At 48.8% G+C, this 56364-nt stretch carries 59 protein-coding genes and 5 tRNA genes (1 of these 64 only partly in view); 37 read left to right on the top strand and 27 right to left on the bottom strand.

Going from position 1 to position 56364, the window contains the following annotated elements:
• The 8 genes from JFN88_RS08600 to trhA form a co-directional block, all read left to right on the top strand.
• Positions 1–693: the 3' portion of a DUF5683 domain-containing protein gene (locus JFN88_RS08600; RefSeq protein WP_199018909.1), read on the top strand. It extends 114 nt beyond the left edge of the window; only the last 693 of its 807 coding nucleotides appear in the window; the start codon falls outside the window, past its left edge; its stop codon occupies positions 691–693.
• Positions 665–1123 carry a hypothetical protein gene (locus JFN88_RS08595; RefSeq protein WP_379166376.1) on the top strand — a complete coding sequence of 153 codons (459 nt, stop codon included), beginning with the start codon at positions 665–667 and terminating at the stop codon, positions 1121–1123. Before JFN88_RS08600 ends, JFN88_RS08595 begins: the two co-directional genes overlap by 29 nt.
• A 103-nt stretch (positions 1124–1226) precedes the next feature.
• Positions 1227–1349 (top strand): hypothetical protein, encoded by a 123-nt coding sequence (locus JFN88_RS24825; protein WP_269846526.1) that lies wholly within the window; start codon positions 1227–1229, stop codon positions 1347–1349.
• Positions 1340–4381, top strand: coding sequence for an ATP-binding response regulator (locus tag JFN88_RS08590; protein ID WP_199018907.1), 3042 nt, complete (start codon positions 1340–1342; stop codon positions 4379–4381). Before JFN88_RS24825 ends, JFN88_RS08590 begins: the two co-directional genes overlap by 10 nt.
• Positions 4378–5319 carry a TRM11 family SAM-dependent methyltransferase gene (locus JFN88_RS08585; protein WP_199018906.1) on the top strand — a complete coding sequence of 314 codons (942 nt, stop codon included), beginning with the start codon at positions 4378–4380 and terminating at the stop codon, positions 5317–5319. The genes JFN88_RS08590 and JFN88_RS08585 overlap by 4 nt, the downstream gene beginning before the upstream one ends.
• A 107-nt stretch (positions 5320–5426) precedes the next feature.
• Positions 5427–6158, top strand: a complete 732-nt coding sequence (locus tag JFN88_RS08580; protein WP_199018905.1) for a hypothetical protein — start codon at positions 5427–5429, stop codon at positions 6156–6158.
• A gap of 127 nt (positions 6159–6285) precedes the next feature.
• Positions 6286–6516 (top strand): hypothetical protein, encoded by a 231-nt coding sequence (locus JFN88_RS08575; RefSeq protein ID WP_199018904.1) that lies wholly within the window; start codon positions 6286–6288, stop codon positions 6514–6516.
• Positions 6517–6606: 90 nt separating this feature from the next.
• A complete protein-coding gene (gene trhA, locus JFN88_RS08570; RefSeq protein ID WP_199018903.1) occupies positions 6607–7251 on the top strand; it encodes a PAQR family membrane homeostasis protein TrhA in 645 nt (214 codons plus the stop codon).
• A 31-nt stretch (positions 7252–7282) separates the two neighbouring features.
• Here trhA and JFN88_RS08565 read toward each other — a convergent pair whose 3' ends face one another.
• From JFN88_RS08565 to JFN88_RS08535, 7 genes are all read right to left on the bottom strand, one after another.
• Complete coding sequence (locus JFN88_RS08565) at positions 7283–8899, bottom strand: ArnT family glycosyltransferase (RefSeq protein WP_199018902.1); 1617 nt, start codon at positions 8897–8899, stop codon at positions 7283–7285.
• Entirely contained in the window at positions 8896–9312 is a 417-nt protein-coding gene (locus JFN88_RS08560) for a GtrA family protein (protein WP_199018901.1), read from the bottom strand. The genes JFN88_RS08565 and JFN88_RS08560 overlap by 4 nt, the downstream gene beginning before the upstream one ends.
• Positions 9281–10369 (bottom strand): glycosyltransferase family 2 protein, encoded by a 1089-nt coding sequence (locus JFN88_RS08555; RefSeq protein ID WP_233167598.1) that lies wholly within the window; start codon positions 10367–10369, stop codon positions 9281–9283. The genes JFN88_RS08560 and JFN88_RS08555 overlap by 32 nt, the downstream gene beginning before the upstream one ends.
• Complete coding sequence (locus JFN88_RS08550) at positions 10314–12686, bottom strand: cyclic di-GMP-binding domain-containing protein, MshE-related (protein WP_199018900.1); 2373 nt, start codon at positions 12684–12686, stop codon at positions 10314–10316. Before JFN88_RS08550 ends, JFN88_RS08555 begins: the two co-directional genes overlap by 56 nt.
• Positions 12683–12910: a hypothetical protein gene (locus JFN88_RS08545; RefSeq protein WP_199018899.1), complete on the bottom strand. Its 228-nt coding sequence runs from the start codon at positions 12908–12910 to the stop codon at positions 12683–12685. The genes JFN88_RS08550 and JFN88_RS08545 overlap by 4 nt, the downstream gene beginning before the upstream one ends.
• Positions 12911–12922: 12 nt before the next feature.
• A complete protein-coding gene (locus tag JFN88_RS08540) occupies positions 12923–14197 on the bottom strand; it encodes a sugar phosphate nucleotidyltransferase (protein ID WP_199018898.1) in 1275 nt (424 codons plus the stop codon).
• Positions 14198–14489: 292 nt separating this feature from the next.
• Entirely contained in the window at positions 14490–15278 is a 789-nt protein-coding gene (locus JFN88_RS08535; RefSeq protein ID WP_199018897.1) for a lipase family protein, read from the bottom strand.
• Positions 15279–15444: 166 nt separating this feature from the next.
• On the opposite strand from JFN88_RS08535, the gene JFN88_RS08530 reads away from it, so the two are divergent.
• Positions 15445–16422, top strand: a complete 978-nt coding sequence (locus JFN88_RS08530; protein ID WP_199018896.1) for a Gfo/Idh/MocA family protein — start codon at positions 15445–15447, stop codon at positions 16420–16422.
• A gap of 104 nt (positions 16423–16526) precedes the next feature.
• On the opposite strand, the gene JFN88_RS08525 is transcribed toward JFN88_RS08530, so the two are convergent.
• Complete coding sequence (locus JFN88_RS08525; RefSeq protein WP_199018895.1) at positions 16527–16688, bottom strand: DUF1328 domain-containing protein; 162 nt, start codon at positions 16686–16688, stop codon at positions 16527–16529.
• A 238-nt stretch (positions 16689–16926) separates the two neighbouring features.
• On the opposite strand from JFN88_RS08525, the gene JFN88_RS08520 reads away from it, so the two are divergent.
• Both JFN88_RS08520 and JFN88_RS08515 read left to right on the top strand, forming a co-directional pair.
• Positions 16927–17436 carry a DUF948 domain-containing protein gene (locus tag JFN88_RS08520; RefSeq protein WP_199018894.1) on the top strand — a complete coding sequence of 170 codons (510 nt, stop codon included), beginning with the start codon at positions 16927–16929 and terminating at the stop codon, positions 17434–17436.
• A gap of 38 nt (positions 17437–17474) precedes the next feature.
• Complete coding sequence (locus tag JFN88_RS08515; protein ID WP_199018893.1) at positions 17475–18647, top strand: PP2C family protein-serine/threonine phosphatase; 1173 nt, start codon at positions 17475–17477, stop codon at positions 18645–18647.
• A gap of 76 nt (positions 18648–18723) precedes the next feature.
• Here the strand turns inward: JFN88_RS08515 and JFN88_RS08510 are convergent, their stop codons facing one another.
• The 4 genes from JFN88_RS08510 to JFN88_RS08495 all read right to left on the bottom strand — a co-directional run bounded on the left by JFN88_RS08510 (position 18724) and on the right by JFN88_RS08495 (position 21624).
• Positions 18724–19842, bottom strand: a complete 1119-nt coding sequence (locus JFN88_RS08510) for a magnesium transporter CorA family protein (protein ID WP_199018892.1) — start codon at positions 19840–19842, stop codon at positions 18724–18726.
• Between the two features lie 176 nt (positions 19843–20018).
• The gene (locus JFN88_RS08505; protein WP_199018891.1) at positions 20019–20798 is read right to left on the bottom strand and encodes a sigma-70 family RNA polymerase sigma factor; all 780 of its coding nucleotides are present in this window, start codon (positions 20796–20798) and stop codon (positions 20019–20021) included.
• The gene (gene rsbW, locus JFN88_RS08500) at positions 20795–21259 is read right to left on the bottom strand and encodes an anti-sigma B factor RsbW (RefSeq protein WP_199018890.1); all 465 of its coding nucleotides are present in this window, start codon (positions 21257–21259) and stop codon (positions 20795–20797) included. Before rsbW ends, JFN88_RS08505 begins: the two co-directional genes overlap by 4 nt.
• Before the next feature lie 41 nt (positions 21260–21300).
• Positions 21301–21624 (bottom strand): STAS domain-containing protein, encoded by a 324-nt coding sequence (locus JFN88_RS08495; protein WP_199018889.1) that lies wholly within the window; start codon positions 21622–21624, stop codon positions 21301–21303.
• A gap of 209 nt (positions 21625–21833) precedes the next feature.
• Here JFN88_RS08495 and JFN88_RS08490 point away from each other — a divergent pair, with 209 nt between their 5' ends.
• Positions 21834–22349 carry a general stress protein gene (locus JFN88_RS08490; protein WP_199018888.1) on the top strand — a complete coding sequence of 172 codons (516 nt, stop codon included), beginning with the start codon at positions 21834–21836 and terminating at the stop codon, positions 22347–22349.
• Positions 22350–22453: 104 nt separating this feature from the next.
• Here JFN88_RS08490 and JFN88_RS08485 read toward each other — a convergent pair whose 3' ends face one another.
• Positions 22454–23683: an NAD(P)/FAD-dependent oxidoreductase gene (locus JFN88_RS08485; RefSeq protein ID WP_199018887.1), complete on the bottom strand. Its 1230-nt coding sequence runs from the start codon at positions 23681–23683 to the stop codon at positions 22454–22456.
• Positions 23684–23821: 138 nt separating this feature from the next.
• Positions 23822–24217: a YtxH domain-containing protein gene (locus JFN88_RS08480; RefSeq protein WP_199018886.1), complete on the bottom strand. Its 396-nt coding sequence runs from the start codon at positions 24215–24217 to the stop codon at positions 23822–23824.
• A gap of 186 nt (positions 24218–24403) precedes the next feature.
• Between JFN88_RS08480 and JFN88_RS08475 the strand changes: the two genes are divergently transcribed.
• Positions 24404–25486 (top strand): asparaginase, encoded by a 1083-nt coding sequence (locus tag JFN88_RS08475; RefSeq protein WP_199018885.1) that lies wholly within the window; start codon positions 24404–24406, stop codon positions 25484–25486.
• Between the two features lie 122 nt (positions 25487–25608).
• Here the strand turns inward: JFN88_RS08475 and JFN88_RS08470 are convergent, their stop codons facing one another.
• Complete coding sequence (locus tag JFN88_RS08470) at positions 25609–26469, bottom strand: AraC family transcriptional regulator (RefSeq protein ID WP_199018884.1); 861 nt, start codon at positions 26467–26469, stop codon at positions 25609–25611.
• A gap of 263 nt (positions 26470–26732) precedes the next feature.
• On the opposite strand from JFN88_RS08470, the gene JFN88_RS08465 reads away from it, so the two are divergent.
• From JFN88_RS08465 to JFN88_RS08450, 4 genes are all read left to right on the top strand, one after another.
• Positions 26733–27905, top strand: a complete 1173-nt coding sequence (locus JFN88_RS08465) for a galactokinase (protein ID WP_199018883.1) — start codon at positions 26733–26735, stop codon at positions 27903–27905.
• A gap of 54 nt (positions 27906–27959) precedes the next feature.
• On the top strand, positions 27960–28946 hold the full coding sequence (gene galE, locus JFN88_RS08460) for a UDP-glucose 4-epimerase GalE (RefSeq protein ID WP_199018882.1): 987 nt from the start codon (positions 27960–27962) through the stop codon (positions 28944–28946).
• Between the two features lie 91 nt (positions 28947–29037).
• Positions 29038–30633: a UDP-glucose--hexose-1-phosphate uridylyltransferase gene (locus tag JFN88_RS08455; RefSeq protein ID WP_199018881.1), complete on the top strand. Its 1596-nt coding sequence runs from the start codon at positions 29038–29040 to the stop codon at positions 30631–30633.
• Between the two features lie 310 nt (positions 30634–30943).
• Positions 30944–31396: a hypothetical protein gene (locus JFN88_RS08450; RefSeq protein WP_199018880.1), complete on the top strand. Its 453-nt coding sequence runs from the start codon at positions 30944–30946 to the stop codon at positions 31394–31396.
• A gap of 160 nt (positions 31397–31556) precedes the next feature.
• Here the strand turns inward: JFN88_RS08450 and JFN88_RS08445 are convergent, their stop codons facing one another.
• On the bottom strand, positions 31557–31787 hold the full coding sequence (locus JFN88_RS08445) for a DUF1128 domain-containing protein (protein ID WP_332908450.1): 231 nt from the start codon (positions 31785–31787) through the stop codon (positions 31557–31559).
• A gap of 175 nt (positions 31788–31962) precedes the next feature.
• Between JFN88_RS08445 and yyaC the strand changes: the two genes are divergently transcribed.
• From yyaC to JFN88_RS08410, 7 genes are all read left to right on the top strand, one after another.
• On the top strand, positions 31963–32547 hold the full coding sequence (gene yyaC / locus JFN88_RS08440; protein ID WP_332908451.1) for a spore protease YyaC: 585 nt from the start codon (positions 31963–31965) through the stop codon (positions 32545–32547).
• A gap of 22 nt (positions 32548–32569) precedes the next feature.
• The gene (locus JFN88_RS08435) at positions 32570–33400 is read left to right on the top strand and encodes an alpha/beta fold hydrolase (RefSeq protein ID WP_199018879.1); all 831 of its coding nucleotides are present in this window, start codon (positions 32570–32572) and stop codon (positions 33398–33400) included.
• 18 nt (positions 33401–33418) lie between these two features.
• Positions 33419–34081, top strand: coding sequence for a DUF6483 family protein (locus JFN88_RS08430; RefSeq protein ID WP_199018878.1), 663 nt, complete (start codon positions 33419–33421; stop codon positions 34079–34081).
• 10 nt (positions 34082–34091) lie between these two features.
• Positions 34092–35267, top strand: a complete 1176-nt coding sequence (locus JFN88_RS08425) for a class I SAM-dependent methyltransferase (protein WP_199018877.1) — start codon at positions 34092–34094, stop codon at positions 35265–35267.
• 193 nt (positions 35268–35460) lie between these two features.
• On the top strand, positions 35461–37131 hold the full coding sequence (locus JFN88_RS24970; RefSeq protein WP_332908449.1) for a histidine kinase N-terminal 7TM domain-containing diguanylate cyclase: 1671 nt from the start codon (positions 35461–35463) through the stop codon (positions 37129–37131).
• Positions 37132–37220: 89 nt separating this feature from the next.
• On the top strand, positions 37221–38303 hold the full coding sequence (locus tag JFN88_RS08415; protein ID WP_199018876.1) for an HD-GYP domain-containing protein: 1083 nt from the start codon (positions 37221–37223) through the stop codon (positions 38301–38303).
• Between the two features lie 283 nt (positions 38304–38586).
• Positions 38587–40680, top strand: coding sequence for an O-antigen ligase family protein (locus tag JFN88_RS08410; RefSeq protein ID WP_199018875.1), 2094 nt, complete (start codon positions 38587–38589; stop codon positions 40678–40680).
• Between the two features lie 143 nt (positions 40681–40823).
• On the opposite strand, the gene JFN88_RS08405 is transcribed toward JFN88_RS08410, so the two are convergent.
• Positions 40824–41135, bottom strand: a complete 312-nt coding sequence (locus tag JFN88_RS08405; RefSeq protein ID WP_199018912.1) for a dehydrogenase — start codon at positions 41133–41135, stop codon at positions 40824–40826.
• A gap of 93 nt (positions 41136–41228) precedes the next feature.
• The gene (locus JFN88_RS08400; RefSeq protein WP_199018874.1) at positions 41229–41675 is read right to left on the bottom strand and encodes a cupredoxin domain-containing protein; all 447 of its coding nucleotides are present in this window, start codon (positions 41673–41675) and stop codon (positions 41229–41231) included.
• A gap of 172 nt (positions 41676–41847) precedes the next feature.
• Here JFN88_RS08400 and uptA point away from each other — a divergent pair, with 172 nt between their 5' ends.
• The 6 genes from uptA (at position 41848) to JFN88_RS08370 (ending at position 47646) form a co-directional block, all read left to right on the top strand.
• On the top strand, positions 41848–42456 hold the full coding sequence (uptA, locus tag JFN88_RS08395) for an undecaprenyl phosphate transporter UptA (protein WP_199018873.1): 609 nt from the start codon (positions 41848–41850) through the stop codon (positions 42454–42456).
• A gap of 120 nt (positions 42457–42576) precedes the next feature.
• Positions 42577–43140 carry a thioredoxin family protein gene (locus tag JFN88_RS08390; RefSeq protein WP_199018872.1) on the top strand — a complete coding sequence of 188 codons (564 nt, stop codon included), beginning with the start codon at positions 42577–42579 and terminating at the stop codon, positions 43138–43140.
• A 2-nt stretch (positions 43141–43142) separates the two neighbouring features.
• On the top strand, positions 43143–43781 hold the full coding sequence (locus JFN88_RS08385) for an MBL fold metallo-hydrolase (protein ID WP_199018871.1): 639 nt from the start codon (positions 43143–43145) through the stop codon (positions 43779–43781).
• A 165-nt stretch (positions 43782–43946) separates the two neighbouring features.
• Positions 43947–46166 carry a Tex family protein gene (locus tag JFN88_RS08380; RefSeq protein ID WP_269846527.1) on the top strand — a complete coding sequence of 740 codons (2220 nt, stop codon included), beginning with the start codon at positions 43947–43949 and terminating at the stop codon, positions 46164–46166.
• A 140-nt stretch (positions 46167–46306) separates the two neighbouring features.
• Positions 46307–46747: an RrF2 family transcriptional regulator gene (locus JFN88_RS08375; protein ID WP_199018870.1), complete on the top strand. Its 441-nt coding sequence runs from the start codon at positions 46307–46309 to the stop codon at positions 46745–46747.
• 257 nt (positions 46748–47004) lie between these two features.
• Positions 47005–47646: a nitroreductase family protein gene (locus JFN88_RS08370; RefSeq protein WP_199018869.1), complete on the top strand. Its 642-nt coding sequence runs from the start codon at positions 47005–47007 to the stop codon at positions 47644–47646.
• 198 nt (positions 47647–47844) lie between these two features.
• Here the strand turns inward: JFN88_RS08370 and cmpA are convergent, their stop codons facing one another.
• Both cmpA and JFN88_RS08360 read right to left on the bottom strand, forming a co-directional pair.
• Complete coding sequence (gene cmpA, locus JFN88_RS08365) at positions 47845–47991, bottom strand: cortex morphogenetic protein CmpA (protein ID WP_199018868.1); 147 nt, start codon at positions 47989–47991, stop codon at positions 47845–47847.
• Positions 47992–48090: 99 nt separating this feature from the next.
• Positions 48091–48444, bottom strand: coding sequence for a hydrolase/acyltransferase (locus JFN88_RS08360; protein ID WP_199018867.1), 354 nt, complete (start codon positions 48442–48444; stop codon positions 48091–48093).
• A gap of 160 nt (positions 48445–48604) precedes the next feature.
• On the opposite strand from JFN88_RS08360, the gene JFN88_RS08355 reads away from it, so the two are divergent.
• The 6 genes from JFN88_RS08355 to JFN88_RS08330 all read left to right on the top strand — a co-directional run bounded on the left by JFN88_RS08355 (position 48605) and on the right by JFN88_RS08330 (position 49831).
• On the top strand, positions 48605–49081 hold the full coding sequence (locus JFN88_RS08355) for a SprT family protein (RefSeq protein ID WP_199018910.1): 477 nt from the start codon (positions 48605–48607) through the stop codon (positions 49079–49081).
• Between the two features lie 37 nt (positions 49082–49118).
• A tRNA-Asn gene (locus JFN88_RS08350) sits at positions 49119–49194 on the top strand.
• Positions 49195–49199: 5 nt separating this feature from the next.
• Positions 49200–49290 (top strand) — tRNA-Ser (locus tag JFN88_RS08345).
• 252 nt (positions 49291–49542) lie between these two features.
• Positions 49543–49617 (top strand) — tRNA-Glu (locus JFN88_RS08340).
• A 1-nt stretch (position 49618) separates the two neighbouring features.
• Positions 49619–49694 (top strand) — tRNA-Lys (locus tag JFN88_RS08335).
• 51 nt (positions 49695–49745) lie between these two features.
• Positions 49746–49831, top strand: a tRNA-Leu gene (locus JFN88_RS08330).
• Between the two features lie 102 nt (positions 49832–49933).
• On the opposite strand, the gene JFN88_RS08325 is transcribed toward JFN88_RS08330, so the two are convergent.
• From JFN88_RS08325 to JFN88_RS08305, 5 genes are all read right to left on the bottom strand, one after another.
• The gene (locus JFN88_RS08325; RefSeq protein ID WP_199018866.1) at positions 49934–51055 is read right to left on the bottom strand and encodes a site-specific integrase; all 1122 of its coding nucleotides are present in this window, start codon (positions 51053–51055) and stop codon (positions 49934–49936) included.
• Positions 51036–51275, bottom strand: a complete 240-nt coding sequence (locus JFN88_RS08320; protein ID WP_199018865.1) for a helix-turn-helix domain-containing protein — start codon at positions 51273–51275, stop codon at positions 51036–51038. The genes JFN88_RS08325 and JFN88_RS08320 overlap by 20 nt, the downstream gene beginning before the upstream one ends.
• A 52-nt stretch (positions 51276–51327) precedes the next feature.
• Positions 51328–52452 (bottom strand): replication initiation factor domain-containing protein, encoded by a 1125-nt coding sequence (locus JFN88_RS08315; RefSeq protein ID WP_199018864.1) that lies wholly within the window; start codon positions 52450–52452, stop codon positions 51328–51330.
• A gap of 65 nt (positions 52453–52517) precedes the next feature.
• A complete protein-coding gene (locus tag JFN88_RS08310) occupies positions 52518–52739 on the bottom strand; it encodes a hypothetical protein (protein WP_199018863.1) in 222 nt (73 codons plus the stop codon).
• A 75-nt stretch (positions 52740–52814) separates the two neighbouring features.
• Complete coding sequence (locus JFN88_RS08305; RefSeq protein WP_199018862.1) at positions 52815–53666, bottom strand: protein rep; 852 nt, start codon at positions 53664–53666, stop codon at positions 52815–52817.
• Positions 53667–53993: 327 nt separating this feature from the next.
• Here JFN88_RS08305 and JFN88_RS08300 point away from each other — a divergent pair, with 327 nt between their 5' ends.
• Positions 53994–54713, top strand: coding sequence for a LexA family transcriptional regulator (locus JFN88_RS08300; RefSeq protein WP_199018861.1), 720 nt, complete (start codon positions 53994–53996; stop codon positions 54711–54713).
• A gap of 491 nt (positions 54714–55204) precedes the next feature.
• On the opposite strand, the gene JFN88_RS08295 is transcribed toward JFN88_RS08300, so the two are convergent.
• Together JFN88_RS08295 and JFN88_RS08290 are read right to left on the bottom strand one after the other, a co-directional pair.
• The gene (locus tag JFN88_RS08295; RefSeq protein WP_199018860.1) at positions 55205–55429 is read right to left on the bottom strand and encodes a hypothetical protein; all 225 of its coding nucleotides are present in this window, start codon (positions 55427–55429) and stop codon (positions 55205–55207) included.
• 307 nt (positions 55430–55736) lie between these two features.
• On the bottom strand, positions 55737–56297 hold the full coding sequence (locus JFN88_RS08290; protein ID WP_233167593.1) for a site-specific integrase: 561 nt from the start codon (positions 56295–56297) through the stop codon (positions 55737–55739).
• Positions 56298–56364 lie beyond the last annotated feature (67 nt).

Raw genomic sequence — 56364 nt, 5'->3', positions numbered from 1 at the left:
CCCGGTTTTGGCCATATTCTCATCAATCAGTATTGGCGCGGTACGCTATTTACGCTCGTCGAGGTCATCCTGAACAGTCTGGCCAATATCAATGCTGCTATGGTGTACTCTTTCTCCGGCAGGGCGGATATGGCCAAACAACTGCTAAATCTCCATTGGGCATATGGCTATCTGATTTTCTATCTCTATACGATTTGGGACACTTATAAAAAGGCACGCGAGTTCAACGTCCATCATGAACTGGCTGACTTGGAAAACGCGCGGATCAAAAACTTTTTAATCACACCGGGAGATATACATATTCTGGAACGGCGCAACCCGGTTTTTGCTTCTTTCTGGTCCTTTATGCTGCCGGGGTTGGGCCAGCTTTACAATAATCGGGTTATGTTGGGCGTTTACGCAGTATTCTGGTGGTTTATATATTGCCGGCTGTCTCATATCCTCACCTCATGCTACGCCCTGTTTGAACAAGGAGTTGTACAATCCACCCAACTGCTCAGCGCTCAATGGCTGCTGTTTATGCCTTCTGTCCTGTGGGGTGCCGTCTATCACAGTTATTTGAATGCGCTTGAGAATAACAGTCTTTTTAAATATGAACAAAAACAGTTCCTGGCAGAGCGCTATACAGGCAGCAGTGTTTTTATTTTGGAAAAAACCAGAGGTGATGAGATTGCTGGTAGTGGGACTGTTTAATTATTCGACAGAGTTGGAGCAGGCATTAAGCATGCTGGAAAGCAAAGGCATTGACCGCAGCAGGATGATGGCGGTGCCGATGGAAACGGATGCAAGCAAGCAACTGGTTATCGGGGAGTCCCGCGAGCTTTCCTTTGATGTAGCGCTTGCGTGTGCGACAGCATGCGGAGTCATTGGCATCAGTATCGGCTTTGTACTAAGCTGGGGGCCGATCATATGGGGCTTAATTAGTACTTTGGCAGGATTTGTTGTCGGATACAGCATTACCCGATTGATTTCAGTGAGGCAAAGAAGTCAACATACAAGCAAGCGCGGCACCCTTCCTGATCTCGTTGTCCTTATCCGTTGCGAGGAAGAGAGGCTGGAGCAGGTTCGGATGATTCTCCAACGCTACGGCGCCTGGAAGCTAGGGATTATGAACAGCCCCTGAGTAGGCGGATCATGCGGAAGCGTGGCAAACCTGTCGGCTCTTGTCGGACCCTGGCAACTGTACTATGATGGGAAGACAAGAGAAACAGGGAGGGGGCGTGGCTTTGGAGCCAATGATTCCTGTAATCGACGTGCCCCGTCATTGCGGAAGCAAGCGGCGCGTCATAGCCTTGACCGAAAAATTTGGATCATTGCAGATCAGCCGTGCAGGGACCGCATGGACATAAGCGCGCAACTGAAACGCAAGCGCTTGCTGCTGCTGACCGTTATTATTTTGTTTATTAGTATCGTATCGGGACTTAATACATCAAGATTCTGGATTCAGCCCTATTTCAAGAATGACCATATGCATGCGTCAGCAGGTGTGCTCGAATTGCATTCACCCCTTAATAATACCGACATTGTCCCGCTTGCCGGCCAGTGGCGATTTTATCCCGATGAGGTGAAGCAGCCTGCAGATATAGATTGGAGTGAGCCTGCCAGGAAACTGCTGACCATTCCTGACGGCGGCTGGGACAAGCAAATGTCTTCGGCCTTTGGCAAAGGTACATATGCGATAGAAATCAGGCTTGCCGACTCGCAGCCGATGCTCGGATTGAAGACATTCTCGATTCGTATGGCTCATCGTCTGTATGTGAACGGCGAGTTGGCAGGCCGTGGGGGCATAATGTCGGACGAAGGTCAGTACCAATCCGAGAACTATCCTTACCGGTCTTATGTGTCGCTAGGAGATTCACGGGTCGTGCAAATTGTCATTCAGGTTGAAAACAATTTATATGGACGCAGCGGGGGCATAGTAGCTCCGATCGTGATTGGCACACCGCATGCAATTGATTACACCTCCAATATAACTGCAGGGTTTGACATGTTGCGGGCGCTCAGTTATTTGCTTGGGGGCATCATGTTTATCTGCTTCTATATCATGTGGCCCAGTCGGAACTATCCGCTGTATGCAGGTCTGCATTTGCTGGGGCTGGCCCTGTACGTACTCACCCATAGTGAGAAATTGCTTAACCAATGGATTCCTTCCATGCCGTTTGATATGTTCATCGTTGTGCAGATGGTTTCAGTTCTTCTAAGCGCCTATACAATTACGATGTACGTACATCGGCTGTTCCCTTCCAGATTTGGCGTTTATCTGGTGAAGGCCATGCGGATTGCCTGTGTCGGATTTATACTGCTGAATATGATGCTTCCGTACGCTGTCCTCAGCCAGTATGAGCTGGCAATCGGGGCTCCGCTGCTTATTGGCTACCTGTTTGCGGTATGGCGCTTCGGTGCGGCTATGACTCTAAAGCAAGATAACGCGGTGATTTGTCTGTTGTCCGCATTGCATCTAGTAATTTTGTATATCAACAGCTTTTTGAATGTGAACGGCTGGCTGCCTAACTCGGCCTTTGCTCCGTGGGATGCGATTACGTTTATGATTTTACAGCTTCTGCTGATCGGCAAGCGGTTTGCAAATTTATCGGAAAGAACCGAGGAGTTGTCCAGGAAAATCATCGAGGTGAATGAAGCAAAGCAGCTGTTTATCCGTCAAAATGCTTTTCAGCTTCAAGCCCCGCTCCATAAAGCAGACAAGCTGATTGAGATCGCCATACAGCAGAGCAGCCTTCCAATGATGTCAGAGCAAAGCCGTCAGTTGGAGACAGCGAGAATGCTAATTAACCAGCAGCTAGACCATGTGCATGATCTGGTTGATTTGACCGAATTAAGGGAAGGCAAGTCAGCCATGCTGTCTCCGGTGCTTGTCAAGGAAAGCTTACAAAGCGTATTCCGCCATTTGAAGGCAATGCCTGAATGTGAAGGCGTGCATTTTGATCCTGATATCCCGTTGGCTTTTCCGGTCGCGCTCGGGGATGAGAGCCGCTTTCGTCATGTTATCCGCAAATTAATTATTGCTTCCGTGCAGCCGGGCGCGCTTGTACGCGCAGACGGCCTTGTACTGCCGGATAAGGAAGTTTGTTTGGAACTACACATTTCCGGCGCAGCTTTGAGCAAGGAACAGGCGGCGGAAATGATGGCTCTTGAGGTCGATCAGAAGGAATCCTTTACTTCACGTACCATGCATTTGATTATGGCTTTTCAATGGATGAAGCAGCTTGGGGGCGAACTAGCCGTCAAGCAGGAAACTGCAGAGGATGAGTTGGTATTCGAGCTGACACTTGGCAGTATTCGCCCTGCTCTTCGGAGTTGGAAGAGAGGGGACGGCAGGCCCAAAAATGTTGCCAGCGGCACGATTAGGGACGGGGAGCATGATCACGGCTCCATTATGCTCATTTCTACCGACTTGGTAAACCTGGATATTGTCTCCGCCATTTTATCCGGTCAAGGTTATGATATGGTTCATTGTACGTCAGGCCATGCGGCATTGGAGTACGTTAAGGAGCAGCCGCTATTGGATTTGATTATTTGTGATCAATTAGTTTCAGGCATGAGTGGAATTGAACTTTGCGCAGAAATTCGCAAGTCATATTCGTCTGCCGTACTCCCATTCCTGCTGATCGTATCGCCGTTGGAGCCGCAGGAGAGATTGGCTGCTTTCCGGGCAGATGTCAACGATATTGTCGTCTATCCGTATGAAGCATCCGAGTTGATTGGACGTGTCGGCAACATGGTATCCATGAAGCATTCCATGGAGACTTCTCTTCAGATGGAACAGGCCTTTTTGCAAGCCCAAATCAAACCGCACTTTTTATATAATGCGATGAATTCCATTTTATCCCTGTCGTACAGTGATGTGGAGAAGGCGCGTCAGGTGATCTTTGACTTGAGTGATTACTTAAGGTTTAGTTTTGACTTTACAAATACACGGCATTCCGTCCCCTTATCACAGGAGTTGGAGCTGGTTCAGGCCTACTTGAATATTGAGAGCGTACGCTATGGAAATCGGCTTCGTTACGAACTGGATTGCGATGAACGGATTGGGGTGCAAATTCCGCCGCTTACGTTGCAGCCGATTGTGGAGAATGCGGTCAGACATGGAATTGCCCCTGTGCCGGAAGGCGGCAACATACGTGTTGTTATTCGAAAATCGGAAGACAAGGTTATCGCGATAATTAGCGATAATGGAATCGGCATGGATAAGCAGCGGTTGGCGATTATTCAGGAAGATGAAATGATGGCGGGTCATGTCGGACTGCTTAATATACGCAAAAGGCTGAACCGGTTATCAGCGACAATGACCATTGAGAGCGAGCCGGGCGCAGGAACAACCACAACCTTGATATTTCCGGCAAGGAGAGAGATAGAGGTATGATCGCCAATCATAAATATTTGTACACCTATGCCTGCCACGAAACAGAGCGGGAGTTATGCGGCATGGAGCTGCGTGCCTTGCTTCAATTGAAAGGCGGCATGCCTGAGCAATCTGTAGAAAGTTCAGTAGGCATAGCGCCCGGCCGCAGCCCGTTCATTAAACAACGTCTGGATATCGAGATGGAGGCAGACAGCTTGGAAGAACTGATCGACAAGGTTGCCTTGCTTGATCCCCTGAAGGAGACATTCAAGGTGGTATGTCTGAAGACAGCACAAGGGCCGGATTACAAGGAACAGCGTCGCATGGAGCGACAGATCGGCGCTGAGATTCGCGGCACCCCCAGTATGAAGCAGCCCGATTTGAGGTTTGGGACGGCATGGAGCTGTGGGCGCTGGGTATTTGGACGCTTGCATGAAGCGGAAGCCGCCTGGCTCAAGCATCAGAACAAGCCGCGAGCATATTCAACGGCGCTTAGTACTCGTGTGGCGAGAGCCGCTGTCAATATTGCGGTACCCGTCACTGAAGGCGCCCGAGCTGTAGATCCGTGCTGCGGCATCGGAACGGTACTGCTGGAAGCCATCTCCATGGGCATCGAAATTGAGGGTTTTGACAAAAATCCGCTGGCGGTTGCAGGCGCCCGTGAAAACTTGCTGCATTTCGGTTATGCTGATATTGCAGCTATTGCGGATATGCGCAGCCTGACGAAACATTATGATGTGGCGATTATTGATTTCCCTTATAATCTGTGTTCGGTGCTGCCTGCAAAGGAGCTGCTGGAGATGCTTGTGGCAGCAAGACGCATAGCGGACCGAGCGCTCGTTATTTTTGCTTCAAATCAGCCTGTTGAGGAGCAACTTGCAGCAGCGGGCTGGGAGGCGGCAGATAGCTGCGCTATCAGTAAAGGCACTTTTACACGAAGAATGGTCCGATGTGAATAGAGAGCCGTATTATAAATATAAATAGCAATGGGATTCAGGGAATGTATGCTTGGTCCTTGTAATGTCGCATACTAATCCTCATGAATGCGTTTGAGGGTGGGATAAGGATGCAAACAAACAGCAGGTTGCAGGAGCATGGAAATCGATTGCGAATATATTTGCTGGCAGGCATTGCAACAGCGCCGCATTTTTTTGGCCGCTGCTGCGATATGATAGCCCAAATCGCCGCCAGGTCGGGCTGGGAGCCGATCGTAGAGACTATTTTCCCTTACGGTGACGACAGCCGCAGCCTCTTTTCCCAGGTCAGGGAGGTGAGCGGGGATTTGCCGCGTCGTATGAGCATTGCGCGCAAAGGCGGCCGAATTGCCGCCAGCCAAATTCGCAACTCCTATTCCGGAGAACCGCTCGTGCTGATTGGGCATAGCGGCGGGGGAGCGGCTGCCTATCAGGCGGCACGTATTTTGAGCAAAGAGCAGGAGTTAACGCAAGACAAATGCCGGATTGTACAGATCGGTTCGCCCAAAGTTCCGATTGTGCCCGAACTTGCCCGGCAAGTTTATTATATTCACGCAGTGGATGACAAAGGTCGGGCCAAAGACCCGATTACCCGGCTTGGCAGTTGGGGCGGCTGGTCATTGAACCGGTTCAATCTGCCGGGCTGGAACCCCAAAAAGTATGCGCCTGCGCACATTGAAGGCATTCATCTGTTGGGCGGCCATACGGATTATTTGCGTTATGACCAGCCGTTTATTGATGAGCAGCAAATGTCCAATATGGAAAAGACATTGGAGAGGGTGTGGGGCTGGATTCAAAACAGTCTCGCACTCCCTCAACAGTAAGGGAAGGAAGAACCTTTCACACGCAGGCCTTTTCTGAAAAGCGGCGGTATGGTCGTAAAATTAGTGGAAATAGAACGCAAAAAGAGATACACTAAAGCTATTCCTGCTTAATGAGGTGAACATTGATATGACAGACAAGCCGTTAAATACGGAAATCGAAGCGGCGGCAGCCGAAGAGAGCGCTCAGCCTCGCAAAGTTTCGCTGGCTGAGGCCATGAAGCAAAAGCTTGCGCAGAAGAAGCAGGCTCAAGCAGATGCCAACCAGCAAAAGAAGCATCAGAATGCCGGCAATCAGCCTAAAATGAAAAGCCAAAATACGAAAAAAATCAATAACCAACGCAAGCGCATGGGCGTATAATATCACGGGCTGCTTGGTAGGCATTTGTCACGGGCGGTCATGTCGCACCTGATAGGCGGCTTGCCAAGCGATAGAAGGGGGATTGGGATTTTGGCGAATACCCACACTTACACCCGGAGAGAAGAAGTCGCCAATGCGATTACGCACGGTATCGGAGCGTTGCTTAGTGTTGCGGCGCTTGTACTGCTTATCGTATTCGCGTCTTTGAAGGGCACGGCATGGCATGTAGTGAGCTTTACCATATACGGCAGTGCGATGCTGCTGCTCTATGTCTCATCGACCTTGGTCCACAGCTTTCCTGAGGGCAAAGTCAAGAACCTGTTTGAAATTATGGACCATTCTTGCATTTATATCTTCATTGCGGGGACCTACACACCCATACTGTTTAACGTTGTTAAAGGAACTACCGGCTGGGTGTTGTTTGGCATCGTCTGGGGAGCAGCGCTCGCCGGGGTGGTCTTCAAGTCTTTCTTCGCTTCAAGGTTCTTGTTTACTTCGACGCTGCTGTACATCGCCATGGGCTGGATTATTATATTTGCCTGGGGGCCGCTCGTCGAGAATATGGCGCCTGGCGGTTTAAAACTGCTGATCAGCGGCGGACTATTGTATACGTTCGGAACCGTGTTTTATATGTGGCGCAGCTTCCCGTTCCATCATGCGGTATGGCACTTGTTCGTGCTTGGCGGCTCTGTGCTTCATTTCTTTTCCATTTTGTTGTATGTATTGCCCCATTGAGGGCTTTTGTTGAAAAAAAACCGTGTTCCTGTTATCGGGACACGGTTTTTTCCGCTTCTATTTCTATCCGTTCATGGACTTTATAAAGGCGCCACTTATTGTCGAAATCATGATGGAGTGTCGCCCAACTCATGCCCTTGTCGTAAAGTTCAGGATATTTCATATTAATCGAGCTTTTTGGACCATTGCGGGAAGGATTGGGGACGAGAATATAATCGACATTGTTTCCGAACGGATCTTCCATAGCTTTTTTAAACGCATAGTCGCTCGTAATCAGAAATCTTTTCAGGTTATGGGTATTCAACAGGATCGTAAAGGCATTGGAAGAGTCGGTCATAATGGTATCCTTCGTTATATGCTCGTCCAGCCATTGGGCAACTATCCGTTCCTCACGCTGGGCAACGACATATTCATTCGTATCCAGTTGAAGGAAGTTATGCTCGTCCGGCGCAATCTCCGGGTCGTTCACCGCATAGGCCAGGAGCCCTCCGGTAATGACCATGCATACCGCCAGAAGTGAAAATGCAGCCCGTCGCTTCCATTTCTCCGTAATCAGACTTAGCTCATATGGCAGCCAGGCAACGACAACCGGGAACACATATAAGAAATATCGGAACCAGCCGAATGAGGAAGCATTCATCAGCAGCGCAAACTGCATTCCGGGAACTGCAGCAAACAACAACAGCAGAATGAGAAAATCCGGTTTGAGCAGCCGTTTGGTAAACAGGCGGATAAGCAGCAATCCCACAAACGGCATGGAATACCACATAGTTTTCTTGGCAATGAACCATAAAGCGAGAAGCGGGCTGTTGAACAGCTTGACGAAGTTCGCATCATTTTGAAGCTGCTCGGATTGGGCTACATTGGAATATTCCGAGTTTAGGAAGTAGAAGGCATTCCCCATAATCGTATAGTTGAAGAACATCCATAGAAATCCCGAGAAGATTGACGGGATAAGCACCAGAATCCAGGTCGCCTCGATCTTATTGTATTTCTCCAGCAGCTTCAGCTTGGGGTCGGCGGCGTCCCGGTGGTGGAGCATCAATATTACTATGACAATGCCAAGAGCCAGGGACACCCCGAACGGCACTGCCTCATAGCGGGTCCAGAATGCCAACGACAGCGCAAAGCCCGCCAGGATGAGACTGCTTGTTTTCCGTTCCCGAATCCAGATGGTGAACTCAATAATCGTGAACATGAGGAAATAAATATAAGGCGCATCACTTAGCCCGTTGGCGCCGAACAGTAAGATGAACGGATTGAGGCTGAACAGCAGGGCAAGCCCCGCGCTCATAGATTTGGACAGTTGATAGCGAATGCCTGTCTTATAGATTAGAACGGCTGTCAGCGCAGCGAAGGTGGCGCTCATTATTACGGCAGCCAATCCTCGCGACGCCAGTACAGGAAATAACGGATAAAACACAAGCAGGACCGTCTCCATCATGAGGCTCGGCAGCGGGTTCCAGACAAATCCGATCGCACCCAAATGGGGATCTCTGCTGTACAGCACATAAAAGGCGTTGGCAACACGGCTCAAAGCATCATTGTGCATATATCCTTTTACGTAGCTGAAATAGAAGCCAAGCGCGAACTCGACGGCGAGTATAAATAAGAAGATGATCCATGGAAGAATGGTGCGTTTTGTCATTCTTGAACTCCTTTTCGTTGACCATACGTCCGAAACGTCCAGCGGCGGTTGAGCACATAGTTGTGCACCGGCACAATAACTGTAATGATGCATTGTCCAATCAGGTAGGGCAGATGGGCAAGCTCAACCGCAGCGTACATGACCGCCGTATTGAGCAGCAGACCGGAGCAGGAGACGATTGTATATTTGATGAACTGCCGAATCGTTCTCTTCTCCGAAGCGTCTGTAAACGTCCATATCACATTAAGAAAGTACGAGAGGATCAGCACGGCTATGAAGCCTGTCGCCGAACCGGCAATCGGATGCAGTCCGCCCCATTCAACCAGCAGCACCAACAGGGCAAAATGGAAGACGGTTCCGATCAGTCCGACAATTCCGTACTTAATGAGGGGAGACTGCAGAAAAGACAGCATGCTGTTCGCTCTCCTCCAGAGTTTGAACTGAACCTGTGTGCTGGCTCCGACCGTTGATCAGATAGCGTGGACGGCCTTTTACCTCATGGTAGATAGCGCCTATGTATTCCCCGACGATGCCGATGGAAATCATGATGATCGAACCGATAATCAGTTGAAGCAAGATAACGGTTGTAAATCCGGTAACGGCGCTGCCCTGCAGCTTGTTAACCAACGTATGAATTCCAATTACGATTGAGCAGATAAAAAATATGAATCCGATATAGGTTACGATGCGAAGCGGCTTGGTCGAAAAGGCAACCACGGCATCAAGCGCCAGTCTCGCAAGCGACTGGATGCTCCATTGGCTGGCTCCGCCAGTACGGGTCTCAACATTGAAGGGCAACTGAGTGCGGCGAAAGCCAAGCCAGGCCGACATCCCTCTGAAGAACATCGTGCGCTCCGGCATTTTGCGCCAGGCCTCCACGACCTTTTCATCCAGCAGCTTGAAGTCTGAAGCATTCTTGAGATCGAAGCCGGAGAGGTGATTGAGCAATCCGTAGAACAAGGAAGCCCCCGCCTTCTTGTTCCAGCTTTCGTTGCCGCGGTTTGTCTTCACGCATTCTACAACCTCGAAGCCTTGCCCGCGCCACAACTCTACCATCTCGGGGATGAGCCGGGGCGGGTGCTGAAGATCGCCGTCCATGACAATAACCGCTTTGCCCCGTGCATGCTCAATGCCCGCGCATAAGGCGGACTCCTTGCCGAAGTTGCGGCTTAGCCGAAAGGCGGTCAGCCCCGGGATGCTGCGGCTTGCTTGCTCCAGCACCTCCCAGGTTTGATCCTTTGAACCGTCATCAATGACGATTAATTCGAAGTGCTGACAGGCGGAAGCAGCGGCGGCTGCAATCGTGACCAGTGATTCATACAGATGGTCCGATTCATTAAAGACCGGAATAACAATTGAAAGCTCAGGCTTGCTGCTCTTCATACGGGCTTCTCCTCTCTGCCGGCTGGACTTATCATGATTGATCAGATGTCTGGGACTGGTCGTCGAAGGCAGGATCATGCAGACCATGGACGGTCTTCTCCCAGTAAAACGGCTTGGTAATCAGCTGCCAGGCTGCCTTGACGGCAGCTATACTCATCATCACCCAATAGATCGGGGTGAGCAGCGCATATCTGACGAGTGAGTAGGAGAAGGCTTGGCTTCGCTTTTGCTCCAGATCATGAAGCACCCAGTATACGCCTGCCACGTTGCTGAAAATAAACAGGAAATTGCCTGCGTAGAGCTGGACGCTTGCCAAATAATAGATGGTTCCCGGGAAAAACTTCGGGATAAAATCAAAATGCCAGCCGAACCACAGCACCAGCATGATCCAAAAAATCGGGTTGAGCAACGGCAGCATCGGCGTAGCCAAAATCATAACCTGGAAGCCGAGAAAGCCCTTCGGGCCGATCTCGCGCCATAGCTTTACCGGGTTGCGCATATGCACGAGCCAGGTTTGCATATAGCCTTTAATCCACCGCGAGCGTTGCCGAATCCAGTTGCCGACGCGGCTGTTGGCTTCCTCCCAGGTACGGGAATCTACAATGGCTGTCTTGTAGCCATGCTTGTACAAGCGGATGCCAAGATCGGCATCCTCGGTGACGTTGTACGGGTCCCAGGCATTCAGTTCCTTCAGAACAGACAGCTTGAAGTGATTCGACGTTCCACCAAGCGGGATTGGCACATCCAGCTTCATAATGCCCGGCAGGAGCAGTTCGAACCACATGCTGTATTCCTGTGTGAACCAGCGGGTCAGCCAATTTTGATTGCTGTTGAAATAGTTCAGCTTGGCCTGGATACAGGCGAATTCCTCCGGACACTTGCGGAAGGTGGCAATCACTTTCTTCAGCTGATCCGGGTCGGGACGGTCCTCGGCATCATAGATGACGACAAATTCGCCGCGTGCGCGAATCAGCCCGTAATTGCATGCCTTAGGCTTGGTTTTTGGAAGACTGTCCGGAACAATCAGGATCGTATAGTAAAATGGCAAATCCATAGATTCCAGCAAATCCCGCGTCTCGGTATCATCCTCCTCAATTAACAGCCGGACATCCAATTTCGCCTTGGGATAATCGAGATTTTCCAGATTGGAGATGAGGTGAGGGATAACCTGCGCTTCCTTGTACATAGGAACAAGAATAGTGTAGATGGGCAAATCCCGCTCATCCATGTCGGCAATTTCTTCATCCGTGAAGCGAAATTGTGCTCCTTTGCGGGAGCCAAGCATAATGACCCAGAATTTGAAGACAGACATGATAAAGTAAAAGACCTGGATGGCAATGTTGACAGCCAGCAGGGTGACCCAGAAGTTCAGAATCAACCCGATAACGAGCAGCACGCCGATTAGAGCGATCAACCCGCTCTGCGGCTTCGTAAACGTTGTATGCGCCGAGTTGTGCGGCTGCTCGCTGGCTAGCCTGCTGGTGCTTTCATGAAGCATTTCGCTGGTATATATTTCCTTCCAGAAGCGTTCCATCTCGTCCTTTGTCGCCAGCACCTGCTCAATCGGCATTTCAAGCATGGCTTCGACTTTCTGTACCGCTTCGTCTGTCAGCGGCGTCGTCACAGCGACCAGATAACGGTTCACATACTGATGGATAACAACGATTTCAAATTTTCTGGCTACCGCTTCGGGCAGCTTAAGCGTCTTATCCAGTGTCAAATTCTGCCCGATTCTGCCGATATTGTTCTGTGTCGCAATCATCCGATACAGCTCGCTTGGTTCAATCATCTTGAGCGAAAGCAGCACATCGCCCAGCATGCCGCCGCTTTTCTGCTGGAAGGCCAACGCCTTATCAAGCTCAGCCGGAGTAAGTTTGCCGGATTCGACCAGAATATCGCCGAGTCTTCCTTTCCGACCGCCTAAATAATGTCCGAGGTCTTCAGGCTTGATGAAGTCCATGTCGACCAGGATGTCGCCGAGCCGGCCTCCAAACTGACGCTGGCGGCTGATTGCAGTTTGCAATTGTTCTTCCGTAATCTTGCTGTCTTCCACAAGCATGTCGCCCATCCGGCGCGACCTTGGAGAGCGACTTGTCGATTCGGAATCTGGCTCTGCCGCAGTATCGACGGCAGCGGGAAGATTGGTCTCAGCCGCAGTTGCAGCCGTTTCCCGAACAGCCGGAGCAGTGCGGCGTTCATACTGCTCAATTCGCTGGTGGGATTCTTGAATGCGAAGCTTGAGCTCATTCATTTCATTTTCCAGCCGCTGCATTCGCACTTTCTGCTCGGTCCGCTGCAGTTCAAGAGCTGCTTTGGCCTCCTCAAGCCCCAAGCTCGCCGCTTTAATTTTTCGTTTGGCGCTAGAGACTCGCACTCCTCCAAATTTCAACCGAAACCTCTTCATAGCGCGCCTGCATGCTCGGCAAGCATTCGCTCCTTGTTCAGCACAGACTTTAATTCCTGCTGAAGAGAAAGGCTTTGCTCCATTTTTTCGTGATATTCCTGCTCGAATTCTGCCTCTTCACTGACTTGAAGCGCGAGCAGCGACTCCTGTTCGGCCTGAAGCAGCTCCACATATCGGACCACCTCTTCGGAACGGTAGCCAATAAGGGCGCGTTTGGTTCTCATGTCTTCATCCTCCTAGGTTAGAATTTCAATTAGAACGCAGTTCTCTAAAGCGGAAAAGTAAAGATCACGTGAAGGGAAGTGGGTCTGACCGGCAGTGAACACAAGCTTGTCCCCGTCTGTCCCTGCTAATTCGCCTGTCCCATAGGCCAGCAGCCATTGTATATGGCCGGGTGAAGAAGGACATGCATACCGGGCGCCCTCTGGGAGGGTAATGCGATTGGTCTGCACACTGACGCCGCCGTTCCCATTGTACTGCGTATCCAGCTTCTTGATTGCAGTAAGGGAAGTATCGACCGGCTTGATCTTCTCGACAAGAGGCTTGATGTTGCTAGCCAGGCGTTTGTTGGTGACTAGAATGCCGCTTTCCCCGGCTATAATAACCGCATCTGGCACCCCGTTAACAATAACGGGGGTATCAAGCTCGTTGATAATATGGGTATTGTCGCAGCCATCACCCAAAATCCCGTCTCCATAGACAGATTGGCTGAGTAGAGAGGAAATCGACTCCCAGTTGCCCATATCTTCCCATAGCCCCTCGTATAAAAGGCCGCCTAACAGCGGTTCTTGTTCGACAACAGCGTAGTCGAAGCTTGTCTTCGGGAGCAGATGGTATTGAAGCTTCAAGGATGGAAAATCAGTCGGATAGCCGGCTTCGCGCAGCTTGCCGATTAGATAGCCGAGCTTAAATGCAAAAATGCCGCAATTCCATAACGACCCTTGCTCGATCAGACCTATGGCGGTCGCGGTATCCGGCTTTTCTACAAATTTCTTTATGGTATAAGGCTGGACCCGGGTATCCGTGGCCGGAACAATGTAGCCGTACTTGCTGGACGGATAGGTCGGTGCGACGCCAAGCAATGCAATTCGGTTGTCTCCGCTTTGGACAGCGGCTTTCAACTCGGACAGTCTTTTATAAAACGAGGAATCGGCTTTCCCGTCCACTGGCAGGACAATGATGGCTTCATCGTCTGGAATGTTCCACTCCGAGTGCAGGAAAGTTGTGGATAAGGCAATTGCCGGGTATGTATCTCTGCGCTCAGGTTCAATAATGTAAGGGATGGAGCTGCCAAGCTGTTCTTGCAGCAGCGGGAGTTGATTCTCCGAAGAGGCGATGACGGTATGCTCCAGCAAGCCCGCTTCACTCAGCTCGTGCAGCGTGTTTTGCAGCATAGAGATGGATTGGCCAGTCTGATTCTTCAATAATTTCAAATATTGTTTGGAACGCTCTTCGTTGGAGAGGGGCCATAGCCGCTTTCCCGCGCCCCCGGATAATAGAATAATTTTCATGCATGTATCCTCCTGGTTGGGCCAATAGGGATGTGCATTCCATCTATAATGAATGAATGATAGATAGACAGATGGAAGCAAGCTATCGCAAGGGATGTCGAAAGAACTGCAGCTTTAGTATAAAAACTAAATATTAAAAAAGTATAAGTTTACTTCGAATTTTACTATAGAATAGCCTCAGAAGTGTGTCAATACGTAGCAAAACTTACCAAATAGCACGATCGTCCTATAAATTTGATTCGAGTGTATCATGTTCGACTAAACATAATCTGAACAAAAAACAGCAGGCGTGTCACGCAGAAGACGGACACCAGCCTGCAGGGGCTGCACATATTTGCTGTTTTGCCAGGGGGGCCTGGCTAGCCAGCACATCAAAATAATGGGTAAGCGAATGATTGGCAGAGATGGAGCCGGCGTTCTGCTCCAGTTTGTATTCGCCTTTTACATGTAAATAGATGTATGTTTTTTCTGTCTTTGGAGAGCGGTACAGGAGCGGGGGAAGCTGTGTCACGATATCGTACTTGTTGGCAACGCGTACAGATACCGGAATGCGCCGGTTAAACATCCGGACGAAGGTCGGGTCCCCGACACGAGGCGAGGCATACGTATAAACCTTGATTTTCCGTTCATTGAAGCTGGCATCCAAATCCGGCGCCGCCAGCGTGGCAAGTGCTCCGCCCAGACTGTGTCCGGTTACGAACAGCGGCAGACCGGAGGGGACCTTGCTGACCAATTCAACAAGCTGGCCTCGGAGAGAACGATAAATGTCCGTAAAGCCCTGATGCGTCATACCGCCGTCCTTTACATAGCGATAGTCTGTCTGGCGGGCAATCAAATCCGATATCCATTCCGTCGCCGTGCCCGTGCCCCGGAAGGCGATGACAGCGGCTTTATCCGATGCGATGACAAAGCCGAACCGCTCTCTGGCGGACTTGTAGGAGGTGCCCGTCATGTCCCCCACCAGATGATAGCCCTCGGGCATGATGAAAGTGCCGTCGCGGTTATGGAACTGGGTGTACGTTTGATCACATACGGCTGCCAAAAACAGTGTAGTTTTCATATTGATAGTACGTTTGTTCATAACGTGTCTCCTTGCATTCAAGTTAGCAAAGATGCTAATGCTATCTATACCTATATATATGTACATTCGCCCTGAGAGGCGATGGGCGAATGCCCGCCTTGCTGACATCTTGTTGTGTATGCGCTACAATGAGGTAACCATAGTGAAAAAGGAGAGGACAGCATCAATGACATTAAAAGTTGGACTTATAGGCACAGGGTGGTTTTCGAAAATGCACGGCGAACTGCTGGCGGTAGAAGAAGGCGTGGAAGTCGTCTCTATCTGCGGCTCAAGCAAGGAGAAGGCTGATCAGCTTGCCCAGCAGTTTGACGATGCAAGAGGGTACGGTAAAATTACCGATATGCTGGACTCCCGAAAGCTGGATGCCGTGTACATATGTGTTCCTCCGTTTGCACACGGGGAAATCGAGCATGCCCTGCTGCAAAGAGGGATACCTTTTCTTGTAGAGAAGCCGCTTGGGGTCGATATGGAAGCGCCTACTTCGATTCTCAAAGAGGTTCAGAAGCAGCAGTTGATTACTTCGATAGGTTATCATTTCAGATATATGGACAGCACGTTGAAGGCGCGTCACCTGCTTGAGGGCAAGACGATCGGGATGGCGCTCGGCCAGTGGATGGGCGGTATGCCTGAGGTCAACTGGTGGAAAAAGCAGGAAGGCTCCGGCGGCCAGATTGTGGAGCAGACGACGCACTTGTTTGATCTGTTGCGGTATTTGCTGGGTGAAGTAACGGAAGTGTACGCAGCTTATGCGCATCGTGTCATACATAGTAAGCATGACGAGGCAACGGTTGCCGATGTCGGCACAGTGACGCTGAAGCTGGCAAGCGGCGCTGTTGCGAATCTGTCCAATGCTTGCATGCTGAGCGGGGGAGGCACTATTAGGCTGAACATTTATACGGACGGCAATAATCTGGAGCTGACACATGGCGGGCTGGTGGAGATTGCAGGTGAGAACAGTCACGAGTACAAAAATGTCTCCAATCCCTATGTCAACGAGACGCGCGCCTTTTTGCATGCTGTGCGGACAGGCGATACATCCGGTATTTTGTCCGATTATGAGGATGCCTGGAAATCACAACGGGTTACGGTTGCGGCCAATGAATCGGCACAGAGCGGCCAGCCGGTAAAACTTGCGGATCTGTAAAAGACACCATACGCCAAGCAGGGGCTTGTCCCGCGGTTGCAACCGACTGTGGGACAAGCCCCTGCTTTTATACAAAATAAATGGAAATAAATGAATAACTGTCTCTAGGATCGGATTCTTCCCGTTATGAGCGAGATCAGGAACAGCACCAGGAAGATGTAGAATAATACTTTTGCAATCCCTGCTGCTGCGCTGACAATGCCGCCAAACCCAAAAATAGCCGCTATGATGGCAATAACAAAAAATATGGCTGCCCATTTAAGCATACCTATCACCTGTCCCTTTCTTTGATTGTATTCTAGGACGCCAGGCCAGCTTGTCCTCATTCAGGCAAATCGACGCCTTCCAGACCTTTCATGTCTCCATAGTTGCCTGCTTGCTTTGAACATAACCTTGCTGGAGCCGATTTGAAACAGCGGGCAATTGATTCAGCGTCTGAGCGAGCGGGTAACGATATACACAGGCTTTTGGGGAGAACAGGCAGCACAGAAACGGGGGATGCACATGCTGATTGAGATTAGTGTTCTTATTATGGCAATAGCTGTAGTGGTATTGGTTGTTTTTTTAATTCAAACGTTGCGAGAGGCGCAGGCTTCCATACAGACGGCGAACGAAACGCTTCGGGAAACGAAGGAGCTTGTACACCAATCAAAAGAGGATGTTCAAGAGCTGATGAAAGGTGTTAGCGAGTTGATTCATCAGGTGAATCAACAGGTGGGCGCTGTTGAGCCGCTCATGTCCTCGGTACGCAATGTCGGGACGGCTGTAAATGAAGTAACAGCTGCGGCCAAAGAGGCGTCCGCTGCCTGGTCGGGCAGCTTGAAGCGCCAAGCTGCGTTGAATGCAGAGAAGGCGAGTGCGATATCGTCGTGGCTGAATTGGCTGGACACTGCAGCAAGAACCTATCAGACAGCAAAAGGGCTGCTGGAGCAGACGAAGCGCGCCTCAAATGCTGCTGCAAAGCAGCAGTTTGCTTCTGCGTCCGCCGCGGTAGATAATAAACAAAGAGGATAAAAGCTTGCAAGGAGCTAAGAGATTCAAGGAGCTGAACAATGAAAATACTGGTCGTTGATGATAATCCAATGAACGTAACAGTCGTAAAGGAAATGCTGAAGCGGGCGGGTTACAGAGATGTGCATTCAGCGGCATCCGGACATGAGATGTTCGAGCTTGTCGGACTGGATGAGCATGGGATAGAATATGCGCCTCACCTACTGGGCGAGTCGGAATACGATCTGATCCTTCTCGATATGATGATGCCGAGAATGGACGGGATTGCCGTATGCAGAGCCTTGCAGCAGTCTTCCCGTCTGAGGGATATCCCGATTATTATGGTTACGGCGATCGGGGATTCGAAGAAACTGGCGGAGGCGCTTGACGCAGGAGCAAGCGACTATGTGACCAAGCCGATCAACAAGGTGGAACTGCTGGCTCGGATTCGCGTCGCTCTCCGGTTGAAGGAAGAGAAGGATTGGCATAAAAAGCAGGACCGGAAGCTTAGGGAGGAGCTTCAATTGGCGAGAGAGGTTCAATCGGCGGTACTGCCGCAGCCTGTAACCGAGAAACATATAGAGATCGGCGCCATCTATCGCCCTTCGGAGGAATTGGCGGGAGATTTGTATGCCTGGCACCGCATTGACAACAGCCGTTACGGAGTAGCGGTTGTCGATGCAATGGGGCATGGCATCTCATCATCTTTGGTGTGCATGTTCATCGCTTCCGTGCTCAAGGATGCGATGATTAAACTGGTGGACCCTGTGCTTGTTATACAGGAACTGAATCGCAGGGCGCTTCAGCTGCAATTTGCGGATCAGCTTATTCAGTATTACTATACGGCGCTGTACATGGTAGTGGATACCGCGAATGGACAGATTGAATATGTGAATGCAGGGCATCCTCCCGGTCTGCTGCTGAGGGATGATGGAAGCGCGATGCAGCTTCAAGGAGGCTGTGTCGCCATTGGAATGTTCGAACAGGAACAGATCAAAGTAACCAAGCAGACGGCGAAGATCGGAGAGCGTGATCGGATTGTGCTTGTAACTGATGGGGTTATCGATGTTGTGGATGCTCCAGACCAGGAAAAGCTTGATAGCCTGTTTGAGCAGTTGGCCGTGCCAGCGCGCGAGGAAGCAATCGACAGGTGGGAGGAAGCTTTCTTCCAGGACGGTATCCAGAACGGCAGACCAGATGACCGTTGTCTGGTCTGGGTGCATATCAAGCAGTAATGGCTGCCGTCTTCTGGCAGGAGCTGTCGCATAGATGAGTAAACGGGCACAGCTCTTGCACAGGATGGAAGAAGATTCACCGTTTTCGCGGGCCGAACGAGGGGACGGCGGTATCCGTGCCGGACTTGCCGCCAGTACGTTTTTTTCTTGAACGGGTTAGCTGGATTGCGGTTTCGGTATTATCGACTTCCGCTGTCTCTTTATTTTTTGCCGCGACAGGTTCACGTTGCTTCCGTCCGCTCTGGCTGGCCGCTATAAGCTTGGAACGATAATGCTTGCCCTTGAGAAGATCGCCTGTCCAGCCTTTGAACCATAGCCATAAATAAATGCCGACGGTGAACGCCAGCGTGATGCTAATAATGACGGTAAAGCCCCATGAATCCTTAAGAAAAGGAATCCATTGAAAGTTCATTCCCCATAACGCGCCGATAATCCCTGCGGGCATAAACACCGCTGTAAAGATGGTCAGCGTCTTCATGATATCTGTTCCCCGAAAATTGGAAATCGCATCATCCATCGAAATGAGCGTATCAATTTGCAGGCTGTAGTGCTTGAGCAGTCCTTCGATTCGTTCCATCTTGTAACGCAGACGGGAGTAGCTGTCCGTCTCCTCAAAACCGCTGAGGAAGGCTTCTCTTGCTGCGATCTGAGTCTCCTGAACCGGGATAAACAGCTGGCTCCAGTGCAACAAATCGTATCTTCGTTCGAAGATGCTGTCCATCAGGTCGGTGCGATTGCGTTTGCGCATTGTATTTTCCAAATCATTGAGTTTGGCCTCGAATTCATCCATTCCGCTGTGGAAGCTCTCCAAAATAAGCCCCAGCACAACCATCAACGCCTCCGGAGCGGTGTTGCTGCACTCAAAACTCTCAGCCCAGAGCGGGCTTTGCAGGCGAATAGGAATTCTGAGGTCCTGATGAATTGTGACCAGTCTCTCTTGGCTTACCCAATAATGGAGCGGCTGTATATCGCTCTCATCATCTGAAATTTGTACCATAATGGTTCCATTAAGAACGGAGGAGCCGCCTGGCAGCAGACTTACACCCGCATGATTGCTGGAGCGCCCCTCGCATTCATCCAGCCAATTCGCACAATCCGGGAGCGTCCGTTTTAAATCTGCATATGAATGTTCGTCCGACTGCAGGAGATGTATCCATTCCCAGCCGGAATGATAGCGAAATATACGGTGTCCCATTCTAATGTGACCTCCCGGGTCGGTTGTTCAACTGCATTAATATAGGTTCATCATACCCTATTGGAGAATCGGTTGTAAAACAAGCGGCAGAAAAAAAAGCAATATCTTCCGAAGCGGCTCAGGAAGCTTGCGCGTGTCGCTGCAGCGCAGGGCATCAAACAGCCGAGGCCAACTGCCTAATACCCGCCTTCCTTGCCTTCATCCGTCAGATATTGCTTAAGTTTATCCATGGCCCGCTTCTGAATACGCGAGATGCTCATCTGTGAAACGCCAAGCTGATCCGCGATCGTGCGCTGCGGCAATCCTTCCTCAAATACGAGCAGCAGCACCTTCTGCTCCTCCGGCTTCAGACAGGACATCGCAGCGATCAGATCAAGCCTCTTTTCGACCGACTCAAAATCGTTTGCTTGTGCCCCAATCAACTCGCCCAGGGTGGTGTTGCTCTCTTCTTCGGAGATCGGGGTATCCAGTGAAACATAATGATAGAGGTCTCTTCCAGCTAATATTTCCAGTGTCTCCTCGTAGCCAAGCTCCAGAAATTCAGCAATTTCCTCCACCTTGGGGGAGCGTTCAAGCTTGACTGTCAACTCGTCAATGGCTTGCTGGAGCAAAATCCCCTTTTCTTTTACACGACGGGGAACCTGAATATACCATGATTTATCCCGCAAATAATTTTTCATATGACCGATAATGCTTTTCATGGCATAGGGCTCGAACTGCATTCCGACAGAGGCGTCGAATTGCTCGAACAGCCGCAGCAGCGCCATTTGGCCGACCTGATACAAATCTTCATACAGATCAGGTCGATTGCGCGATATTTTGCCGGCTGCCATTCGAACCATAGGTTCATAATGCTCAATCAGCATCGTTGCCGCTTCATTGGTCGGATTGCTCTGGTACTCCAGAATGAGCGTCACCGGACAAAGCGGTGTTGAATTCGCAGGCCTGCTGCTCATGCCAATTCTTCACTCCTGACAAGGCGCTTGGTCAAGGTAACCTGGGTGCCAGCATTGCTCAGCACTTCCACTTGATCCATCAAAGCCTGCATCAAATAAAGACCAAGTCCGCCTGAATGAATTTCGTCGATCTTTTTGCCGTGCAATGGGGAAGTTTGCGGGGCTTCCGATACGGCATCAACGCTTCGCCCGTTATCCTTCACAATGATGGATAGCGAATCGAATTTTTTCACAAATTTAATTTCCACGCTTTGTTCCTCCGGAGCCGCCGATGAGCCCTGCTCATAAGCGTACAGGACAGCATTATTGCAAGCCTCAGAGACGGCAACCTTCATATCTTCAATAGCCTCATAGGAAAATCCCATCTTTGCCGCAATTCCATATAACGTAACCCGGACTAAATCCACATATTCTGCGGTAGCCGGAACCTGAAGGGTTACTACTTCCTCGATTGCTTTCATCTCTTTGTCTTCGATCCTTTCTTGGATAATCAAGCTCGCATTTACGCTTGTCGAGTCAGAAACGGGGTGATGCCGGTCATATCAAAGAGCTTGCGAATGGATGGTGGAATCGCCTCTACGATAAATGCGGCATTGTTCGCATGCCGGGCCTTGAGCATCGACACCAGAATGCCGATTCCTGTGCTGTCGATATATTTCAAGTCCCTCAGATTAAGCGCAAGCTCACGGTCCGTCAGTTCGATTAACGGGGCCATAGCCGCGCGCATTTGTCCGGCAACCTCCAAATCAAATTCTCCACTAACATACACCGTGCATCGCCCTTTGGTTGTTTCTGTGCGTAAATGAAATTTATTCTGTTGATTCATGTATCCCTCTCCTGACTAAAAAAATACTGCGCTGAGTGTAAACGTTGCAGCAAAGCCTCAAAGCCTGAATTTCGAATCAGTCTATCAATTGCTTACCCTACTTTTTTCAAGATGAAACAGCCTGATCCCTCCAGAACATTTGGTTGAAGCCAATTGTTTTAGGGTATATCTAATATTAACATCCTTAAATTCCAGAGGAGGTTATCATGATGAGCAAAAAATTAGCTCTTTTTGAAAATCAGGAACAGGCGATCAAGACAATCGAAGCATTGCAAAAGGATGGCTTTGCCACTACTGAAATTACGGTGCTGGCCAAGAACAAGGAACATTCCCGCAGAATCGAGTCGGAGACCGACGTGCATGTGGACGAACTGATTGAGCTTGCACAGGTTGCTGATGACAATGAGGCGCATGTTAAGGGAGTGTTTGTTACGGGTGCGCTTGGCGTATCCCCGGTCGGCTCTGGATCGATGCCTGGCGCTTATCCATTAGTTGGTGCAAGCGGTCTTGTTGGCATGGATTTCTCTTCCGACTTTGATAAGGCGCTGGGTGGTTTCGAACTGGAGGACAGCCAGCGGGACGCTTGCAGCGAGGCTATTTGGGCCGGTTCAATCGCAGTCATCATTGAGACGGCGGAGAGCAAAAGCGATTCCGGAAGCGGTATTAGCCGCCTGGATAAGGCGGAAGCTGCCTTCCGAATCAACGGGGCGCAGCAAATTCTATAACATGGCTATTGCAAGTTATTTTCGTACCTGAAAAACCGGCTGCCCAGACGCAAATGATCTGGTTCAGCCGTTTTTTTTGGCATAAAAAAAGTGGAAAGGGGTGATTAGCTTTGGGGCTGCAGCAGGAAAGGACGATCCAGCTTTACAATATCGGCAACTGGATGATGCTCAGAGCGAATGACGAAGAGCAGCAGATTGGCGGCAATCATGCTGTATACGGTGCCATTGCCGCCATATCCAAGGCAGTAAAAGACGCCGGGCCATTCCGGGTCCGGACCGATGAAAGGCAAATTGTCCCGGGATACGCCGAAGGTAGCGCTCCAGGAATACTCCAAAGGAGCGTCCAGCATGGGGAACAATTGCTGAAGCTGGTGATGCAGCTTATGAATCCTTTTGTTGCGCAGCGGCTCGCTTTTCACCGGAATCCGGTTGCGCTCATCAAGTCCGCCGATTACGACCCGTCCGTCGGGAGTTGTTCTTAAATAAAAGTAAGGGTCGGCCGTATTCCATATGAGACAGTTGCCCGGCCATGCGGACAAGTTGCGCTGAGGCGCTGTAACGGCTGCAAAGGAACGATCAAGCTGTGCATGAATCAGTCTTCCGCGCAGCTCTTCCGGCTCATAGCCGATGGCATAGACGATATGATCGGCATCGATAATTGCGCCCTCCGCTGTTTCCAGACGGTGCAGCCCGCCCCGGCTTTTATGAGTGACGGCTTCGGTATGCTCATACACTTCAAGCCCCAGACGAGCAGCCTGCTCGATCAGTCCATGGACGAATAAGTAAGGATTAACCTCGGCATCGCCGCGGGTCAGGATTGCGCCCGCTTTACGGAACGGAAAGCGCGACCCGAGGTCGTCGGCTGACAGATAATCGGTGTCAAACCCGTATAGCCGAAGCGTACGAAATTCTTTTTGCAGCTTGGGCAGATGCTGCTCGGTATCGGCATATAACAGGCTGCTGCGCCGGTAAAAGGCGGTATTTCCAGGAAGCTCCGATGAAATTTGATACAACTGATTGACAGCGCTGCGGCAAGCCTTATAGAAGCGGACCGCCTGATGCTCGCCGATTTGACTGATCAGTTCATGCAGCATAATGTCGTTGGCGTACTGAAGCAACCCGGTATTGGCGCTTGTGCTGCCTCCGGCAATTCGACCCCGTTCAATCAGACAGGCGGATATCCCCTGTTTGGATAACATGTAGCCGATAATGGCGCCTGACATGCCGCCGCCAATGATCGCCACCTGTTTGCGCGTATTTTGCTTTAAAGGAGGGAAATGCTGAGATTTTGTTCCTGTTGTCGGCCAATACAAACTTCCTGCATGCAAATCCATTCGCTTCACTCCTGCTTCATTATGCTTTGAGTATGAACGGTTTATAGGTTATACATACAGTCCGAGGCAAAAATAAATACCGGAGCCTGCGGCTCCGGCATGTACCAAAATGAATTGCGTCATGTACTCTGAACGGGATCAAGAATTTGTCCGATCTTCCTCATTCGCAGCTATATCCGTTACTTCCCGCACCTTGTCGGCTGCCTTGGACACCGTGTCCGCAGCAGCTTCCGCGGCATCGGCAGCATGCTGACGCGCGTTGTTTGATAGATGTTGCACTTTTTCTTTTATGTTAGACGCCTGCTGGCTTACACTCTGTACAGCATTGCCAGCTGTTTCGGAAACTGCGCAAGCAGCGGTTTTTACCGCTTCTCCGGCTTCTCCGCATTTGTCCCTCAGATCCTGTCTCAGCTCGCGCCCCGATTTGGGAGCGAGCAGCAGTGCTGCAGCTGCGCCGATAATTCCGCCGATAATGGCGCCCTTTATGTAGCTGCTGCTCCCTATGTTTGCCTGTTGTATATCTTTGCTCATCATGCTCATCTCCTTCAATTTTGGTCGTCAACGCCTTGATTTTCTTTAACCATGGCAGTTGGCTTTGAATCAAGATGCTTTTTTTCGCAAGGGACGAATAGATATGAGGAAAGGGTCTGAAAGGAATGAAAAGACGTCAGAGCCGTTAACGGCTCAAGTTTCAACATCAACGGGCAAGAGGTGAAGCATATGGGAGCTGGATTGCACAGTGAAGGGACACCGTTGGTTCAGGCCAGTAGGGGGAATTGGACGGAAACGATTCATTTTGGCCATGTCGCCGTCGTGGACGCGAACGGGCGTCTGCTGGCATGGGCAGGCGACCCCGGACGAATTATATTTTCCCGGTCCGCGCTCAATCCGATTATTGCGGTGCAAGCTGTGTTGAGCGGCGTACTTGATGAAAGGGGGCCGGACGAGGAGCAGTTGGCGATTCTGACGGGCCGCAATGAAGGCACGGACAGGCAAGTAGAGGTGCTTGAGGCTCTATTGGGTAAATTTGGAATAGGAGAGGAGGTTTTGAGTTTGCCGCAGGCTTACCCGCTAGATAAGAAGGGACGGCTTGCGCTGCTTGGAAGCGGCCAGCCGCCGCGGCCATTGTACCATGCAGCGGCAGGGCGGCATGTTGCGGTAATGGCGCTTAGCCAATGCTCCGGCTGGCCGTATGCAGGGTATACCCGGCCGGAGCATCCTGCACAGCAGCTTATTTTGCAGCGGACAGCTGAGTTTGCCGGGATGGGCGAGGGAGCGATCGGGCAGGCGCAGGATAGCTGCGGTTTCCCAGCTCTGGCGCTGCCTTTGTGGCGGCTTGCACTCGCCTATGCGCGCCTGGCTGCTCCACCAGGCGACTGGGCGGACGCCGCTTTGCAGACGGCGGCGCGACGCACCGGTGCCGCCATGAATCGCCACCCGGCTCTCGTCGAGGGCCCGGGGCGGCTCGCGTCTGTGCTGCTTGGCGATGCCAATGCCATCGCGAGAAGCGGGGAGCAGGGCGTTTTCGTCTTCGCCCTGCGGCGGCAGCGTCTGGGAGTCGCCGTCAGCATCGCGGACGGCTCGGAGGCGGCGCTGCCTGTGGCCGTGGCGGCGATTCTCGAATCGCTCGCCGCCACGGGCCAATCCGGCACGCAGCACAGCGATGGTCCGCGGCGGCTGGCCGCGGCGGTGAGAGAAGCCTTCGCAGATGAAGTGCTTGACGACCACGGGAATAAGGTCGGCAGTATCGAGCCGCTAGTGCAGCTATGTTTTGGAGAGCGTTATCCCCGCTCCCGGTTCTAGAGATGAGTACTTGTTCCCCCACGCGACTTCAACCTCCTCTGGCAGGCGGTAAGATTGAAGCTCTGCGCCAGGCGCTTCTTTCTTCGATAGTCGCTGGGGATTTTTTTTATCGCCGTTTGCGCTTACTTCCTGGCCTGTCTAATCATTTCCCGGTAGGCACTGGGAGAATGTCCATAGAAGCGCCGGAATTGTTTGGAGAAATAGAGGGGATCGTGAAAGCCGACGGAGGAGGCGGTCTGCTCGATCGTCAGCTCCAGCCGCTCGCGCAGCAGAAAGCGGGCTTTGTCTACTCGCAGCTTGATCAAAAAGGTCATTGGCGACAATCCGGTACGCTGCTTGAACAAGCGAGATAGATACGCTCGATTATATCCGAGCGTCTCTGCCATAGCCTCGATGGATACAGCTTCCGTATATTGCGAGGATAAATAGCGGATAACCTGTTGGACTAGCTGCTCGCCATCATTGCCGGGACGGACGATATCGACTGTTCCCGCCCCGCTAGTCTCAGCGAGCGCACCCATGAGCAGCATAAGATAGCCTCCTGCCTGCAGATGGGCGTTTTGTCCTTGCTCCTGAAAAACACGCTGAATCTGCCGCAGCAGCACAGCTCTGCTGCGGCTTTGCCGCGGCCCGGCCAGCGGCTGCGCGCTTGTGAAACCAGCTGCTTTCACAAGCGCCGGAGCCCCCGGCCCGGTGAAGGCTACCCAACGGTAATGCCAGGGTTCGTACTCATCCGCCTCATAACTGACGAGTTGGTCCGGCTGAATCAAGAAGGACTGTCCGGGTTCAATGGAGTAGCTTTGCTGCAGAGATGTGAACGTCCCTTTGCCAGAAATGACATGATGCAGCAAATAAAAATCGTAGATTCTCGGCCCCAGTCGATGGAGCGGCTTGGTCTGGCTTTCCCCGGCAAACAGCACATGCAGGCTTCCGCCTTCAAATGCGGAAGGGTTGGAGACAACAGTATAGGTCGTGTTGCTCATTTCGGCACTTCTCCTTTCATTCACACTGTACCAAGCCATGAATCCTTTATCCTATTTATATCAGGAAACCTGTATAAAGTCACATTTGTCCATATACACGCCACATCACGCCATTTCAATTCCCCTCACAGATCGACTATACTAGGGGTAATCACATTTCCTGCAGTTCGGCGTTCACCGTTCGCTGGAGGGGCAGGCAATATCCTGGCAGGGAATCGCATAATAGAATCTCAAAAACTGACGGAAAGCGGTGTTGCTTACAGATGGCAAATCACAAAGAGCTTGTGCAACGATTTTTGGAGATATACGGGGGTTCCGAACAAGGTTTGCATAGTTTTCACGCCCCGGGCCGCGTTAACTTGATTGGAGAGCATACGGACTACAACGGCGGATATGTATTCCCAGCAGCACTTACTTTCGGTACGACCCTGCTTATCAGAGAACGTGAAGACAACCAGTTAGGTCTGGCTTCTACCAATTTCGAGCTGCGCGGTTCTTTCCCGCTGGACTCGATTGCCTTTGATAAAGCGGACGACTGGATGAACTATCCGAAGGGCATTGTCAACGAACTGCAATCCCGAGGCTACGCGATCCCGGTCGGTTTTGACCTGCTATATCATGGTGAAATTCCGAATGGCTCAGGCTTGTCCTCCTCCGCGTCTATCGAGGTTGTCACGGCGTATGCGCTGCTGGCTTTGAGCGGCCATCCGACCGATACGGTTGAAATTGCCCTGCTTTCACAAAAATCAGAGAATGAATTCAACGGGGTTAAATGCGGAATTATGGATCAGTTTGCAGTTGCGAACGGCAAGAAGGATCATGCCATCATGCTGATGTGCGATACGCTGGAATATAAGCTGGTTCCTTTCAATAGCGGGGCCTACAAGCTTGTAATCGGCAATACGAACAAACGCAGAGGTCTGGTGGATTCCAAATATAATGAGCGCCGCAGCCAATGTGAAGAAGCGGTGCAAAGTTTGCATCAGGCGTTTCCTCAACTGGAGCTGCTCGGTCAAATTTCGCTGGAGCAGTACAATGCCAACGAGCATCTGATTGGAGATTCCATTATTCGCAACCGCGCGCGTCACGTTGTGGAAGAGATTGACCGCGTAATTCGCTCTGTAGAAGCGCTCGAGCGGGATGACCTCGAGGAGTTCGGCCGTCTGATGAACGCCTCTCATGATTCCCTGCGCGACTTGTATGAGGTCACAGGGTCGGAATTGGATGCGATGGTTGAAGCGGCTCGTCAAGTGCCCGGGGTGCTTGGTTCCAGAATGACAGGCGCAGGTTTCGGAGGTTGTACGGTCTCGCTTGTGCATGAGGACAGTGTAGAGCGCTTCATTCAAGAAGTTGGCGAGAATTATAAAGCAGCGGTAGGTTTGCAAGCAGATTTCTATGTATGCAACATCGGCAACGGCGTCGAGCAGCTTAAATAGTTCGCATCGAATCTTAAACCTGAATCATCATTCATTATCAAGGGGGAATTTGTCATGGCGGTATTGGTAACTGGAGGAGCTGGCTACATCGGGTCTCATACGGTGGCGGCACTGCTGGAGCGCGGTGAATCCATTGTCGTGCTGGATAACCTGCAGCAAGGTCACAAGGAAGCGCTGCTGGGAGGCAAGCTGTACGTAGGCGATTTGCGTGACGCTGATGTATTGGATCAAGTATTTACGGAAAATCAAATTGATTCGGTCATTCACTTTGCAGCTAATTCTTTGGTTGGCGAGAGCATGAAGATACCTGGCAAATACTATCACAATAACGTATACGGGACGCTTTGTCTGCTGGAAAAAATGCAGGAGTACGGCGTAGGCAAGATCGTATTCTCTTCTACGGCTGCAACTTACGGCGAGCCTGAGAATGTGCCGATTGACGAGCATGACCGCACGCTGCCTACCAATGCTTACGGCGAGACGAAGCTGGCAATGGAGAAAATGATGAAATGGTTCGATACCGCCCACGGCATCAAATGGATCTCGCTGCGCTACTTCAATGCAGCCGGCGCCCATGAGAGCGGTAAAATCGGAGAGGCGCACAATCCGGAGACCCACCTGATTCCGATTGTACTGGAAGCTGCGCTCGGCAAGCGTCCACATATCTCCGTCTTCGGAGACGATTATGATACGGCAGACGGAACTTGTATTCGCGACTACATCCATGTCAGCGATCTGGCGGATGCGCACATACTTGCTGTCGATAAATTGCGCAGCGGCGCGGAAAGCGCCGTATACAACCTGGGGAACGGACAGGGTTTCTCGGTCAACGAAGTGATTGAGATTGCTCGTCAGGTGACTGGTCGCGAGATCAAGGAGGTCGTTGAACCGCGCCGTGCAGGGGACCCCGCAAAACTGGTTGCTTCCTCGCAGCGCGCCCGTACTGAGCTAGGCTGGAACCCGGGGCGCAACAAGCTCGAGGATATTATTGCCAGTGCATGGAGCTGGCATCTGAACAACCCGGACGGTTATAGCAAATAACATTTGAAGGCATACAAGCTCGCCTGCTTCAGGCAGAGCTTGTATGCCCATGCAAAAAAAAGCATGTGCGATCATAGAGGGGAGCAGCAACATGAACCATGACGTTACCGTTACAAAAACGGAGGAGGCCTTCGCAGCCCAGGCGCTGGAGCAGATCGAGCAGCTTGTACGCTTCGCACGGAAGCAGCATCTCATTGCGTCGTCAGATACAGCTTTTGTTCGCAATGCGCTTCTGGATTTGTTCCATTTCGCCGAGCCTTATGAGGGCTATGTGACAGATCAGGTCCCAGAGCATCCGCAGGATGCGCTGGAAGTGCTGCTGTCGTATGGAGCGCTGATTGGTCTGATTCCGGATAATACGACAACCTGGCGGGATTTGCTGGATGCGCGGATTATGGGTCTGCTTATGCCTCGTCCTTCCGAGACAGCGGAGCGGTTCCGGAAGATGAGTGAACAGGAAGGGGTTATCAGGGCGACGGACGATTTCTATAGCCTGAACGTTAATTCGAACTATATTCGCATGGATCGCATTGCGAAAAACCAGCAATGGGCCTATCATTCCGATTTCGGCGATCTGGAAATTACGATTAATCTATCCAAGCCGGAGAAGGACCCTAAGGAGATCGCCCTGCTCAAAACAATGCCGCAGGCTCATTACCCGAAATGTCTGTTGTGCCGGGAAAATGTAGGCTATGCGGGCAGAGCCAATCATCCAGCAAGGCAAAATTTGCGGGTGATCCCACTTTCGCTCCAGGGCGAGGCATGGTTTTTCCAGTACTCCCCGTATGTGTATTATAACGAGCATAGTATTGTATTAAGCGGAGAGCATACTCCGATGAAGATTTCTGGCAAAACGTTTGCCCGCCTGCTGGACTTTATCGACCAATTTCCGCATTATTTTATCGGCTCCAATGCCGACTTGCCGATTGTGGGCGGTTCCATTCTGAACCATGACCACTTCCAAGCCGGTCGTCATACGTTTGCGATGCAAAAGGCAGCAATCGAGCAGACATTCCGCCATCCACAGCTGCCGGGCGTGAAGTTCGGCACGGTCAAGTGGCCGATGTCGGTTGTGCGCCTGCAGGGCGCTGACAAGCAGGAAATGCTGAAGGCGGCTGAACTTATTATGACGGCCTGGAACGGATACAGCGACCAACAGGCGGAGGTTGCCGCTTGGACGGAGCATGAGAGCGGCGAGCGTACCCCGCACAACACAGTTACTCCGATTGCCCGTCTGGTTGCAGACGGCTACGAAATGGACCTGGTGCTGCGCAATAATCGTACCAGCGAGGAGCATCCGGATGGTATTTTTCACCCGCATCAGCATCTTCATCATATTAAGAAGGAAAATATCGGCTTGATTGAGGTTATGGGCCTGGCTGTTCTCCCTGGCCGACTGCAATCCGAGCTTGAGCAGATCGGCGCTTACTTGACAGGGGAAGTTTTGGTTGACGAAAGCCTCCAGGATGCCGCGCATCCGCTGCGTCAGCATGCCGCGTGGATCGGTACGTTGCTAGAGAAGTATGGAACCTCTTTGTCGGCTGGGGAGGCAAGGCAGGCGTTGCAGGCAGAGGTTGGCGGGAAGTTTATGGAGGTTCTCCAAGACGCTGGAATTTATAAGCGAACTGCTAAAGGACAGGAAGCATTCCAGCGTTTCATGCTTGCCAGTGGTCTGATCGAAGCTTAAAATTTTCTCATTTTCGCTTCCGATGCTGTTTATGTAGGGGAATAATTTCAAAAAAACTTGTTTTTACAGGGAAATCATTACTTTTAGTTCTCCGTTTGTACCTGGCTGACATTTGCAGCAAAGGTATGAACGGGGATTTTTTTATCGAAAAAGAAGGAATTAATGGGTAAATATCGAAATAATTAGTATATTATTTTTGGCTCAACAGATGAAAATAGTGCTTGGCGTATACTGACTCTTGTCAAGCGCTGACGTAGTGGATATCGAGCCTGTGATATATCCCAAAAAATAGATTCCAGGAGGAAAAGAAATGAGCCCGGCTATTATGCCCCTTAATGATTTCATGAATTTAGAAACGGAGGAGCAAGTTGAAAATCTGAAGCGTTGGAAGATGAATTACAAGCTCAAAGATATTCGTGACGCATGGGGCTTCAAGCATTCCGCCCAATACTACATGCTGCTTAAAAAGCTGCGTATTTATGAAAGGGTGGTCAATAAATCAGATAAGTTTTTCCCTGACCAATTGTCAGCAGGCAGAGAAGATGCCTATCGTTCATTTGGCTATGCTCAGGGGCAGCCCGTAACTCATGAGCCAAAGGGGGATTATTTTGACTATCAGCTTAATTTGACATTGAGTGGTCCAGATGTAGCGGACCGGCTGGAGAGAATTGCACATTTTCTCAAAGGGGAAAACAAGCGGGTTCATATCCGTCTTGCTTGTTCTGTAGTGAGTGATGAATCTTCTGGCCAGGAGCAGCAATAACTTTTGAGTAGCCTCTGGGGGTCGGTTTTTCTCCCGTCAGGAGGCCCAAAGTCATTTATGTTCATTCTAAAATACGGTTGGTGTCATTTTGGAAAAAATGGCGTCAACCGTATTTTGCCCTTCATAGGACGGAAAAAGCCGTTTAGCTTAATCCCGCTGTCTACAGTTGACTGCGCAATTTGCCAAGTTCAGAGACTAAAGCTTCTACTTCACTAATGCTAAAATTAGGTTTATCGGCTACAATATCATATAACTCCTTAATTTCTTCATACTGGCTGACACGGAAGTGAGAAGCTTGCATCGCTGCCGCAGTAGCCATTTTCAGCTTGGATTTGATCGCTTCTATCATAAATTCCACGTTTTCCTGTGTTGCTTCGTTAAGATTGGTCACGTCTCGTTCATCCTTTCGGTCGCTCATATTCTTGCCTGACGACATTTTAACATGATTGCTGTTTCTGCGCCATGCTGACCAGCCTGATTGCTGGATTTGGCGTTTTTCAGGTACAATAGAACTACAAGATTGAAGAATCGGCAAGGCAGGGAGAGGGGATGGTGGATTGAAATCCGTGCGAATCAGTACCGGCAATGACAAGGCGCGAAGCCATCAGCGCAGGCTTGCAGCTCTGCGGTCAGAGCCGCATATGGTGCGGAAAAGGATGAATGAGGAAGAACTCCTGGAATTTTTGACAGAAGTCGCCGGCCGCCATCCAAGGCGTGATGAGATGCTGTTCGTTTGCATCGGAACTGATTGCTCGACAGGCGATGCGTTCGGTCCGCTAATCGGCTCGCTGCTGAAAGAGCAGGGCTGGCTCCATGTCATTGGCACCATGAAGCAGCCATGTGACGCTAATCGGCTCGCCGCACTGGAAGAAGAGATCCTGCCGGGCAAAATTGTTTTTGCCATAGATGCTTGCCTTGGCAAACCGCTATCCGTCGGCAGTTATCTTGCTGCGGAAGGCCCAATCCGTCCGGCGCAGGCGGTAGGTGCAATATGGCCGCAAGTGGGTAACTATAGTATAGCAGGCGTAGTGAATATGATTGGACCGAAGCCTTATATGACACTGCAGACAACCTCGCTTCACACAGTCATGCAAATGGCAGCCACGGTCGCTGAACTGATCGGCAAAGCATGGAATGTCGGGGATAAATAATTGTAAAGCGGGTGAATCATTAATGAGGAAAACTACTTTAACCGATCAATATATTATACTGAAAAATGGTTTCAGACTTGCTTACTATGACAGCGGCCAGGAAGCGGACAATAAGGCGACTGTAATACTCCTTCACGGATACTGCGGCAGTTCCGCTTATTGGACAGATCTATTGCCGCAGCTGAAGGAACATGCGCGGGTCATCATACCGGATTTGCGCGGACATGGCGCATCTGAAGCGCAGAATGGTCAGGTATACGAAATGGACAATTTTGCCGGGGACATTCTGGAACTGCTGGATGCATTGGAGCTCAAGAAGACGGCGCTGGTGGGTCATTCACTAGGCGGTTATATTACGCTGGCCGCGGTGAACCGCTACCCGGAGCGCATCAACGGGTTTGCGCTGATTCATTCGACAGCGCTGCCAGACAGTGAAGAAGCGAAACAAAACCGGGATAAGGCTGTGCAAACCATTCGGCAGGGGGGTATACCTGCATTTGCTGACGGGCTTGTGCCGAAGCTGTTTGCTCCCAAGCATCTGGAATCCATGCCGGAGCAGGTCGATCTGGCCAGAAGAATCGGACATGGGACTTCCGCTCAAGGTGCGGCGGCTACAGCGCTCGGGATGAAGGCTCGTCCTGACCGTACCCCTCTGGTGCGTCATGCGACGGTCCCAGTACTGCTGGTTGCGGGAGCAGAGGATCAGGTAATACCTGCGGAGAGTACCTTTCAGGGTGCGGAGGGCAATGCGGGTGTACAAACCCATCTGCTGGAAGGCGCCGGTCATATGGGAATGCTTGAAGCGGCGAGCGGGCTTGCAGAGGTGCTGCAAAAGTTTATCGCGTTAATATAGGAAGGTGTGAGTCGCTTTATGTTTCAAAGGGATTATCTGATGCGGATGATTCACCAGATGAGTGTGGCAATGGGTCAAATTATGGGATTGCGGCAGCAGAAGGAAAATAAGGAAGCGCTCCTGCTTGTCGATGAACTGCTGGAGCGGAATTTTCGAATGAATTCCATGCTGCTGCAATCATTATCCGGAGAGGATATCGTCAGGCTGATGAGCCGGAATGGGCAGACGGATTATGCTGGTCTTCAGTCCATCGCTCTGTTGCTGCGGGAGAAGGCTGCGATCCATGAGGAGGAAGGGGAGACAGGGCTTGCCTTCGGGCTGCGTGTAAAAGCGCTTCATCTTTTGCTCCGCTCGGCGCTGGATCGTTCAGGCACAATTGTAGTCGATCCTGAGCAGGGAGCGCGCGAGTTGGAGCGGCATCTCACTGCGTATGAATTGCCCGTGTCGCTCAACCGTCTGCTCATGGACTGGTATGAGGCCAGCGGCAGGCTGGACGAGGCGGAGAATATGCTGCATGAACTGTTAGAGGACGGAGAGTTGGAGTTTGAGGAAGCCGAGCAATTTTATGTTCGGATGGAGAAGCTCGGCAATGAACGACTGCTGGCAGGCGGTTTATCTATAGAAGAAGTTACAGAAGCATCGGAGTTATTGCATGCGCAATGGAACAAACAAGGAGTGTAGGGAGAAGGAAATGGACAATTGGCAGCAGCAGGTACATCAATGGTTTGAGATACAAAGTCTTCATCAGGCTACGCTCAGTCAGCTTAGACGGAAGGATGCGGGCTTCCCGCTGCGGACGATTATTCGTCCCGTAAGCTTGAAGGCAGGGCTCCATTACCAATTTGAATATCATGAGCAAAACAGGGTTACCCATGATAACCTGCTGCCTGACCAAGCTGCTGCGCGAACGGTAGAGTTGCTCACACAATGCTATCGGCAGGGGTTGTTTAAAACTTCGGAGGCCGATGTTCAGATCCTGATCAGCAAAAAGGGCAAAGCATCCTTGCTCGGCAAGCCGGCTACAACCGGAGCAGCAAAGCAGCCTTTGCTTACACATAACCGCAAAAAGCGCTATGTCCTGGAAGAAGGCGTGCCTGTACAATTTTTAATTGAGCTGGGGATTATGACGAAGGAAGGCAAAATCCACGCCAAGAAGCAGGATAAGTTCAGGCAAATCAATCGTTTCCTGGAGATTGCTTCGGACATGCTGCCCCATTTGCCCAAGGACAGGGAACTGACAATTGTAGATTTTGGCTGCGGCAAATCCTATTTGACCTTTGCTCTGTATCATCTTCTCGTCCACGTACACAATTTGGATATTCGCATCGTGGGTCTGGACCTGAAGACGGATGTTATTGCCTTTTGCAGAGGGCTGGCCGAGCGGCTTGGCTATGACCGCCTTGAATTCATACAAGGGGATATTGCCGAGTATGAAGGCGTTGTCGCGGCCGATATGGTGGTCACTTTGCATGCCTGCGATACGGCTACAGACGCTGCATTGATCAAGGCCGTGCGTTGGGGAGCCTCCGTTATCTTGTCCGTGCCGTGCTGCCAACATGAATTGTTCGCGCAGATTCAAAGCGATACGCTCGCGCCGCTTCTCACCCACGGACTGTTCAGGGAGCGCTTTGCCGCGCTGGCTACCGATGCCTTAAGGGCGCAATTGCTCGAGACGTTAGGTTATAAGACTCAGGTTCTGGAATTTATAGACCCGGAGCATACACCAAAAAATATAATGATTCGCGCTTTCAAGGCTCCAAAAACAGATACTGCACAGAAGTGGAGTGAATATGTAATCTTTCGCGACAGTATCCAGGCTGTCCCACATATGGAGAAGCATCTGTCCGACCTTTTGCCCGAAGCCTAAAAAAAGAAGTCCCAAATTCATTTTTGTGAAAAAAATAGCGATTCCAAGTCATATTTCTTGTCCTCCAAAATTCTAATATGTTAGAATAAGCTACAAGTGTGAGTTCAAATAACGAAAACTTTGAACCGTCCTTGAATGGCGGGTAGTTTTAGTCCCAGAAGAAGTTAGACTATATGTTGAATGGGTGAATCGTGTGGGACTCGGAGTATGGTCGGAATTAATCTATTTTTTAATTCTTTTTATTATGTTTGCCATCATATTTTTGTTTAACACGATCACAGTTCTTCATAAGGTGTATCTTGTCTTTCATTTCCTTATGATGCTGTGGCCGATCAGCCAGTTTGCGGTATTGACGACGGACAATCCCATGTTGCAGCTTTTTTATTTAAAAGCTTCTTTTGTCGGCCTATCCCTACTTGGCTCGGGTTGGCTGATTTTTGCTATTTTCTTAACAGGCCAATCGTATTTGCTAACGAGAATCAGGCTCTTTTGGCTGGGGCTTCCCAGCCTTTTTGCGGCTGCCGGAGTCGTGTGCAATCCTTGGGACTGGTTTGTACTGCCTGTAGACGGGGATTTTAAGGAAAGAGAGTACGGGCCGCTTTTTTGGTTCACCTTAATTACACTCAGCCTGTATATTGTGTTTTCCATCTATCATTTGTACAGCTCCTACCGCACAGCCAAAACATCGCGGCACAGATTGCAAATTGTACTTGCGACCATAGGCATTCTCATATTGTCAACCTTTGCCTTGGCGGACCTCGTTGTTAATGTGGTGTTTGCCGAACAGACGACGATGGTGATCGGTCTGACTTCTTGGGGGATTTTGCTGTCGGGGTTGTATTTTCTCATTGCCATTCAGGTTTTCAAAGTCTTTCATGTCATACGGCTTGACCAGAAGGATGTATTGGACAGCATGAGCACCGGCATTATCGTGCTGGATGAGCACGGCATCGTGCTGGATGTAAATTCGGCGGTCCGGCCGCTTTTCAGTCTTCGGCCCGGTGATTTTCTGGATATCTCCAGGCTTCTTGCTCCACTGCATATCGAAGGGGATGTGAGAGTTTTCCTGAAAGCGTACGAACAACGAAAACCTGAAGGCGCACAGATTGAAATTTCGCTTGGCAGCGATTCGCATATGTCCATCTATACGGCGCCGATTTTTGACTCGGGAATGGCGCTTATCGGAAGGATTATTACGTTTCAGGATGTCAGTGAGCTTAGAAGGCTCGTGGATGAGTCATACAGACAAAATGAGGTGTTGCAGGAACGCAATCGCGCTCTTATGCTGATGCAGGATGAGCTTTACAAGGCGAATCAGTTGCTCGAACAGATGGCGGTGACAGACAGCTTGACCGGTTGCTACAATCGCAGATATTTGATGCAGCAGATGGAACACGAAGTCATGAAGAATATGAGATACCAGATTCCATTCTCGATCTTCCTGTTTGATATTGATTTATTCAAAAATGTGAATGACCGCTTCGGCCATATTATCGGGGATGAGGTTCTCTCAAGTACGGCTGCAGTCGTGAAGAGAATGCTGCGGCGCACGGATGTTCTCGCCCGGTACGGCGGGGAGGAATTTTCCGTCTATTTGCCCCATACCAATGAGGAGCAGGCGCTGCTGCTTGCGCAGAGGGTGAAAGAGGCGGTAGAGTTCAATATTATTCAACCCGGACCCGGCAACCATCCGATCGGGGTGACGATCAGTCTTGGTGTCCTGTCGGTTGACAAAGGAGGACGGATGTCGGTTGAGAACCCGAAGGGCTATTTGCGGGAACTGTTCTCGGAAGCTGACGCCGCGCTTTATGAAGCCAAGCATGGAGGGAGGAACCGAATTGTATCCATATACAGAAAGGCTTGATTCCCGCCTTCTGTTAACTTTTTATTTGCTATTTTTACGTTTACGCGATCCATGACTGTTTATTCCAGCATCGAAAAGGGCGATAATTAATGAGAAGAGTTCAAATCAGATTGGTGAAGGCTGGAGACCGGCTGGCCAAGCCAGTTTTAAGAGAGAATGGTCATGTTCTGCTAGGCCTGGGGGTTGAATTAAATGACCGTTTTATTGAGCGGCTGCGTGACTTGGGGGTAGATAGTGTCTACATTGAGGAGAAGAATACCGAGGACATTATTCCGGAGGAGGTCATTCGTGAGGAAACACGCAAGCAAGCGGTGGATTCTGTCTATAAAGCGATGAATTCAATTATTGAAAATCCGGCCACCAAGGGTAGGGCGGTTGCACCGGAACTGGGCCGTACCTTTCGCCACGTATTCGGACAAATCCTGCAAGATTTGATGGGCCGCCAGGAAATTCTCGTGAATCTGGAGTCGATTCACACCAGTGATGCGTACCTGTTCCAGCATTCGGTAAATGTGGCTGTTCTGGCAGGAATTATTGGGCTTGCCAAAGGCTATAACCGCAATCAGTTGGAGGATCTGGGGATTGGGGCTTTGCTTTTTGACGTTGGCATGACTCAGGTGCCGCAGGAATTGCTGAAAAAGAAGACGGCGCTGAGCAAGGAAGAAATGAAATTTGTGCAGAAGCATACAGTGGAAGGGTTCAATCTGTTGCGCCATCAATATGATTTGTCGTTGCTCTCGGCACACTGTGCTTTGCAGCATCATGAACGCTATGACGGTACGGGCTATCCGCGCGGGCTAAAGAAGGACGAGATACACGAATATGCGCAAATTGTGGCAATCGCGGATGTTTATGACGCATTGACCTCGCCAAGGCCGCATCGTCCCCGCTATACGCCGTCAGAGGCGATTGAGTACTTGTTCGCAGCAGGCAATTCCTATTTTGATGTTGATTTGATTCGCTTGTTCTGCAAGCATATTTCGATTTATCCGGTAGCGACGACTGTGCAGCTCAACTCAGGGCAGATTGGAGTTGTGGTCTCAAATAACTCGCTGGCCGTTCACCGACCCACCGTGAGAATCATTACAGAAGCTGACGGAACGTCTGTGAAAGAGCCTTACGAGATTGATTTAAAGGACAGTCTCCATCTGATGATAGCCAAGGTATTGTAATGAATATCCGTTACCGCAATCATTGGGACAGCCAGGCAGCCGCTGCAATAGAGGCTGTTTTTGTCTTTTTTGGTGGAGGTTTGCAGAGGGAATCGGACTTTAAAGGCGAGCATCGTGTGCATCTATCGAACGGTGACGCATGTTGTTTTGGCGGTGTAATACATTTGGCGAAATTTCCCGTAGAGAATTTCCCGGGAAATCGACATCGGCTGCAAAAGATGCGCGAATGTAAAGTTTAGATTTTGACGAATCGGCGGGGACGTTCCCCGGAAGGGAGGAGGACATGCTGTTCATTTATCGAATGCTTATCTTCACGGCACTTTCTACGTTGCTGATGTACTCGGCCTATCGGTATGGAATGTACTTTGATTCCGATCTATATGGATTGGGGACTGTCCTTTGTGGAACAGCAATCCTTGTATTGGTGTTGGCGCGGATGGGTAGAAGCAGCACCTCCTGGGTTAGCGATGTTATGGCTAAGGGTCGTGTATTTCTGTTGTGGCCATTTGTCATCTCTGCTGCCTACGCTCTCCACTTGCTGGCTGCTCCCTTATCCATTATGGGTACCTTGCAGCAAGCGATGCGCTGGACATTTTTTGGGGTATTCTTTCTTCTTGTATATGCCGCGGCTTCGTCCAAAGGCGGACGTTCGGCGGCAATGCTGGCTATGCAGCTTACAGGAGCATTCATCACTTTTAGCAGTCTCGCTTTCTGGATGGGGTGGGCTGCCTTCCCTGAGGCTTTATTCTATTCCGGCAACGAGCAAATTTCTGCTCTGGGAGCACGATTGGCGGGTTTTTTTCAATATCCGAATATGCTGGCTGCCGTACTGGCTTTTTATAGCTTATGGTATTTTATTTTGCTGTCGAAAGCAGTCCAACTATCCTGGCGATCCATTATTCCGGCGCTTCTCCTTGTGCCTACAATGTTGACGCTGCTATTGACAGAATCAAGAGGCGCCTGGTTCGCCGCGGGCGGGGCATGGCTTGCAGGGTTGTTGATTGTTCGAGGGACACAGCAGAAAGGGTGGCTGTTGTATTCTGCGATTTCCTTGCCGTTGTCGGCATTCATTTGCCGGTTGCTGGCGGGTTATTACAGCGGCGGACAGATTGCCGGCAGCCGGACAGCCGATTCTATAATTGTCTTGGTGTTACTCGCAATTTCAGGCGGTCTAATCATGTTGTTCTGCTTCGCGGTCAAGTCAAAGCGGCTGCTGCAAAGGCCGTTGCAATTATGGCTGTTGCTGGCAGCCGGATTAGCCGGAACAGTAGCGCTGCTGCCCTCATCTTTGGGCGGCAGGCTTGAAAGCGGACAATACGAGACTGCCGGAGCGCGCTGGCTTTTCTATAAGGATGCGCTACGTTTATTCCAGGAAGCGCCTTGGCTTGGACAGGGGGGAGATACCTGGAAAATGCTGTTTGAACGCATTCAGCAGCAGCCTTATGTGGGCAGCAAAGTTCACAGCGGTTATCTGGATATTTTGCTGGACCTGGGAGCTGTTGGGCTGCTGCTGTTGTTCATACTGCTTATTATTATGGTCGTTAAGGTTTGGAGGCAGGAAGCTGTTGATACACTGCCTGCTTTCATTTTGCTGGTGCATGCAGCGGTGGATTTCGATAATGCTTTTGGCTTTTACTGGCTGCTTTTGTTTGGTTACTTTGCTTTATATTTGAGAGAAAGCCCCGTGGAGGGTAATGTGCATTCCTTGGTTCCATTGCATAGATTGAAGCGAAGCAGGCAACTGAATTGGCCATATATGGGGCTGTCAGCAGCTCTTATTCTGTGGCTTGGGGCAGCGGGATGGTCAGGGTGGCGGCTGCATCTGGCTACGGCAGAGAGGGAATCGGCTCTGAGCGTTAAGGAGGGGCATCAGGTTCTGGGGCTTGTTCGCTCGTTGGAGCTCAATCCCTATTGGACACAGACAAGGCTGGAGCTGGCGGCGCTGCTAAGGGCAGAAAACCGTATTCCGTTGCTTCAGGAGGGGTTAAGGCATGAACGGGAGTCGGCAGAGTTGATGTGGCGGCTAGGGGACAGTTATGTAGAGCTTGGTGATTCAGGGCGTGCAATTGCATTTATGAAACAGGCGCTGGAGCGGGATCGGTTCAATAAGGAGCGCCAGACGAAGACGATTGTGGCATTGACGCAGCTTGCCCGCCGATTGGAAAATGAGGGACAGTCCAAAGAATCGCGCCTGACGGCTGAAGCCGCACTGCAAGCTTATGGCGCTTATGAGGCATTGGTTCGGGAGGTAGCCGCGATGCATAACCCTGCCAACGGCCGCCGGTTTGAGATGACAGCGGAGGCAGTGGAATATGCCCGTGCTTGTCGTGAATTGCTAGCCAAGTCAATAGGAGACCCCGGATATGCCTCTGGCTAAGAGGTGTAATTCCGGGGTTTTTTTCAAAATATAAGCATTTATAAACTTTCTTTTTATTAAATGGCTTATATTTCTCCGCGAAACGAAGTTTTTGCCCGTCAAAGGACGGCAAAGCCGTTTACGCTTGAAATGCAAAAGGCAGGCTAACCGCCGAAAGCTTCGCGGAAAGCCCGGCACAACTGATCACGATCGACTTCCCACAGCTCGGCAATTTCTGCACTGACATTTTCGTCCCACCAGTCGGAGAGCAGCTTGCGGTTGCTATGGTTTTCCGTAATCCAGATTAAATTCAAAATCACTTTTTTAAAGTATAGAGACTCCGCTTCTTCCAGCTTCTCCTTGGGAACCCATACCTTGAGTCTCTTGATCGTACGGTAGAGTTCATTGTTGCAGGCGCGGCGGATTTTTCTGGCAGTCGGGTACTGCTGACTGTGCTTTTCATTGGATGGTTTTATAACGGTTCCCTCCCCTCGTACTCATCATATGCGGGCAAACCGCCTGCTGTGCGGACAACAAAGGGGAGAGGGGGCGAATAGAGAACGGTTAAATTACTGTACGACGATATAGCCGACCATCGGACCGCCTCGCTTGAGCTGGGTGTGTGTCAGGCAGACAATCGGATAGGTTCCGGGCTGGTCGGCGGTAAAACGGACGGTCGTTACTTTGCCTTTCTGAACTTCTCCTTTGATGTTCAGCCCTTCGATTATGAAAGGATGGATTTTGCCGTTAATACCGGTAATGTTCAGTTGAACAGGCTCTCCCTTGCGAACGTAAATCGTTCCTGGATCAAAACGGTACACTTCAAGTTCGCTTCCGTCATCTGTTGTTGTTTTGAATTCTCCAGTGACTAGATGGTAGACCTGTTCGTTTTGCGGCGTGCCAGAGACAGACTCGGATCTGCTCCAGAACAGATAACCGCAAGCCAGTATAGCAGCGAGCGCAAGCACGCCTGCGACCCGAAACTGCTTTTTGCTGACGACAAAAATTTTGGACATGATATGACCTCCGTTTGAATGATTTTAGTTGAAATCGGATGAACCGCAGCTCGATTGATTATATGCGGGGGCTTGTCAAGGCATGACTCTTGTAGAATGATGGGCATGCAATATGATAGAATATCTTCGGGGAAAAATTCATACAGACGAAAGAAGGTGTAAATCAAAAGTTATGGATTGGATTTCGAATATCTTACATAGCTTGTTGCAATGGGTAGAGAGCCTTGGAGCATTCGGGATTTTCCTTGGACTGATGCTTGAGGTGATTCCAAGTGAAATTGTGCTTGCTTATGGAGGCTATCTGGTTTCTACGGGAAATGTATCGTTCACGATGGCGGTTGTGTTTGGAACACTGGGTGCGGTTGGTCAAAACTGGGTGCTGTATGCGATTGGCAGATTCGGCGGCAGACCGATTGTCGAAAAATACGGCAAGTACCTCAAAATTAAGCAGAAACATGTTGACACGGCTGAAGGCTGGTTCAAAAAATACGGTGCAGGGATTGTATTCACAGCCCGCTTCGTCCCCGTAATGAGGCAGGTCATTTCGATTCCGGCCGGTATGGCTAGAATGAACTTTGGATTGTTTACACTGCTTACGGCGCTTGCTTCCGTGCCTTGGTCCGTATTGTTTATTTATCTCGGGATGAAGCTCGGCAACCAGTGGGGAGACATTAATGAGGTTGCGGCTCCATACATCAAGCCTTTCATCATTGGTGCACTTGCTCTTGCTATTATTTATTTTCTTGTCAAATATTTGCGCAGCCGCGGTAAAACGCTCTAATATGCGATGTTCTGTTTGTGGATATCCGGTTAAATTTGCTATAATAGGTAAATCACAATTTTGTTGAATTGAACGATATGAGTTGGACGAAAGAGACAAATGAATAAGGAGAGATGAACCATGGGGAAAAATTTGGCTGACAAATTGAATCAGGGAATCAGCCCGCAGCAGTTCAGAGATATAATGGTTAAAAATAAGGAGCGCTTCCACGCCCTTTACGACGAGTTCCAATGGCCGAATGAGGAAGACAAAGAGTATTTCGAATCGCTGAACAACCGCGATGATTTGCGCTGTCTTATTCTGATGGCGGATTGGTGTGGGGACGTTATAGCCAATATTCCTGTTGTCTTCCGTGCGCTGGAGACAGGCGGCGTCCCGATTGATGTTCTGATCAAGGAAGAGCATCCGGAGACGATGCAGCAATTTTTGACATTGGGCGGCGAATCGGTACCGGTTGTCATCTTTGCAGATACGGGCGGACATGTGCTTGGGGAATGGGGACCACGCACGTCATACATTCAAGAGCCGATGGTTGCGTTCAAGAAGAACAATACGGACCGCGAAGCTGCGGACTATCAGGAAAATCTGTCCCAGACGCGTCAAGAGATCGGACGCCGTTACGGAGAGGGCAATTATCAGGCAGACATTCTGAAAGAGCTTCGCGAACTGATCTCCACCTTTTAATCATGAAAATTGATATGTTTTCGCTAGGGCCGCTTCAGACCAATTGCTATCTGATCTCCTCTGAAGCGACCCGCGATGCGGTTGTGATTGATCCGGGCATGAAACCGGATCGGGTGCTGGCGAAGGTAAAAGAGCAAGGGCTGAAGGTTGAAGCAATCTTGCTGACTCATGCGCATTTTGACCATATGGGCGGGGTGGATGAAGTTCGCAAGGCTTGGGGATGTCCAGTATATATTCATGATCTCGAAGCGGAATGGTTGACCGATCCTCGCAAGAACGGTTCGATGAGATGGAGCGAAGTGACGAGCCCCTTGTCGACCGAGCCGGCTGAGTATGCATTGGATGAAGGACAGGTGCTCAAGCTGATTGGTCTGGAATTCCGCGTGTATCACACGCCGGGACATTCTCCCGGAAGTGTGAGCTTTCTGTGCGGTGAGCATCTGTTCTCGGGAGATGTACTGTTCCGGCAGTCTGTGGGGCGCAGCGACTTGCCTGGAGGCAATGAACGTGACCTGTTCGACTCGATCCGCGGCAAGCTGTACACCTTCTCTCCTGAGACCCGCGTCTATCCCGGCCATGGACCACAAACGACAATCGGCTACGAAATGCTGCATAATCCTTATGTAGCCCAGCAGCGATAAAAGCAAGACGATATGCGGCCGTCAAATGGACAAGGCAGGCTTGTCCATTTGACGGTTTTTTGCCGATTCGGTAAACTATTGAAAATCATAGGTTCTGCACAGGCAGCAATCTGGCTAAAGGATGGTGCACGACATTTGACCAAAATAAAAGCAGAGAATGAGGAATTGCTGGAGCAAGTGAAAATCGAGCTGACAGCGGAGCAGAAGGCTGCCCTGCAGCAGCGGATTGAAAAGCAGATTGCAGCCGAGCTGCAAATTCCGCCAGGGAAGGTAAAAGCGGCCGTCGGACTGCTGGTTGAAGGGAATACAATTCCGTTTATTGCCCGTTACCGTAAGGAAATGACAGGGGAACTGGATGAGAATGAGCTGCGCAGCATTGAGGAGCGACTCCAATATCTCCATAATCTGGAGGACCGCAAGCGGGAGGTTATTCGTCTCATTGCCGAGCAGGGCAAGCTGACTGACGAGTTGCAGGCCGCCATTGAGAAATCGGTGAAGCTTCAGGAAGTTGAAGACCTGTATCGTCCGTATCGCCAAAAGCGCAAGACAAGAGCGAGCGTCGCCAGGGAAAAGGGGCTGGAGCCGCTTGCAGACTGGATCTATTCGCAGCCTAAGCAAGGGGAGCCGCTTGTGGAGGCGGCAGCTTATGTGAACGAAGAGAAGGGCGTTGCCACAGCGGAGGAAGCGCTGCAGGGGGCCAAGGATATACTGGCAGAAAATCTTGCCGACGATGCGGCAATTCGGGCCTGGGTGCGCAAATTTACGCAGGATCAGGGGACGCTGCGAACGGAAGCGCGCGATGCTGCCGCCGAGAGTGTCTATGAGATGTATTACAGCTATCAGGAGCCTGTAAAACGGCTGCCGCCACACCGTGTGCTGGCCATTAACCGCGGGGAGCGCGAAGAGGTGTTGCGGGTGCTTCTGGATGTCGATGCCGGACGAATTCACGACTACATAAGCCGCCACATCGTCCGCAAGCACACATCTCCGTCTATCATCGATGTACTGCTTGAGTTAATTCAGGACGCCTACAAGCGGCTGCTCGCGCCTTCTATTGAGCGCGAAGTGCGCGGTGAGCTGACAGAGAAGGCTGAGGAGCATGCCATTCAGATATTCTCCGCCAATCTTCGAAATCTGCTGCTCCAGCCGCCGATTCATGGTCATGTCGTGTTAGGTGTCGATCCGGCTTACCGGACAGGCTGCAAGCTTGCTGTTGTTGATGATACGGGCAAGCTGCTGGAGGTAGATGTCACCTACCCGACTCCGCCTAATAATAAAGTGGAACAGGCAGCCCGAACGATCAATACGATCATTGACAAGTACGGGGTCGAGCTAATTGTTATTGGGAACGGGACGGCTTCAAGGGAAACCGAGCAATTCATCGCAGGCCTGATCAGCGGGCGCAAGGGAACGGGAGGCCGCGGCGGCGAGCTGAAATATATCATTGTCAATGAAGCGGGAGCAAGTGTTTATTCGGCGTCCAAGCTTGCGCAGGAAGAGTTCCCGGCGCTTGACGTGGCCGAGCGAAGTGCGGTCTCGATTGCACGCAGGCTGCAGGACCCTCTGGCCGAACTGGTCAAGATTGAGCCGAAGGCAATCGGTGTCGGACAGTATCAGCATGACGTCAGCCAAAAGCGGCTGGATGAAAGTCTCGGTGGTGTTGTCGAGTCTGCTGTTAACCATGTCGGCGTTGATGTAAATACAGCCTCTCCGTCGCTGCTCTCCTATGTGGCGGGTGTTAACGCAACGATTGCCAAAAATATTGTGAAGTTCCGCGAGGAGAACGGCAAATTCAGCGATCGCAAGCAGCTTCAGAAGGTGCCGCGTCTTGGAGCCAAATCTTATGAGCAGTGCATCGGGTTTTTACGTGTGCCAGGTGGAGACAATCCGCTTGACCGTACGCCGATTCACCCTGAATCCTACAAGGTGGTTGATCTGCTCTTCAAGGAGCTTGGCCTATCGCTCAATCATGTCGGTACAAACGAGCTGGCGGAGAAGCTGCGCGGACTCGACTTGGAGGCTATGGCGCCCCAGCTTGCTGTTGGGGTTCCGACCCTGCGAGATATCGTGGACAGCTTGCTTCGTCCTGGCCGCGATCCCCGGGAGGAACTTCCGCCGCCAATTTTCCATACGGATGTGCTGCAAATTGAGGACCTTAAACCGGGCATGGAGCTTCAGGGAACAGTGCGCAACGTCATTGACTTTGGAGCCTTCGTTGATATCGGTATTAAAAATGACGGTCTGGTCCATATTTCACAACTCAGTGACAAATTCGTCAAGCATCCGATGGATGTTGTGTCGGTCGGCGATAATGTAACGGTATGGGTACTCAGTGTTGATTTGAGAAAAGGCCGTGTTAGTCTGACTATGCGCAATCCAGGGTAACCGTGCAGTAAAATAAGGGAGAAGAGAGGCCTTTTGCAGCGAAAAGGTCTCTTTCTCTTGAACGTTGGCTCGGAATGGGCTAGAATGAATAAAAGTATTAGATAAAAATCATTTTAAACAAACAGACTGGAGGCGTCAGGATGAGAGGAGTAGAAAAGTGCAGCGCCGCGCTTAATCATAAATGGTTTGGCTTGTCACTCCAGGCGCTTGTTGTATTGTCTAAAAACTGCTGTACCTGCCCAAGCTCCACTATTGCCGAGAAACTGCATTCCGAGCCAACTGTGCTTCGGCGCATTCTCGCAACGCTTGCGCGGGAAAATATATTGGAAACCAGAGAAGGGCGAGATGGCGGCTACAGGCTGAAGAAACCGGCTGATCAGATTACTCTTGCAGAAATTTATCGCTCGTTGCGCGTAGGGGAGCCACTCAGCAATGGGATGATTGATACAACAGGCATTCATTCGTTCGGACAGGAAATGAAAGCGGCATTTGCAGACATTGCAGAAGAGATCGACAATCAGGTTTTGAATGTACTGGAACGTCATACGCTTGCGGATTTGGCTGACCGTATCAACCTATAATTATTGCAGTTATAAGTATTGCAATTGTAAATATTGTAGTTGACAGTAGTCGGCTTTCGTCATATACTGTGCAGTATATACAACAGTTAAATTCTGACCATTGAAGTTCAACATCTGAATTTTTTTGAATTTAACTGTGAATATTACATCACAGATGGATTTTGGCAGCCCTGTTATCGGCATTCATCCGTTCAGCTTGGATAGCAGGCTGACTGACCTAATCAAAAAAATAAAAATATGGAGAGGAATGAAGAGAAATGAGTAACGAAGTTGAAGTGAAAACAACCGATTTTTATGAGGTTATCCGTGATCGTCACTCGGTTCGCACCTACGATCCGACTTATAAATTGTCCGGGGAAGAAATCCGCAGCCTGCTAGAAGAGGCGATTTTGGCTCCGTCCTCTTCCAACCTGCAGCCGTGGCGTTTTCTGGTTATTCAGGATCAGGAATTGAAAGAGAAGTTGCTGCCGATTGCCAATAACCAGCAGCAGGTAGTTCAAGCATCGGCTGTTATTGCTGTGCTGGCTGATCTGGAAGGGTTTAAACAAGGTCAACTTATTTATGGACGTTCAGTGGAACAAGGTTTTATGCCTGAAGAAGTGCTGTCTGGCTATGTAGCACGAATTACTGGCTATTACAGCGAGCAACCTGAGCGCTACCGGGACACTGCACTGATTGACGCCGGTTTGATCTCCATGCAGTTGATGCTGGCGGCGAAAGCAAGAGGACTTGATACAGTTCCAATGGGCGGCTATGATTCGGAAAAATTTGTCGAGGCCTTCAACATTCCATCCAACCTCAAGCCAGTCATACTGCTTCCGGTAGGTAAGGCTGTTGGCGAAGGACGCAAATCAGTGCGCCTGACTGTGGATGAAGTAACGACTTGGGAAACGTTCTAAGTCCATCCATGCCAAGATTATTGAAACGATGAAAAAAGCCTGTATTCCTTGCTGTTATCTGTTGCAGCGAGGGACACAGGCTTTTATGCGTTTTTACAAAGTTATTGGCTTTCCATTTAGTATGGGTTCTATTACAATACTAAGCGAATCGATCCGCCCAGGACGGCAAAGCCGCGTACGCTTGTGCTATGGCAGGAACTATGGCATCAAACCGGCTGATTTATGTTTGCCGGAATCTGTTGTTTTGGTTCGGTAAAAGAACCAGCAATCATTGAGTAAACGAATCTGCCGGCGGTCTTTCTTGATGAATGCCCGCATTAATTGATTGCTGAGCCACTGCGGCATACAGATCGCCCTCCTCCAAAGATGGATAATCATATCCTTAATCATATGGGGAAGGGCGAATATCCGTGCAGGTCCGATAATTTTAACCGAGCTTTTGGGTTACAGCTCCGCTTCTTCCTCGTACCACTGCTCCAGTTGTGCTTGCAGGGCGCGAATCTCCGTGAGCAAAGAAATGAGCGGGTAGGATTTTTCCTGAATGCTGGCGAAATCTTTTTCAAGCTCATTGATGTAGTCCAGCCCGTTAGCAATGACCACCGTTGGATCGTGAATTTCGACATCTGCGCACTCTGCGACGGCATAAGGAAGCTGAGGGATATTATCGGCTGTCAGCTTGTCAATTTCTTTATGAAGACGGAGATTAAGGGCGCTAAGCTGATAAGCATGGGATTCGGGCATTTCAACAAAAGACAGGCTTTGCTTGCCCTTCATTAAAATATATCGCATCGTTGGCATATTAAAAGGACTCCCCTCGGGTCAAGAATCTTGGTTCAATTTTTAGAGATTTATTTATGGATGGCAAAGGACTCGCATTTGAAAGAAGCAAGCCAAATCCTCACTTGACAGTTTAGCGCAAAAAGCTTTATAAATTCAAGTATTTTGGGAGAGAATAATGATGAATGATGAAAACCTGCAGCAGTGGGTGGAAAAAATATCGTTGGAATCATTCGGCTTGCCTTTCCGGCATAAAGCTTCCTTCAATTCACGACTCAGAACGACAGGCGGAAGGTATTTTACAAAGTCCCATCATATTGAAATCAATCCGCATCAGTTGACTAGCTATGGTGTTGAAGAAACGGAAAAAATCATCAAGCATGAGCTATGCCATTATCACCTGCACTTGCTCGGGAGAGGCTATCAGCACAGTGATGAGGACTTCAAGCTTTTGCTGGCGAAGGTGGGAGGATCAAGATATTGCCAATCTTTACCGGGTACAGAAATGAAACGCAAGACAATGCCTTATCGCTATATGCTGGTTTGCAAGGCCTGCGGACAGACGTATTTGCGCAAAAGAAAAACGGACCCAAGGAAGTATGCTTGCGGGCGCTGCCGTGGAAAATTACTGTTAAATATACTTGACACTACAAAATGAGCATGGTATATTATTACTTGTCGCAAGAAAATAATATTCCCTGATAGCTCAGTTGGTAGAGCACTCGGCTGTTAACCGAGTTGTCACAGGTTCGAGTCCTGTTCGGGGAGCCATACATGGAGAGATACCCAAGTGGCTCAAGGGGACCCTCTGCTAAGGGGTTAGACTGCGCAAGTGGTGCGAGGGTTCGAATCCCTCTCTCTCCGCCATGCGACTTACGAAACGGACGGGCCGTTGGACGGTCTTTTTTCTTTGCCTGATTGATGTCGTTTTGAGTCGAATACAGATGAGATCGACGGTACGAACAAGTCTTTTAAAAAAAGAACTTGTCAAGCCTGACGAAATGTGATAGTATAGTTTTCGTTGTCAGTCAATTAGGGATGAAGTTGATTCTGGATAAAGAAAAAACTTTCGTTTCGAATGAACTTATACATGGTTTTAAGAATTTGCAACACAGGCATGGCCCGTTGGTCAAGGGGTTAAGACACCTCCCTTTCACGGAGGTAACAGGGGTTCGAATCCCCTACGGGTCACCATGAGCCATTAGCTCAGTTGGTAGAGCACCTGACTTTTAATCAGGGTGTCGAAGGTTCGAGTCCTTCATGGCTCACCATTTGCTTCTCCTCGGAAGTAAATGTATAATATGGAAGCAACTACTTGATTTGCGGTCGTGGTGGAATGGCAGACACGCTATCTTGAGGGGGTAGTGGGTGTATACCCGTGGAGGTTCGAGTCCTCTCGACCGCACCATAACTTGAATGAGCAAACCCTTGATAAACAAGGGTTTTTTGATTTTATTTCTTATTTGAAAGCTCAACTTGAAAAATGTTTCAAATTAATTTTGATTTCTGGTCACGTTCTGGTCACATTGGTTTGGTTTTCCTTAAATAACAGATTAAAAAGATTTTCTGCAACCTCATGCTGCATGTTTGGCATCAAATGAGAATAAGTATCCAGTGTCATTTGAATAGATGCATGGCCCAATCTCTCAGATACAATTTTTGGATGAACATTTTGTTTGAGTAATAACGAGGCATGCGTATGACGTAAATCATGAAATGTTATTTTCCTTAGTCCTGCTTTCAGTATTAAACGATCAAATATCTTCTTTAAATCTCTTGGGAAGAATTGATTTCCCGTATTAGTGCATACAACAAGATTTTTTTGAAATACATATTCACGTGATACTACATTGTAGTATTTATATTGCTGTTCCAATTGCTGAATAGTATGATCGTCTAACGATATGGAACGTATTCCCGAAGCTGTTTTAGCACCTGTATTGAAATGCTTCCCATCATGACTTAAAGTTTGCCTAATAAACACTTTCTTATTTAAGAAATCGACATCCTGCCACCTCAATCCTAAAATTTCTCCTTGCCTCATTCCAGTCATAACAGCTAGAAGAAAGGCGTGGTAATATTTATTCGACGCAGCTATTTCAAGAAACTGTGTTACTTCATGAACGTCCCATACATGGATTTCTTTTCTTTTTACCTTAGGTTTGTCAATTAAGGCCGCTACATTAGTTTGTATTAACTGAAGCTTTTCTGCCTTATTGAGGGCTGTATTGATGATGTTGAAAATTCGTCTAACAGTAGAAGTTGCCAAGCCATTATCCAATAAAGTAGATGTGAATTTTTGAATATCATATGCAGTAATTTTTGACAATGGTATGTCTCCGATAATAGGAATAATATGTGTTCTAACATAAGAATTGTTGATTTGTGCTGTCTGATGACCTATAGAGTATTGCTTATCTTTCATCCATTGTAGTAGATATTCACTCATAAGTAAGGATGAAGACTTGACATAGGTCCCATTATTTAGTTCATTTTGCGCTTTTACAAGTGCGGTATTAGCTTCTCTTTTTGTAGCAAATCCCCTTTTTTTATACTGTTTCCGTTTTCCATTCTCGTAAGCTTCCAACACATAATACCATTTTTTTCCATCCTTATTTACTGAGCCAGACATTTGAAACTCCTTCCTCCAAAGGTGTTCCGTTTAACCAGCCAATGAATACCTCTTTAGAAATTTTGAATCGTTTACCAGTTTTTACGACATGAAACTGACCAGACTTGACTAGCTCGTAGGCTTGTCTGCGACCAATACCTAAAATTCTTTGTACATCTGATACATCAATGACTAGAGATAAATTTTCAAATGTAAATTCATTATCAATTTGTGTATTCATTCTTTTTGCATGACTCCTTACATTCATATTTTAATCCGAAGTTGTTATCAATTTATTGCATGTCTATTGCATTATCCAAAAAGCGGGTCTGATCTTGCTCAAAGAGTCGTCTAAACTCTTGTATGATTTCCATATCTCGGTTAGTCATTTTTTTTGAGCCTTCTTTAATCATCTCTTCTTTCCATTCGTCCTTGATACCGTAGAATGCGAGTTCCATCATTAAGTATGATTTTGATACTTGATTTTTGAACCACGTAGCTGTACGTAATATTGATCGATCAGGCAAAGCAGATGCTAGTCTCTGTGGTTCTACTCCCTTCAGAAACTCTTCCCAAAAAGATGATACTTTCCAACGTCGTTTGTTACTATCCTTGTAATTAAAATCTCGAAATGTTATATAGTCCTTTAGAATACCTGCCGCTAAAACTCCAATGTCTGAATGTTTATTTATCGCATTATTAGCTAAAATTAATTGAATAAATTCGATCGCTCTCTCGTGCCGGAAACGTAGTTCTGTCCGTGTCCATTCAGTAGATTCTAAACCCAATTGTTTAGCTTTCTCATACATACAAACTTGAAATCGAGAAACATCAGAGCCAAAATAAATAGTCATTCCAGTTTTTGCATTCCCATCCGCCCCAAAATATCCATTTGGCGACCAAGATTTGAACTTCATGGTGAGCTCGCCGTTTAAACATTTTTGGAATATATAAGGCACTGTGTAATATTGTCCGAAGTCATCAATTGCTATATCGACTCGTGTGAACTTTGCACCGCGGGAAATCAACGCTTTCATTAAATCAAACCAAAACATATGGTTAGTAGAGAGTTGTACACGTAGCTTTCGGAAAATTATTTCGATATAACGACAACCTTGTCCTGTAATATCCACGTGTATCCCTTGGTTAGACGCACCCTCATAGTAAATATTGATGTTTTCAAAAACTAATGAGTTGGCATATCCCTCATAGTATCTTCTCCCAGGCTTCCAATCCGTAAAATCAATTTGCAATAATTCATTAAAATGCTGTAAAATCTTATCCAGACTAGTTTCCGGGTCAGTAAAAGTAAATCCAAGCCAATCCAAAAGAACTTTTACTGAAGCACGTTTATCGGTACGTTCTGCGGGGGTGTTACTAGTCCCCCCGCATTCAACCTTCGACTGTTCTCTTTCCATAAATTCAGATTCACTACCTCACCTTCTATTACAATGGTTGCCACTATACAGCGGCTGCGCAGCAACTATTGCGACATCATTTTCCTGTTGAAGACGAGACCAAGGGCGCCGGTGCGCTGGCTTGCTCTGGGGCCGGACTCCGTCACGACTGGCACAAGCCAGCACACGCCGTATACATCATTTGCATAAAGGGTGGGCTTGTCCTCCTGAGTTCTGGACTCTGGCCGGCAAAATGAATCGCTACCTACCACTGCGATGATCGACGTCGGAGACGGCGAAACTATCAACCAAACCTGCTCCCGGTATGCTAGCCCATCATCGCTTAAGTAGGGGATTTATCCCCTACACCCCTTGTTTAAAACTTATAAACCAAAAAACTCCTTTAAGCCTCTACTCCAAACAAGCTGTTTTTTGCCATTTGTAGCAGAAACATATTCCCGATATTTTTCAGCATTTGTTAAGTCGCCTGTTTCAACTATTTCCTTAAGCATGTCAAAAGCAGTTATACCGGATTCTGTAATCCGTTGTTTTTCAGTAAGAATGCCATACTTATCTATATAAGCAGACATACTTCTTGAATTATGGAATCTTACTCCATGCTTTCGATTGCATAATAGTCCGTAGGCCCTACAAGCTGTAGACCACATCGCATAAATTTCGTCTTCTAGGATAAAACTCTCCCAAGATTCAATTTCATTTTGATGAAATAACAAGAGATGTATTTGCGGATGCCAACCATTCCCGCCATAGGTTACTTCTAAGGCTCGTATACTGCCAATCAAGCTGAGAGTTAGCTTAAAACGATTATAACTTCTACCTGAACGGAATCTCATCAAAGCGCCCTTTAAGGCGTCTAGTAAGTCATTCAACTTGTCATTAGCTGAATGAATAAAAGAAAGTGTAATCATTGTGCAATGCCCTCCTGCAGCAAACTGAGCCTTGATAGCAGACTGTAATTCAAAGCGTCTTTGCTCGATAATTTTACTGGCACAAAACGGGCAAACCCACACGCTACCACAGACCATAATTACATCAAAATGTGGTGATATTTGTTGATCTATTTCCTCATCAACATTTTCTTTTAATTTGTGTCGTAAACATACACCAATTCGATGTTCGGTTTGCAAAATCTCTTTTGCTACAGACTGCATTCGATAGCGTAAATTCCTATTGTTTGTGTTATCATTTGTATAGCTATTTTCGATCTTGTACACTCCCTTCTTGATTACTTTTTTATCACCAAAAATTACTGAAGAGTAATTACAGATACTACAGTACACTATGTTTACTTACAAGTCAATAAAAAATGAATTATTAGTAAGTTATTTTATATTGATCCTGATTTGATTTGGTTATAGAATAGTTACAAAGAAAAAGGAAACATTAAGTATATGAAAAATAAATCCTTAATTAAAAAAAGGTAGGCCAACAATAATGGCTTCATTACGAACCCCGGCATGAAAGTTCTTTAAAAATGAGAAGTAACTTAACGAAAAAAGGGAATTATTAATTGAATAAATGAAGAAAGGAAGGGGAGTGTTATGGGATATTTTGATTCTCTTTCAAAAATGGTTAAAGAAAGTGGGCTAACACTAAAAGAGATAGCTGATAAATGTGGAGATTACGGTGTAAACATAAATCCTTCTTACATTAGTAAGCTTCAAACAACACGGCAAGCGCCTGCTTCTGATGAAGTAAATATTGCTCTAGCAAAGGTTTGCAAAGCCGATGTTGATAATTTTCGATATGAAGCATTTATCGAAAAATCACCAGAGTTTCTTAAAGATTTTATCGATAAAAATTTACGTATCATTCGAAAAATGAGCGAATTCTACATTGATACTAATTATGAGAATGACATTCCCAGTTCTATTTCGGAAAAAACGAAGAACTTTTCTGATTATGAAATGGTTAATTTCATTTATGAAGAATATCTATTATTGTCTCATCTTGAAACAGATTATGAGGCTGCATTAGAAACAAAAGAAACAATCAAAATGTTTGATGATTCTATGGAACCACGGATTCCTAAAGATACGCTTCTTACTGTAGATGATTCAGAAGTTAATAATGGAGATATAGTATTTGTAATACTCACTGATGGTTCGTTTCTCATCAGAAAATATATTGAGATTCAACAGAAAGACTTCACCAATAAAATCGGGCTTATTAGTGAAAATAGATGGTACTCGTCAAGTACAATTGATAAACATGAGATCAAGACACTACGTAAAGTCAAGTCAATGACTTTACCTATTTAGACTATAATTCTTCTAAATAGAAAAAGAAAATCTTAATCAAATGAATTGTTTACGTAAGCTGAAAAAGAAATATATCATAAAAAGAAATACGTATGTAGTCATGTACAACGAACTTGATGATTGGACTCAATCATCATTTGTATGTTATCCTTAAATATTTTTAAATATTTTTTTGTTAACCACGCTATTAGGATTCTTGAAAATTTTCACGAGCAATTTCCACCTCTCTATTGTTTATCTCCTGGATTTCGGCCACTCCAGCCCGGAGGCTTACGTGCCCGGAATCCATTCGATAACCCCTTAAAAATTTGTGTCTTGTTCCTTCAACTCTCCCCAGTCCTCCTTAGGAAATGACACGGGGGTAATAAAAGCATCACTATGATAAATCTGTGATCCCACAATAAAAGCCGTCTCTTAATTGTAAAAACAGGAAGATTTCAGGTTTGAGACCCTTGTCTTCCTGCTCATATTAAGTAATGATTAAGGTTTGATTAACAAAACTGAATATTTTGGATTGACCCCGTTTGGGATACAATAAATCCCAGTGCTTGAGCCGTTTTAAAGTCTATTTCTCGGCAACCAACAACGATTATTTGGCTAATATTTAATTCTCTTCTAAAGAAGTGTGGTAAAAGGCTAATAGTCTGAGGAAAATCATGTAAAGTAACAATATAGTTATCGTTGCTTTCGTGCAAATAATACGAAATATGAAACATATTTAAACCTCCTAAGCATGGTCACAAAAATGGTCACTTTTTAAAGGAAACTCAAGGATATTCTTGGTATCTAACAATTAAAAGAATCTACAAAATCGTAACTGTAGTTCATGTTTGATAACACTGGGAAATTACCGATAAAAGCCTTTTTTATCTTGAGGGGGTAGTGGGTGTATACCCGTGGAGGTTCGAGTCCTCTCGACCGCACCATAATAAAAATGCTGAAATCCCTTGGTACATAAGGGATTTTTTTATTTGTCTGCAGATCGTACGGGTGACTTCTACCCGCCATCAAAGTGGCTAATTATCATCTTGGGGACGAATTGGGGACGGAAATAGGACGTGGTGCAAACTTATCAAATTTTTCTGCCGTATCGCGGCTTAGCTTCTTCGTTACGTGAGCGTAGATGTCGGCTGTCGTTTGATGTTTAGCATGTCCTAGGCGTTTCTGTACGGCCTTCATGGACGCGCCAGCTTCAATAAGGAGCGTAGCACTGGAATGCCGCAGATCGTGAAACCTGACGCTCTTGAGGGCGTGCCGTTTTACAAACTTAATCCACCACTCGGAAGGGTAGCTATGATAGTATGGCTTCCCGTATCCGCCATGGAATACATACTGTCTGTCGCCACCTAACCACTCCCCCGCAAGTATTGCCTTCTTTCTCTGCAGATCCCATTCCCTTTTATGAACGCGTAATTCATCCATAAACCAATCCGGCATGTCGATCCAGCGTTTGGAGCTTTTAGATTTTGGACCCTTTTCAACAGCCTGACTATTCTCAGTGAGCGAAATGCTTTTTTCTACAGCCACCGCTCCTTTCTCAAAATCAACCTCTGTCCATTCCAGGGCGATTGTAATGCTCCCCAATGTCAAGACACGATTTTCTGAGGAATAAGTTAATCCTCCTTGTCGTGTAGTCTAGCAATTTAGGATG

The organism is Paenibacillus roseus (genome assembly GCF_016424485.1).
In the GTDB taxonomy this organism is placed as follows: domain Bacteria; phylum Bacillota; class Bacilli; order Paenibacillales; family Paenibacillaceae; genus Paenibacillus_D; species Paenibacillus_D roseus.
Note: the sequence above shows the minus strand (reverse complement) of the source record. Positions and strands in the feature narration are given on the sequence as shown.

What these genes read in the sequence shown, in the direction of transcription:
- JFN88_RS08590 (WP_199018907.1), top strand. Translation starts at nt 1,340, where the DNA reads ATGGACATAAGCGCGCAACTGAAACGCAAGCGCTTGCTGCTGCTGACC.
- JFN88_RS08575 (WP_199018904.1), top strand. Translation starts at nt 6,286, where the DNA reads ATGACAGACAAGCCGTTAAATACGGAAATCGAAGCGGCGGCAGCCGAA.
- JFN88_RS08545 (WP_199018899.1), bottom strand. Translation starts at nt 12,910, where the DNA reads ATGAGAACCAAACGCGCCCTTATTGGCTACCGTTCCGAAGAGGTGGTC.
- JFN88_RS08325 (WP_199018866.1), bottom strand. Translation starts at nt 51,055, where the DNA reads ATGTCTGGCTCAGTAAATAAGGATGGAAAAAAATGGTATTATGTGTTG.
- JFN88_RS08505 (WP_199018891.1), bottom strand. Translation starts at nt 20,798, where the DNA reads ATGAGCAGCAGGCCTGCGAATTCAACACCGCTTTGTCCGGTGACGCTC.
- JFN88_RS08360 (WP_199018867.1), bottom strand. Translation starts at nt 48,444, where the DNA reads ATGCCAACGATGCGATATATTTTAATGAAGGGCAAGCAAAGCCTGTCT.
- JFN88_RS08560 (WP_199018901.1), bottom strand. Translation starts at nt 9,312, where the DNA reads ATGCTGTCTTTTCTGCAGTCTCCCCTCATTAAGTACGGAATTGTCGGA.
- JFN88_RS08455 (WP_199018881.1), top strand. Translation starts at nt 29,038, where the DNA reads ATGAACCATGACGTTACCGTTACAAAAACGGAGGAGGCCTTCGCAGCC.
- JFN88_RS08535 (WP_199018897.1), bottom strand. Translation starts at nt 15,278, where the DNA reads ATGAACAAACGTACTATCAATATGAAAACTACACTGTTTTTGGCAGCC.
- JFN88_RS08565 (WP_199018902.1), bottom strand. Translation starts at nt 8,899, where the DNA reads ATGACAAAACGCACCATTCTTCCATGGATCATCTTCTTATTTATACTC.
- JFN88_RS08580 (WP_199018905.1), top strand. Translation starts at nt 5,427, where the DNA reads ATGCAAACAAACAGCAGGTTGCAGGAGCATGGAAATCGATTGCGAATA.
- JFN88_RS08465 (WP_199018883.1), top strand. Translation starts at nt 26,733, where the DNA reads ATGGCAAATCACAAAGAGCTTGTGCAACGATTTTTGGAGATATACGGG.
- JFN88_RS08425 (WP_199018877.1), top strand. Translation starts at nt 34,092, where the DNA reads ATGGACAATTGGCAGCAGCAGGTACATCAATGGTTTGAGATACAAAGT.
- JFN88_RS08430 (WP_199018878.1), top strand. Translation starts at nt 33,419, where the DNA reads ATGTTTCAAAGGGATTATCTGATGCGGATGATTCACCAGATGAGTGTG.
- JFN88_RS08510 (WP_199018892.1), bottom strand. Translation starts at nt 19,842, where the DNA reads ATGGGACACCGTATATTTCGCTATCATTCCGGCTGGGAATGGATACAT.
- JFN88_RS08375 (WP_199018870.1), top strand. Translation starts at nt 46,307, where the DNA reads ATGAGAGGAGTAGAAAAGTGCAGCGCCGCGCTTAATCATAAATGGTTT.
- JFN88_RS08355 (WP_199018910.1), top strand. Translation starts at nt 48,605, where the DNA reads ATGAATGATGAAAACCTGCAGCAGTGGGTGGAAAAAATATCGTTGGAA.
- JFN88_RS08525 (WP_199018895.1), bottom strand. Translation starts at nt 16,688, where the DNA reads ATGCTTAAATGGGCAGCCATATTTTTTGTTATTGCCATCATAGCGGCT.
- uptA (WP_199018873.1), top strand. Translation starts at nt 41,848, where the DNA reads ATGGATTGGATTTCGAATATCTTACATAGCTTGTTGCAATGGGTAGAG.
- JFN88_RS08595 (WP_379166376.1), top strand. Translation starts at nt 665, where the DNA reads ATGAGATTGCTGGTAGTGGGACTGTTTAATTATTCGACAGAGTTGGAG.
- JFN88_RS08385 (WP_199018871.1), top strand. Translation starts at nt 43,143, where the DNA reads ATGAAAATTGATATGTTTTCGCTAGGGCCGCTTCAGACCAATTGCTAT.
- JFN88_RS08555 (WP_233167598.1), bottom strand. Translation starts at nt 10,369, where the DNA reads ATGGTCTGCATGATCCTGCCTTCGACGACCAGTCCCAGACATCTGATC.
- JFN88_RS08585 (WP_199018906.1), top strand. Translation starts at nt 4,378, where the DNA reads ATGATCGCCAATCATAAATATTTGTACACCTATGCCTGCCACGAAACA.
- JFN88_RS08550 (WP_199018900.1), bottom strand. Translation starts at nt 12,686, where the DNA reads ATGAAGAGGTTTCGGTTGAAATTTGGAGGAGTGCGAGTCTCTAGCGCC.
- JFN88_RS08540 (WP_199018898.1), bottom strand. Translation starts at nt 14,197, where the DNA reads ATGAAAATTATTCTATTATCCGGGGGCGCGGGAAAGCGGCTATGGCCC.
- JFN88_RS08435 (WP_199018879.1), top strand. Translation starts at nt 32,570, where the DNA reads ATGAGGAAAACTACTTTAACCGATCAATATATTATACTGAAAAATGGT.
- JFN88_RS08320 (WP_199018865.1), bottom strand. Translation starts at nt 51,275, where the DNA reads ATGAATACACAAATTGATAATGAATTTACATTTGAAAATTTATCTCTA.
- JFN88_RS08520 (WP_199018894.1), top strand. Translation starts at nt 16,927, where the DNA reads ATGCTGATTGAGATTAGTGTTCTTATTATGGCAATAGCTGTAGTGGTA.
- JFN88_RS08480 (WP_199018886.1), bottom strand. Translation starts at nt 24,217, where the DNA reads ATGATGAGCAAAGATATACAACAGGCAAACATAGGGAGCAGCAGCTAC.
- JFN88_RS08490 (WP_199018888.1), top strand. Translation starts at nt 21,834, where the DNA reads ATGAGCAAAAAATTAGCTCTTTTTGAAAATCAGGAACAGGCGATCAAG.
- JFN88_RS08400 (WP_199018874.1), bottom strand. Translation starts at nt 41,675, where the DNA reads ATGTCCAAAATTTTTGTCGTCAGCAAAAAGCAGTTTCGGGTCGCAGGC.
- JFN88_RS08295 (WP_199018860.1), bottom strand. Translation starts at nt 55,429, where the DNA reads ATGTTTCATATTTCGTATTATTTGCACGAAAGCAACGATAACTATATT.
- JFN88_RS08530 (WP_199018896.1), top strand. Translation starts at nt 15,445, where the DNA reads ATGACATTAAAAGTTGGACTTATAGGCACAGGGTGGTTTTCGAAAATG.
- JFN88_RS08495 (WP_199018889.1), bottom strand. Translation starts at nt 21,624, where the DNA reads ATGAATCAACAGAATAAATTTCATTTACGCACAGAAACAACCAAAGGG.
- JFN88_RS08485 (WP_199018887.1), bottom strand. Translation starts at nt 23,683, where the DNA reads ATGGATTTGCATGCAGGAAGTTTGTATTGGCCGACAACAGGAACAAAA.
- JFN88_RS08370 (WP_199018869.1), top strand. Translation starts at nt 47,005, where the DNA reads ATGAGTAACGAAGTTGAAGTGAAAACAACCGATTTTTATGAGGTTATC.
- cmpA (WP_199018868.1), bottom strand. Translation starts at nt 47,991, where the DNA reads ATGCCGCAGTGGCTCAGCAATCAATTAATGCGGGCATTCATCAAGAAA.
- rsbW (WP_199018890.1), bottom strand. Translation starts at nt 21,259, where the DNA reads ATGAAAGCAATCGAGGAAGTAGTAACCCTTCAGGTTCCGGCTACCGCA.
- JFN88_RS08410 (WP_199018875.1), top strand. Translation starts at nt 38,587, where the DNA reads ATGCTGTTCATTTATCGAATGCTTATCTTCACGGCACTTTCTACGTTG.
- JFN88_RS08300 (WP_199018861.1), top strand. Translation starts at nt 53,994, where the DNA reads ATGGGATATTTTGATTCTCTTTCAAAAATGGTTAAAGAAAGTGGGCTA.
- JFN88_RS08415 (WP_199018876.1), top strand. Translation starts at nt 37,221, where the DNA reads ATGAGAAGAGTTCAAATCAGATTGGTGAAGGCTGGAGACCGGCTGGCC.
- JFN88_RS08470 (WP_199018884.1), bottom strand. Translation starts at nt 26,469, where the DNA reads ATGAGCAACACGACCTATACTGTTGTCTCCAACCCTTCCGCATTTGAA.
- JFN88_RS08315 (WP_199018864.1), bottom strand. Translation starts at nt 52,452, where the DNA reads ATGGAAAGAGAACAGTCGAAGGTTGAATGCGGGGGGACTAGTAACACC.
- JFN88_RS08475 (WP_199018885.1), top strand. Translation starts at nt 24,404, where the DNA reads ATGGGAGCTGGATTGCACAGTGAAGGGACACCGTTGGTTCAGGCCAGT.
- JFN88_RS08515 (WP_199018893.1), top strand. Translation starts at nt 17,475, where the DNA reads ATGAAAATACTGGTCGTTGATGATAATCCAATGAACGTAACAGTCGTA.
- JFN88_RS08390 (WP_199018872.1), top strand. Translation starts at nt 42,577, where the DNA reads ATGGGGAAAAATTTGGCTGACAAATTGAATCAGGGAATCAGCCCGCAG.
- JFN88_RS08450 (WP_199018880.1), top strand. Translation starts at nt 30,944, where the DNA reads ATGAGCCCGGCTATTATGCCCCTTAATGATTTCATGAATTTAGAAACG.
- galE (WP_199018882.1), top strand. Translation starts at nt 27,960, where the DNA reads ATGGCGGTATTGGTAACTGGAGGAGCTGGCTACATCGGGTCTCATACG.